At 54.7% G+C, this 57,671-nt stretch carries 52 protein-coding genes (2 of these 52 running past the window's edge); 28 read left to right on the top strand and 24 right to left on the bottom strand.

What is annotated here, in order from left to right:
- Positions 1 to 305 carry the 3' portion of an undecaprenyl-diphosphatase gene (locus BM323_RS15935; protein WP_254773276.1) on the top strand. It extends 256 nt beyond the left edge of the window, so the window shows 305 of its 561 coding nt (coding positions 257-561); its start codon lies off the left edge, out of view; its stop codon occupies positions 303 to 305.
- 5 nt (positions 306 to 310) lie between these two features.
- Positions 311 to 1,078 carry a phosphatase PAP2 family protein gene (locus BM323_RS15930; RefSeq protein WP_008109544.1) on the top strand — a complete coding sequence of 256 codons (768 nt, stop codon included), beginning with the start codon at positions 311 to 313 and terminating at the stop codon, positions 1,076 to 1,078.
- A 379-nt stretch (positions 1,079 to 1,457) separates the two neighbouring features.
- Here BM323_RS15930 and BM323_RS15925 read toward each other — a convergent pair whose 3' ends face one another.
- Entirely contained in the window at positions 1,458 to 2,549 is a 1,092-nt protein-coding gene (locus BM323_RS15925; protein WP_008109554.1) for an ABC transporter substrate-binding protein, read from the bottom strand.
- A gap of 47 nt (positions 2,550 to 2,596) precedes the next feature.
- Complete coding sequence (locus tag BM323_RS15920; RefSeq protein ID WP_008109557.1) at positions 2,597 to 4,720, bottom strand: TonB-dependent siderophore receptor; 2,124 nt, start codon at positions 4,718 to 4,720, stop codon at positions 2,597 to 2,599.
- A gap of 405 nt (positions 4,721 to 5,125) precedes the next feature.
- On the opposite strand from BM323_RS15920, the gene BM323_RS15915 reads away from it, so the two are divergent.
- From BM323_RS15915 to fetB, 3 genes are read left to right on the top strand one after another with little or no spacing between them, the layout of a single operon-like run.
- A complete protein-coding gene (locus BM323_RS15915; protein WP_008109558.1) occupies positions 5,126 to 6,037 on the top strand; it encodes a MurR/RpiR family transcriptional regulator in 912 nt (303 codons plus the stop codon).
- Positions 6,038 to 6,051: 14 nt separating this feature from the next.
- Positions 6,052 to 6,720 carry an iron efflux ABC transporter ATP-binding subunit FetA gene (fetA, locus tag BM323_RS15910; RefSeq protein WP_008109561.1) on the top strand — a complete coding sequence of 223 codons (669 nt, stop codon included), beginning with the start codon at positions 6,052 to 6,054 and terminating at the stop codon, positions 6,718 to 6,720.
- Positions 6,707 to 7,468, top strand: a complete 762-nt coding sequence (fetB, locus tag BM323_RS15905) for an iron efflux ABC transporter permease subunit FetB (RefSeq protein ID WP_008109562.1) — start codon at positions 6,707 to 6,709, stop codon at positions 7,466 to 7,468. Before fetA ends, fetB begins: the two co-directional genes overlap by 14 nt.
- A 1-nt stretch (position 7,469) precedes the next feature.
- On the opposite strand, the gene BM323_RS15900 is transcribed toward fetB, so the two are convergent.
- A complete protein-coding gene (locus BM323_RS15900; protein WP_036649872.1) occupies positions 7,470 to 8,369 on the bottom strand; it encodes a LysR family transcriptional regulator in 900 nt (299 codons plus the stop codon).
- Between the two features lie 164 nt (positions 8,370 to 8,533).
- Between BM323_RS15900 and BM323_RS15895 the strand changes: the two genes are divergently transcribed.
- From BM323_RS15895 to BM323_RS15890, 3 genes are read left to right on the top strand one after another with little or no spacing between them, the layout of a single operon-like run.
- On the top strand, positions 8,534 to 9,040 hold the full coding sequence (locus tag BM323_RS15895) for an SRPBCC family protein (protein WP_036649875.1): 507 nt from the start codon (positions 8,534 to 8,536) through the stop codon (positions 9,038 to 9,040).
- 27 nt (positions 9,041 to 9,067) lie between these two features.
- Positions 9,068 to 9,241 (top strand): hypothetical protein, encoded by a 174-nt coding sequence (locus tag BM323_RS24495; protein WP_154182912.1) that lies wholly within the window; start codon positions 9,068 to 9,070, stop codon positions 9,239 to 9,241.
- An 18-nt stretch (positions 9,242 to 9,259) separates the two neighbouring features.
- Complete coding sequence (locus BM323_RS15890) at positions 9,260 to 10,363, top strand: NADH:flavin oxidoreductase/NADH oxidase (RefSeq protein WP_008109565.1); 1,104 nt, start codon at positions 9,260 to 9,262, stop codon at positions 10,361 to 10,363.
- An 89-nt stretch (positions 10,364 to 10,452) separates the two neighbouring features.
- On the opposite strand, the gene BM323_RS15885 is transcribed toward BM323_RS15890, so the two are convergent.
- From BM323_RS15885 to BM323_RS15870, 3 genes are all read right to left on the bottom strand, one after another.
- Positions 10,453 to 10,728 (bottom strand): hypothetical protein, encoded by a 276-nt coding sequence (locus tag BM323_RS15885; protein WP_008108848.1) that lies wholly within the window; start codon positions 10,726 to 10,728, stop codon positions 10,453 to 10,455.
- 108 nt (positions 10,729 to 10,836) lie between these two features.
- Positions 10,837 to 11,820, bottom strand: coding sequence for an aldo/keto reductase (locus BM323_RS15880; RefSeq protein ID WP_008108847.1), 984 nt, complete (start codon positions 11,818 to 11,820; stop codon positions 10,837 to 10,839).
- Positions 11,821 to 12,146: 326 nt separating this feature from the next.
- Positions 12,147 to 13,241 (bottom strand): NADH:flavin oxidoreductase/NADH oxidase, encoded by a 1,095-nt coding sequence (locus BM323_RS15870; protein ID WP_008108846.1) that lies wholly within the window; start codon positions 13,239 to 13,241, stop codon positions 12,147 to 12,149.
- Positions 13,242 to 13,421: 180 nt separating this feature from the next.
- Here BM323_RS15870 and BM323_RS15865 point away from each other — a divergent pair, with 180 nt between their 5' ends.
- The 5 genes from BM323_RS15865 to BM323_RS15840 all read left to right on the top strand — a co-directional run bounded on the left by BM323_RS15865 (position 13,422) and on the right by BM323_RS15840 (position 25,373).
- Positions 13,422 to 14,327: an AraC family transcriptional regulator gene (locus BM323_RS15865; RefSeq protein WP_008108845.1), complete on the top strand. Its 906-nt coding sequence runs from the start codon at positions 13,422 to 13,424 to the stop codon at positions 14,325 to 14,327.
- Positions 14,328 to 14,574: 247 nt separating this feature from the next.
- Positions 14,575 to 16,047 (top strand): OmpA family protein, encoded by a 1,473-nt coding sequence (locus BM323_RS15860; RefSeq protein ID WP_008108844.1) that lies wholly within the window; start codon positions 14,575 to 14,577, stop codon positions 16,045 to 16,047.
- A gap of 15 nt (positions 16,048 to 16,062) precedes the next feature.
- Positions 16,063 to 17,637 (top strand): hypothetical protein, encoded by a 1,575-nt coding sequence (locus tag BM323_RS15855; protein ID WP_008108843.1) that lies wholly within the window; start codon positions 16,063 to 16,065, stop codon positions 17,635 to 17,637.
- A 4-nt stretch (positions 17,638 to 17,641) separates the two neighbouring features.
- The gene (locus BM323_RS15850; protein WP_008108842.1) at positions 17,642 to 18,478 is read left to right on the top strand and encodes a hypothetical protein; all 837 of its coding nucleotides are present in this window, start codon (positions 17,642 to 17,644) and stop codon (positions 18,476 to 18,478) included.
- A gap of 904 nt (positions 18,479 to 19,382) precedes the next feature.
- On the top strand, positions 19,383 to 25,373 hold the full coding sequence (locus BM323_RS15840) for an autotransporter outer membrane beta-barrel domain-containing protein (RefSeq protein ID WP_008108841.1): 5,991 nt from the start codon (positions 19,383 to 19,385) through the stop codon (positions 25,371 to 25,373).
- Between the two features lie 303 nt (positions 25,374 to 25,676).
- Here BM323_RS15840 and BM323_RS15835 read toward each other — a convergent pair whose 3' ends face one another.
- Positions 25,677 to 26,294 (bottom strand): LysE/ArgO family amino acid transporter, encoded by a 618-nt coding sequence (locus BM323_RS15835; protein WP_008108840.1) that lies wholly within the window; start codon positions 26,292 to 26,294, stop codon positions 25,677 to 25,679.
- A 101-nt stretch (positions 26,295 to 26,395) separates the two neighbouring features.
- A complete protein-coding gene (locus tag BM323_RS15830; protein ID WP_008108838.1) occupies positions 26,396 to 27,085 on the bottom strand; it encodes a B3/B4 domain-containing protein in 690 nt (229 codons plus the stop codon).
- Between the two features lie 43 nt (positions 27,086 to 27,128).
- Here BM323_RS15830 and BM323_RS15825 point away from each other — a divergent pair, with 43 nt between their 5' ends.
- The gene (locus BM323_RS15825) at positions 27,129 to 27,731 is read left to right on the top strand and encodes a helix-turn-helix domain-containing protein (protein ID WP_008108837.1); all 603 of its coding nucleotides are present in this window, start codon (positions 27,129 to 27,131) and stop codon (positions 27,729 to 27,731) included.
- 38 nt (positions 27,732 to 27,769) lie between these two features.
- On the opposite strand, the gene BM323_RS15820 is transcribed toward BM323_RS15825, so the two are convergent.
- From BM323_RS15820 to BM323_RS24365, 3 genes are all read right to left on the bottom strand, one after another.
- The gene (locus BM323_RS15820) at positions 27,770 to 28,084 is read right to left on the bottom strand and encodes a DMT family transporter (RefSeq protein WP_008108836.1); all 315 of its coding nucleotides are present in this window, start codon (positions 28,082 to 28,084) and stop codon (positions 27,770 to 27,772) included.
- A gap of 95 nt (positions 28,085 to 28,179) precedes the next feature.
- Entirely contained in the window at positions 28,180 to 28,818 is a 639-nt protein-coding gene (leuE, locus tag BM323_RS15815; RefSeq protein ID WP_008108835.1) for a leucine efflux protein LeuE, read from the bottom strand.
- 52 nt (positions 28,819 to 28,870) lie between these two features.
- A complete protein-coding gene (locus BM323_RS24365) occupies positions 28,871 to 30,370 on the bottom strand; it encodes an aminotransferase class I/II-fold pyridoxal phosphate-dependent enzyme (protein WP_162129955.1) in 1,500 nt (499 codons plus the stop codon).
- 25 nt (positions 30,371 to 30,395) lie between these two features.
- On the opposite strand from BM323_RS24365, the gene BM323_RS15795 reads away from it, so the two are divergent.
- Together BM323_RS15795 and BM323_RS15790 are read left to right on the top strand one after the other, a co-directional pair.
- Positions 30,396 to 31,289, top strand: coding sequence for a dihydrodipicolinate synthase family protein (locus BM323_RS15795; RefSeq protein ID WP_008108833.1), 894 nt, complete (start codon positions 30,396 to 30,398; stop codon positions 31,287 to 31,289).
- Between the two features lie 5 nt (positions 31,290 to 31,294).
- Entirely contained in the window at positions 31,295 to 32,545 is a 1,251-nt protein-coding gene (locus tag BM323_RS15790; protein ID WP_008108832.1) for an MFS transporter, read from the top strand.
- Positions 32,546 to 32,733: 188 nt separating this feature from the next.
- Here BM323_RS15790 and BM323_RS15785 read toward each other — a convergent pair whose 3' ends face one another.
- The 12 genes from BM323_RS15785 to BM323_RS15730 all read right to left on the bottom strand — a co-directional run bounded on the left by BM323_RS15785 (position 32,734) and on the right by BM323_RS15730 (position 45,610).
- A complete protein-coding gene (locus tag BM323_RS15785; RefSeq protein ID WP_008108831.1) occupies positions 32,734 to 33,273 on the bottom strand; it encodes a GNAT family N-acetyltransferase in 540 nt (179 codons plus the stop codon).
- 73 nt (positions 33,274 to 33,346) lie between these two features.
- Positions 33,347 to 34,195 (bottom strand): VOC family protein, encoded by an 849-nt coding sequence (locus BM323_RS15780; RefSeq protein WP_008108830.1) that lies wholly within the window; start codon positions 34,193 to 34,195, stop codon positions 33,347 to 33,349.
- Between the two features lie 23 nt (positions 34,196 to 34,218).
- Positions 34,219 to 35,370, bottom strand: coding sequence for an amidohydrolase (locus BM323_RS15775; RefSeq protein WP_008108828.1), 1,152 nt, complete (start codon positions 35,368 to 35,370; stop codon positions 34,219 to 34,221).
- A gap of 2 nt (positions 35,371 to 35,372) precedes the next feature.
- Positions 35,373 to 36,470, bottom strand: a complete 1,098-nt coding sequence (locus BM323_RS15770) for an alkylhydroperoxidase domain protein (RefSeq protein WP_008108827.1) — start codon at positions 36,468 to 36,470, stop codon at positions 35,373 to 35,375.
- Between the two features lie 87 nt (positions 36,471 to 36,557).
- Positions 36,558 to 37,547, bottom strand: a complete 990-nt coding sequence (locus BM323_RS15765; protein WP_008108826.1) for a putative FMN-dependent luciferase-like monooxygenase — start codon at positions 37,545 to 37,547, stop codon at positions 36,558 to 36,560.
- Positions 37,544 to 39,154, bottom strand: coding sequence for a dipeptide ABC transporter ATP-binding protein (locus BM323_RS15760; RefSeq protein WP_008108825.1), 1,611 nt, complete (start codon positions 39,152 to 39,154; stop codon positions 37,544 to 37,546). Before BM323_RS15760 ends, BM323_RS15765 begins: the two co-directional genes overlap by 4 nt.
- The gene (locus tag BM323_RS15755) at positions 39,151 to 39,999 is read right to left on the bottom strand and encodes an ABC transporter permease (RefSeq protein ID WP_008108824.1); all 849 of its coding nucleotides are present in this window, start codon (positions 39,997 to 39,999) and stop codon (positions 39,151 to 39,153) included. The genes BM323_RS15760 and BM323_RS15755 overlap by 4 nt, the downstream gene beginning before the upstream one ends.
- Positions 39,996 to 40,940 carry an ABC transporter permease gene (locus BM323_RS15750; RefSeq protein ID WP_175501720.1) on the bottom strand — a complete coding sequence of 315 codons (945 nt, stop codon included), beginning with the start codon at positions 40,938 to 40,940 and terminating at the stop codon, positions 39,996 to 39,998. Before BM323_RS15750 ends, BM323_RS15755 begins: the two co-directional genes overlap by 4 nt.
- A gap of 12 nt (positions 40,941 to 40,952) precedes the next feature.
- Entirely contained in the window at positions 40,953 to 42,575 is a 1,623-nt protein-coding gene (locus BM323_RS15745) for a TIGR04028 family ABC transporter substrate-binding protein (RefSeq protein WP_008108822.1), read from the bottom strand.
- 203 nt (positions 42,576 to 42,778) lie between these two features.
- Positions 42,779 to 44,065 carry a TRAP transporter large permease gene (locus BM323_RS15740; RefSeq protein WP_008108821.1) on the bottom strand — a complete coding sequence of 429 codons (1,287 nt, stop codon included), beginning with the start codon at positions 44,063 to 44,065 and terminating at the stop codon, positions 42,779 to 42,781.
- 12 nt (positions 44,066 to 44,077) lie between these two features.
- Positions 44,078 to 44,584 carry a TRAP transporter small permease gene (locus tag BM323_RS15735; RefSeq protein ID WP_008108820.1) on the bottom strand — a complete coding sequence of 169 codons (507 nt, stop codon included), beginning with the start codon at positions 44,582 to 44,584 and terminating at the stop codon, positions 44,078 to 44,080.
- Between the two features lie 48 nt (positions 44,585 to 44,632).
- Positions 44,633 to 45,610, bottom strand: a complete 978-nt coding sequence (locus BM323_RS15730; protein ID WP_008108819.1) for a TRAP transporter substrate-binding protein — start codon at positions 45,608 to 45,610, stop codon at positions 44,633 to 44,635.
- A gap of 371 nt (positions 45,611 to 45,981) precedes the next feature.
- Between BM323_RS15730 and BM323_RS15725 the strand changes: the two genes are divergently transcribed.
- The 9 genes from BM323_RS15725 (at position 45,982) to BM323_RS15685 (ending at position 54,340) form a co-directional block, all read left to right on the top strand.
- Entirely contained in the window at positions 45,982 to 46,977 is a 996-nt protein-coding gene (locus BM323_RS15725) for an MsnO8 family LLM class oxidoreductase (RefSeq protein ID WP_008108818.1), read from the top strand.
- 22 nt (positions 46,978 to 46,999) lie between these two features.
- A complete protein-coding gene (locus BM323_RS15720) occupies positions 47,000 to 48,157 on the top strand; it encodes an amidohydrolase (protein WP_008108817.1) in 1,158 nt (385 codons plus the stop codon).
- Positions 48,158 to 48,239: 82 nt separating this feature from the next.
- Entirely contained in the window at positions 48,240 to 49,553 is a 1,314-nt protein-coding gene (locus tag BM323_RS15715; protein WP_008108816.1) for an LLM class flavin-dependent oxidoreductase, read from the top strand.
- An 18-nt stretch (positions 49,554 to 49,571) separates the two neighbouring features.
- Positions 49,572 to 50,504 carry an ABC transporter substrate-binding protein gene (locus BM323_RS15710; protein ID WP_008108813.1) on the top strand — a complete coding sequence of 311 codons (933 nt, stop codon included), beginning with the start codon at positions 49,572 to 49,574 and terminating at the stop codon, positions 50,502 to 50,504.
- Positions 50,505 to 50,513: 9 nt separating this feature from the next.
- Positions 50,514 to 51,026, top strand: coding sequence for a GNAT family N-acetyltransferase (locus BM323_RS15705; protein ID WP_008108812.1), 513 nt, complete (start codon positions 50,514 to 50,516; stop codon positions 51,024 to 51,026).
- Between the two features lie 9 nt (positions 51,027 to 51,035).
- Positions 51,036 to 51,962, top strand: coding sequence for an amino acid ABC transporter permease (locus BM323_RS15700; RefSeq protein WP_008108808.1), 927 nt, complete (start codon positions 51,036 to 51,038; stop codon positions 51,960 to 51,962).
- On the top strand, positions 51,946 to 52,740 hold the full coding sequence (locus BM323_RS15695; protein WP_008108807.1) for an amino acid ABC transporter ATP-binding protein: 795 nt from the start codon (positions 51,946 to 51,948) through the stop codon (positions 52,738 to 52,740). The genes BM323_RS15700 and BM323_RS15695 overlap by 17 nt, the downstream gene beginning before the upstream one ends.
- Positions 52,740 to 53,645, top strand: a complete 906-nt coding sequence (locus tag BM323_RS15690; protein WP_008108805.1) for an ABC transporter substrate-binding protein — start codon at positions 52,740 to 52,742, stop codon at positions 53,643 to 53,645. Before BM323_RS15695 ends, BM323_RS15690 begins: the two co-directional genes overlap by 1 nt.
- Positions 53,646 to 53,974: 329 nt before the next feature.
- Positions 53,975 to 54,340 carry a hypothetical protein gene (locus tag BM323_RS15685; RefSeq protein ID WP_238541746.1) on the top strand — a complete coding sequence of 122 codons (366 nt, stop codon included), beginning with the start codon at positions 53,975 to 53,977 and terminating at the stop codon, positions 54,338 to 54,340.
- Positions 54,341 to 54,531: 191 nt separating this feature from the next.
- On the opposite strand, the gene BM323_RS15680 is transcribed toward BM323_RS15685, so the two are convergent.
- The gene (locus BM323_RS15680; protein ID WP_238541745.1) at positions 54,532 to 55,863 is read right to left on the bottom strand and encodes a putative bifunctional diguanylate cyclase/phosphodiesterase; all 1,332 of its coding nucleotides are present in this window, start codon (positions 55,861 to 55,863) and stop codon (positions 54,532 to 54,534) included.
- 229 nt (positions 55,864 to 56,092) lie between these two features.
- Between BM323_RS15680 and BM323_RS15675 the strand changes: the two genes are divergently transcribed.
- From BM323_RS15675 to BM323_RS15665, 3 genes are all read left to right on the top strand, one after another.
- Positions 56,093 to 56,653 carry a non-canonical purine NTP pyrophosphatase gene (locus BM323_RS15675; RefSeq protein WP_008108796.1) on the top strand — a complete coding sequence of 187 codons (561 nt, stop codon included), beginning with the start codon at positions 56,093 to 56,095 and terminating at the stop codon, positions 56,651 to 56,653.
- The gene (locus BM323_RS15670; protein ID WP_008108794.1) at positions 56,650 to 57,444 is read left to right on the top strand and encodes an SIR2 family protein; all 795 of its coding nucleotides are present in this window, start codon (positions 56,650 to 56,652) and stop codon (positions 57,442 to 57,444) included. The genes BM323_RS15675 and BM323_RS15670 overlap by 4 nt, the downstream gene beginning before the upstream one ends.
- 73 nt (positions 57,445 to 57,517) lie before the next feature.
- Positions 57,518 to 57,671: the 5' portion of a YebG family protein gene (locus BM323_RS15665; protein ID WP_008108793.1), read on the top strand. The gene runs 182 nt beyond the window's last position; 154 of the gene's 336 nt are visible here — the first part of the coding sequence; its start codon is at positions 57,518 to 57,520; its stop codon lies off the right edge, out of view.

Genomic DNA, 57,671 nt, shown 5'->3' with positions numbered 1-57,671 from the left:
CTGATGCCTCTTTCCCAAGCGATCATATGACGCTGGCCTGTGCAATTACCTTCAGTTTGCTGTTCAGCAGAAAAATACAGGCTGGCTTGAGCCTGCTGCTGCTGAGTCTGTTTATTGCCTGGGGACGTATTTATATGGGCGTGCATTTCCCGGCCGATATGCTGGGTTCAATCACGGTAGCGTTATTTTGTTGCTGGGGCGTGAAGAAAGCAGAAAACCGTTTAGATCCGCTATTTTCTCACCTTTATCGACTGAATAATTTTCTCTTCGGTCATCTGCGGATTAACCGGGAAAAAACTGAGTAGCTATAATGGTGATTGAAACCAGGCGAATTATTCGCAATCCCTATGTTTTATTAATCGCCTGTTGTGCGGTGCTGCTTGGTATTCCGCTCACTGCCTGGATGCTGCACTGGAATTGGAATGCCAGCCAGCAATCAGCGGGACTGTTTGGTTTTTATCTGCTGACGCAAACTGTTTCACGACCCTATGGCATGATTACCGCCGCTTTGTTGGTGGGTGCACTGATCTATGCATTGCGCATTCGCAAAGCCGAATGGTTTAAATATACGGTAGTGCTATTACTGCCGATTATTTTGGGTCAGCTAGCCGTGAATATGATTAAGAGAACCACGCCTGAGCCGCGGCCTTATATTGTGTGGTTGAGCCAAACAGACAGCGAGATAGACCGTCATTTTTATCAGGTGGATAGTGCAGAGCGGCAGGCAATGTTGAGTAAGCGGTTAGAGAGCATCAGCGTTATCCCGCAGTGGCAGAAGCAGCATTGGCTAAATCAAACCGATTCAGCTTTTCCGTCGGGGCATACGGTGTTTGCTGCCACCTGGGCGCTGATGGCGGTGAGTTTACTGCTTGCACGCGGGAAAACGCTGTTGGCCACGATCATCATGCTGTGGGCGATGGGCGTGATGATCAGCCGTCTTTTATTGGGCATGCATTGGCCCGGCGATCTCTTAACCTCAATCATGATTGCGTTTTATTTAAGTCTTCCAGCGGTTTATTTTCTGTGTCGGGAAGCAGAAGAAAAGCGCCATCTCTCTAAACGTTGCTCAAAGCGATAATTTCATTTGCGCCAGTTTATCGAAGCCCACCGAACAGAAAGGAAAAGGGAGGATGACAAATTTGTCATGTAACTCATGCAGGCAAAAAAAAACGCCACAGCGTGGCGTTTTTAGGCAGAAAACCAAAGGGTGAGAAAACTCACCACGGCGAACGCGCTAACCGCAACCGCCGCATATTCACTGAATGGTCGGGACATCATCAATCTCATCAAAATTTCCTCTTAAGGTGAGGCTATTTTCATTAATGAAGATTAAGTGAACCTTAGGTTGATGAGTGAGGTGCGCATAAATGTGCACCCTACAAAATCTGTAGGGTCGCCATTTATGGCGACCGCTTTACCATCGACTGATGCTCAACGACAAAAACATCCATAACTTGTTAATTATGCGTCCAATAGGTTCCCGTTTCAGGCAGTGGCAGAAACTGTTGGTTCATCTCCTTCAGCGTCTCTTCCGGTGAGAGATCTTGAAAAAGCGTGGGATGAAATGTTTTGGCGAAAAATTCCGCCACCAGCAAGTGCCACGGACTCATGTAAAAGTTCTGCCAAAATGCATAGGCGCGCTGCTGTTGCACCGCCGATAACACCGAAACGGTCGCATCGCTGGAAAGGGCATGCAGAAAGCTTGCACGCGCAGCAGCGGCATTCACTTGCGGTCCGAGCTGCAAAAAGCCGGGTTCGGTGGGCGCTGCTGAACCTGTGGCAATATAGATAGCCGGATTGGCCGCGATCACCGCTTCCGGATTGAGCTGCCCAAATACCGCTGGAAAGCGCCCCGCAGCGATATTGTCGCCACCGGCAAACGCGATCAAATCAGCCAGGTTGCCATGCGCCACGGTAGTACAACATTCGGCCTTTTTACCGAGGTGCAACTGCAACATCACCCTCGGACGCTCGCCCTGATAGCTTGCCAGACGTTCACGAATGCGCTGCATATGCTGCTGGTAAAACGCAATGAAGCGTTCGCTTTTCGCCTCATCGTTCAACGCAGCTCCCAGCGTGCGCAGGCTGCTCACGGTGTTTTTCAGAGGATCGACGCGAAAATCGAGAAATAACACCGGAATATTTGCCGCCGCCAACTGCTGCATAAAGGCTGAGTTATTCGGCGGCGTGCGCGCATACACCGGCAAAATCACCAGATCCGGTTGCAGGGCGATGATTTTTTCCACGTTCAGCTGGGAAAAGTTGGAGTTGCCGATTTGCGTGATATTGGCGATCTGCGGAAAGGCTTTGACGTAGCGATCCCATGTTTGTTTATCAAGATTGTGCAGATCGGCGGGCCAGCCCACCACGCGTTTAGCGGGATTTCCCTCTTCTACCAGCGCCAGCGTATAGATCATCCGGCTTTCACCAATCACCAGGCGCTGCGGATTATCCGGCACCTCAACCTGGCGGCCTAAACTGTCGGTGAGCATTTTTCCCTGAGCGATCCAGGGCAGAAACAGCAGCAAAGCCAGCAATATTCGTCTCATTATTCTGCTCTCTGATGGCTCCGCCCACGACGGCGGAGCGAATCATGTTAGAAATCGACTGACGCCTGCAGATACATTACGCGTGGCTCACCTTCAATGACGCGCAGATTACCGGCGCTGGATTCGTAATATTCGCGGTTAAGCAGATTCTTCACGTTCAGCTTCAACTGCGTATGTTTACCGATCAGCTGACTATCCCAGGCGATAAAGGCATCCGCCACGGTATAAGCCGGCATCACAAAGCTGTTTTCCGGATCGCCCGCCCGCGTACCGACATAACGCCCGCCGCCGCCGAGGCGCAATTCACCCGGCAACCACGAGAAGCGCAGCGTGTGGCTCAGATACAAACTGCCCATGTTGGTTGGGGCATTCACCAGGCGGTTGCCAACGTTGTCTGGGTTCACGTTGTCCGCCACGATTTCAGTTTTGTCGTAGCTGTAGTTGGCGATCAGATTCCAGTCCGGCGTAATTTCACCGTTGATCTCCAGTTCAGCGCCGGTTGAGCGCGCTTTCGGGATATTGCGCGTCACGCCGTTGATGAAAATCGACATATCGGTTTCATCAATGCGATAAAGCGCCAGGGTTGCGGCCAGATTCGGCGCCACTTGCCACTTCGATCCCACTTCCCAGGTGCTGCCTTTTTCGGTGGATGCCACATCGCCGTTGTCATCGGTTTGCGTCGAAGGCGTAAACGATTTGCTGTAGCTGCCATACAGCGACACATCCGGTAAAACCTTATACACCACGCCAACTTGCGGCAGGAAGGCGTTACCGCGATCGTTGAGCGTTGTCTCTGGATCTATAAAGCCATTACTGGAAGTTTGCGTATAGCGTTGGAATCTGCCTCCCAAAACGGCGATCCATTTATCAGTGAGATGGATGCTGTCTTTAGCAAACAGCGAACGGCTATACAGATTGGTGCGCAGGTTGCTGATGCTGTCGTTGTAGGTGCTGTCGCTGAGAATCGGTTCTTCACCGTAAACCGGATCGTACATATTGAAGCTGCGTGAAACGCTGCCGCGATAGGATCGCGCTTTGTAGGTTTCATTCTGCTCATAATCGACGCCCAGCAGCAGGTCATGTTGCATACCTGCAAAGGTTGGCGATCCACTAATGTCCCAGGAAACGTATTCGGTTTGATGATTGAAACCACGGTTGGCATCGGCACGACGCGAGACAATGCCGGTGCTGGTGTTAATTGCAGTGGCGCGCACTTCGTTGCTGTCATAACGGCGCTGCATCCAGCCGTAATTGAGGTGTGTTTCCCATACGTCATCGAGGTTATAGCCGTAGCTCACGTTGAGGCGTTTGTTTTTGCCCCATGCATGGTTGGCGTAGTCGTCCAGACGGCGGTTATAAGGAATATCAACCGGCTTGCCGCCGATAAACGCCGTGCCACGGTCGTAAGGCACGTCATATTTATACTCGACGTAACTGACGTTGAAGTTGGCACGATCGCCGTACCAGCTAAGCGAAGGGGCCAGCAGCGTGTGTTCATTGACACCAAAATTGCGCCAGTAATCCTCGCGCTGTCGCTCCGCCACCATGCGGAAGGCGAAACCGTTGCCAAGTGGCCCGGTGACATCGACCATGCCGGTGCCGCCGCCGAAGCTGCTGGATTCACCGCTGATATGCGTATTCCATTGATACTGCGGCTTTTTGCTCACCAGATTGATGATGCCGCCGGGATTGAGAATGCCGTACAACAGCGATGAAGATCCTTTCAGCACTTCGACATGATCGATGCTGGAATCCATGGTCAATCCCTGATTACTGCGCACGCCATCAATGAAGATTGAACCATCGGTGTTGGAGCCGAATCCGCGTTTAACGAAGCCATCTTCGGTACCGCCCAGCGTGTTGCCCTGTGTTACGCCGCTGACAAACTTCACCGCATCATTGAGGCTGGTGACCTGATAATCCTTCATTACCTGCGGTGTCACCACGCTGATGGATTGCGGTGTTTCACTGCGCGGTGTCGCAGTGCGTAACGTGGCTGCCGCGTCATCCTGGTTGTAACTGCTGGTGGAAGAGGGATGTTCGGCCGTGACGGTTAATGTTTGATCGGCTGCAGCGGCAGAAGCGCCATACAGCAGGGTTGAAGCCAGTAAAACCTGAGAGCCAGAGAGCGTATATTTTACCGCTGGTGAAAAACAGCAAAGACACTTCATTAGTTTAAATCCGCATCAAAATAGGAATATTAAGAAGCGCAGATAGTAATGAGATTGATTTTCATTTACAACTAAATTGTGGCGCTAATTTAGCGGGTTATGGTTTTTTTAAATAATTAATGGGTTTGCATCAGATGTTAGAAAATTTATAATTTGCAATATGAGAATATAATGTAGCTATAAAATTATTTGTTATTCATGCCTTTATTGGTATTTTGTAGTAGTCGATGTAGTTTTGGTGGCATGATTTTATTTTCCCTACATTATTGTCATGTCGGTAAAGGACATGGGGCACTGACTTAGTTTTTAAATCTGTTCAATTATTTTAACTATTTAAGGTTTTCTTAATCCTCGCGCCAATAATAGGGTTTTTACGGCGCATTAATTTACAGGTGTTTATCTGCCGTGACCGATTCCACGCCAAAAACCAGTAAACGACCTTACGATCTCTACGGTGAACGTTTCCATGCCTGCAAGCATCAACTCACTCCACGTCTGTTAAAGGTTGCGCACTATATTCATCAGCATCGCAGTGCGGTGCTGGACAAAACCGCACTCGGCATTGCGATCGATACGCAAACCTCTGATGCCACAGTGATTCGCGCGATTCAGGCGCTGGGTTTCTCCGGGTATCGCGATCTCAAAATTGTCATTAGCGAATACCTTGGCGTCACGCGGCGTTCCCCCGCGCGCGTGGCCTCAACGGTGAATGAACTGGCGCAGGACGCCAAAGGCAGCATCGATTTTGTGCTGGATAGCTATCGCATCAGCTGTGAAATGCTGGCGGCGCCCGCCAATCGTCAGGCGATTCAACACGCAATTGATCTGCTGCAACAGGCAGAACGTGTGGCGATTTTTGGCATTGGCGCATCAGCGATTCTGGCGGATTACACCGCACGGTTGTTCAAACGCAATGGCACCTCGGCGTATGTGCTGAACCACACTGGCATTGCGCTGAGCGAACAGATTGCCGAAATGCGCCACGCGGATGTGCTGATCATGCTGGCGCAGAGCAGCGCGCACCCGGAAGGCATGGTTACGCTGGCGGAAGCACAGCGGCTGGGCATCAAGATTGTCCTGCTGACGGCGGCCACCGATTCGATTTTTGCCCAGCATGCCGATGTGATGATTGAAATTCCCCGTAGCCGTTCCGCCGACAAAATGCCGGTGCATGCTACGCCGATGATCTGCCTGGAGATCTTAGTGTTAGGATTGGCCGCTGCCGCGCCGGTCGCCACCATGAATAGCATGAGTAAGCTGTATGAAATCAGTAACGCTTTGACGCGCCCCGGCGCGCGCAAATCCCGAACGCCCTAATTTTGGAAGCAAATATGACCACCGATTTTCCCTTGCTGGATGTGCAGAGCGTAACCTTTTCGCTGCAGGGGCGCACGCTGCTGGCGCCCGTTTCGCTGCAACTCAACGCGGGAGAAAGGCTGTTGCTGACCGGTCCTTCGGGCAGCGGTAAAAGCACTTTGCTGAAGATTCTCGCCTCGCTTCTTGAACCGAGCGGCGGGCAGATCCTGTTCGAGAACCAGAATATTGCCAGCTTGAAAACCGAACATTATCGGCAACAGGTTTCCTATTGTTTCCAGACGCCGCAACTGTTCGGCGACACGGTGTACGACAACCTGGCGCTGCCGTGGCACATCCGCCAGCAGAAACCGTCGCGCGATAAATTGGTCGCGTCACTTGCCGATGTGCATTTGGCTGCTGACATGCTCGATAAAAAAATCGAGCAGCTGTCGGGCGGCGAGAAGCAGCGCGTAGGCTTGCTGCGCAACCTGCAATTCCTGCCGCAGGTGCTGCTGCTGGATGAAGTCACCAGCGCATTAGATGAAGAGAATAAAGTGATCATCAACGCATTGATTGATTCGCTGGTGCGCGAGAAGCATCTCGCTGTGATCGGCATCAGCCACGACGGGCAAGAGATTCGCGAGGCAAAACAGGTGCTGAAACTTGAGGCACCAGAGCAGGGAGCGATCGATGAGCCAGCATAATATTACCGATAGCTCGTTATTACTCTCGCTGCTGCTGGTGGTGATTGCGCTGCTGATCAGCCAGAAAGAGAAGCTCGGCATTAGCAAAGACATCATCTGGAGCGTGTGCCGCGCCATTATCCAACTGGTGATCGTTGGCTATGTGCTCAAGTCGATCTTTGATCTGAATAATGATTGGCTCACCGTGCTGATGGTGCTGTTTATCTGCGTCAATGCGGCGCTCAATGCGCGCAAGCGCAGCCTCAATATCAGCAACGGTTTTGTCATCTCGTTTGTGGCGATTACCACTGGCACCACGCTGACCTTGACGATTCTGCTGCTTAGCGGTGCCATCGAATTTATCCCGATGCAGGTGATTCCGATCTCCGGGATGATCGCTGGCAACGCGATGGTGGCGGTGGGCCTCTGTTTCAGCAATCTCAACCAACGCTTTAGCGATAACCGGCAAAAAATTCAGGAGATGCTGAGCCTGGGCGCACCGGTAAAAATGGCGTCGGCGCGCTTTATTCGCGACAGCATCCGCGCGGCGATGATCCCCACCGTTGATGGCGCCAAAACCGTGGGTCTAGTGAGCTTGCCGGGCATGATGTCAGGGCTGATTTTTGCCGGTATCGATCCGGTAAAGGCGATTAAGTATCAGATTATGGTGACCTTTATGCTGATTGGCACGGCAAGTTTATCCACCATCATCGCCGCCTATTTAGCCTATCGTCGTCTGTATACCGCGCGGGCGCAGCTGAAGTTCTGACCTAAATTGCCGTGGCGAATAGCAAGTCGCGCAACCAGCGATGTCCGGCATCGCGGTGCGTTCTTTCGTGCCACGCCACGGTTTTAGTGAAGCCCTGAATCTCCAGCGGCGGCGCGAAGACTTTCAATCCTGCGTGGTGCAGCGCCAGACGACGCGGCACCACGCTGATCAAATCGCTAACGCGCAAAATCTCCGGCAGCACTAAAAAGCTGCACACCGAAAGCGTGACGCGGCGCGAGCGTCCTATCGCATTCAAAGCCGCATCGGTCACGCCATGAAAATTCCCGCCGATATAAGACACCAGCGCGTGATCCTGCGCGCAGAAGTCGTCTAACGTGAGGGTTTTCTGTTTGGCCAGCGGATGATCGTCGCGCATCAGACAAACATACTCTTCAGCGTACAACGCGCGAGCATGCAGTTCGGGCGGCGCGGTATCGGGCGTGATTAAGGCGATATCCACCGATCCGCGTTCGAACTGTAACGCCAACTGCTCATTGTTCACCGGTAATACTGCCACGCGAATTCCCGGCGCCTGCTGACGCAACGCCGCCATAAACGGCACGATCACCGCGCGCAGTGCGTAATCGGTGGCGGCAATATTGATGGTCATCTCAGCGGTGGCCGGATCAAATTGCTTCGGCTGCAGTAGCGCACTCACTTCCGTCAGAATACTTTTTACCGGCAGCGCCAGTTCCAGCGCGCGCAGCGTCGGCACAATGCCGCGCTGGGTGCGGGTGAATAGCGGATCGTCAAAGCATTCACGTAACCGCGTCAACATGCCGCTGACCGCCGGCTGCGTCAGCGATAAACGCTCCGCCGCTCGCGTCACGCTGCGCTCATCGAGTAGCGCATCGAGGGCTTTCAGTAAGTTGAGATCTAAGGTGCGGAGATCGGTTTTCATGGTTTTCATCTTCAGCGGGGATGCAGCAAGCATAGCGTGATGCAGATATCACAGTAAGTGATAGCACAAATAAAAATTCTCGATTGGTGTTATTTCTCTGCCAGCCGGATACTGCGTCTGTCCATTAGCAACCCACTTTTAACCCTGAGATTGACTCGATGAAAATGAACGCGATTAACTGGCCTGAAGGCTTTGTGCCGGGCTTTACGGATAACTATTGCTCGAATGAAGTGATCATCGCTGGCCTGACAACTGCCGATATCTGGCCGCTGCTCAACTCGCCAGCATTGTGGTCGAGCTACTACCAGAACTCCGCCAACGCGCGCTTTTATGATAACAAAGGCCCCGAGCTGGAGCAGGGCGCGCGTTTCTACTTCGAAACCTTTGGCTTCCCGGTTGAAGCGCAGGTCACTGAATATGTGGCACCTGTAGCAGGCGAACCGGCGCGCGTTTCATGGCACGGTTGGGCGGGCGAACCGGGCAGCGACGATCGTTTGGATGTGTTGCATGCGTGGTTGATCGAAGATCTTCCTGATAATCGCGTGCGCATCCTGACGCAGGAAACGCAAAACGGTAAACCGGCGGTTGAGCTGGCAAAAGCGCAGCCTAACCCAATGATTAACGGCCATCAGGATTGGCTCAATGGCCTGATTGCTGCCGCCCAACCGTAGGGTCGCCATTTATGGTGACCGCCTCACATGTTACTGCCGCACGCACAGGGTGCGAAGCGCTGCCTGAGTGATTTAATGCACAATGCCGAAGCGACACATCGACGCGGAACAGGCCGGATAACTGCTGGCGATCAATTACCTGCGCAGCTGCTGGCGTTGCAACATCGCAACTTCAGCGGCAAGCAGATCATTTTGCTCTAATCAGATTCAGAGGTGGTTATGTCAGGCCTATTTACGCCCTTTACCTTGAAAGATGTCACGCTGCGTAATCGCATTGCCGTGCCACCGATGTGCCAATACAGCGCCGTGGATGGCATGAGTAACGAGTGGCATCGCGTGCATTACAACAGCCTGGCGCGCGGCGGCGCAGGATTGGTGATTGTTGAAGCCACCGCAGTATCACCGGAAGGGCGCATTACTCCCGCCTGCCTTGGTATCTGGAATGATGAGCAGGCGGAAAAGCTGGCGCAGATTGCGCGTGAAATCAAAGCGTCAGGTGCGGTGCCGGGCATTCAAATTGGTCATGCCGGACGCAAAGCCAGCGCCAATAAGCCGTGGGAAGGTGACGACCATATCGCCGCCGATGACGCTGCCGGTTGGGAAACCATTGCGCCTTCCGCCGTGGCGTTTGGTCAAAATCTGCCTCGCGTGCCTCAAGCCATGACGCATGCGGATATTCAACGCGTGCGCGAAGACTTTGTGCGTGCTGCTCAACGCGCGCGTGATGCTGGTTTCGAGTGGCTGGAGCTGCACTTCGCGCACGGCTATCTGGCGCAGAGTTTCTTCTCGGTACACGCCAATCAGCGCACGGATGAATACGGCGGCGATTTGGCTGGTCGCAGCCGCTTCCTGCATGAAACCTTCGATGCGGTGCGCGCGGTGTGGCCAGAAAATCTGCCACTGACGGCGCGTTTTGGCGTGCTGGAGTTTGATGGCCGCGATGACGAGACGCTGCAGGAATCGATCACGCTCACCAAACAGTGGCGTGAAAAGGGTCTGGATCTGCTGAGTGTTAGCGTTGGCTTCTCCACGCCGGATGCCAATATTCCGTGGGGACCCGCGTTCCTGGCATCTATCGCCGAACGTGTGCGCCGTGAAGCAAATATTCCTGTGGCTTCGGCGTGGGGCATCGATGCACCGGCGATTGCCAATCAAACCATCGAGAAAGGCCAACTTGATTTGGTGATGGTGGGGCGTGCGCATCTGAAAAACCCGAACTGGGCATATCAGGCCGCGCTGGCACTGGATAAGAGCGAACCTTCCTGGGTGCTGCCCGCGCCTTACGCACACTGGCTGGAGCGTTATCGGGTGAGTGAGGCCTAACACCCTATGTAACCAGGTGCGCATGAATGCGCACCCTACGAAAGCCTTGTAGGGTCGCCATTCATGGCGACCGCTCCTCAGGACTGAGCTTACTTGTACGTTACCTCAATGATTTTAACGTGGTTAACCGATTTAACGCTCACGGTTCCCAGTTGATACGGCAGCGTTTGTTGTGACTGATTGAGCGCAATCGTACGCACTTTATCAACACCTTGGCGCGTGCAGGTAACGGAAGTCCCTTGCTGTTGAGTGGTCGTGGTACAGGCCGGTTCAACAATCGCACCACTGAAGTAGATCGTGCCACTCTCCGCCATCGCCGTTTTCAGCAGCATCAGGCCTGACAATAAAACCAAGACTTTACACATAGGCTATCCTCCAGAACGTCTAAAAGGATTTTCGTCCTCTTATGCTTAAACTTTAGAGGATGAGAAGCGGCTTAGGAAAAATCTTGGGTTTTAAGGATGCATGCAGGCTTATGACGACGGCTGAACGATCTGCATTTGTTGTTTGTTCATCCGCCCACCGTAGACTTTTAGATCAGACAGGGCCTTATTCATTTCGCTTAATTCTGCTGGCGTAAATTGGATATTCACCGCGCTCAGATTTTCATGGAGATGATTGATGTTTCTGGTACCCGGAATCGGCACAATCCAGGGTTTCTGCGCCAGCAACCATGCCAGGGCAATCTGCGCGGACGTGGCATTTTTTTCCGCAGCGATTTTTCTTAGCAGATGCAAAAACGGCTGATTGGCTGCCAGATTTTCAGGTGAGAAGCGATCAAAGCCAGCCCGCAGATCTTTGCTCGCATCAAAATGGGATTGCGCGTTCAGTGTTCCGGTTAAATACCCCATTCCAACCGGTCCCCAGGGAACAAAGCCAATACCCAATGCTTCACAGGTCTGCAGAACGCCATTGTGTTCTGGATCGCGGTTCATTACCGAATACTCTGTCTGGACGGCCGTTACGGCCTGAACAGCATGGGCGCGGCGAATGGTTTCTGGGCTAGCTTCTGAAAGGCCAAAATGCAGGATTTTTCCTTCGCTAATCAGATCTTTGATGGTGCCGGCGACGTCTTCTATCGGCACATTGGGATCAACCCGATGCTGATAATAGAGATCAATTCGATCGGTTTTCAGTCGGCGAAGCGATTCCTCAACAACCTGACGAATATGCTGAGGCTGGCTGTTTAGTCCACCGTTTTTGATATCAAAGCCAAATTTACTGGCAATAATGACCTGATCACGAATCGGCGCTAATGCTTCTCCGACTAACTCTTCATTGGTATAGGGACCATACACTTCCGCGGTATCGAAGAACGTAACGCCCTTATCATGAGCTTCCCGCAGCGTGCGGATACCCTGATTACGGTCGGCCGCCGGACCGTAATTGGCACTGATGCTCATGCAGCCTGCACCCAGTGCTGAAACGGTAAGATTACCGAGTTTGCGCGTTGACATAATCTCTCCTGCTTGCGATGAATCGTTATTGTTCTGTGCCCCGGAAGCGACAGATGTGGAGGCGCCCCACGATAACGAGCTGAACGCCATACCCGCGCTTATTAACGCTGTCCGGGATATAAAACTGCGCCGACTGATTGTTCCAGGCGACGTTGAGAATGCCTCAGCCGAAGCGTCGAACTTGTCTAGTTTCATGGTGATCTCCAGAGGATGAATGACGTTAAGCAGCAGCGCATGAATCCGCACCCTACGAAAAACGCGCCAATCATTTGTAGGGTCGCCATTTATGGTGACCGCGAGAAGCTTACTGACGAGCATTAGGGAAATTATTGCGCCCAATTCTTCAGCCAGTACGCATAAGGCACTGGCAGCACTGACTCTGGTGAGCTGATGTTAAGTTCGCGTGCTGCATGGAAAATCCAGTGCGGATTGGCCAAAAGCGTGCGGGCAAAAAACACCAGATCAAGTTTTGCATCCTGGATAAAGTCGTTAGCATCGCTGGCTTTGGTGATCATCCAGCTGGTTGCTACGGGAATGCCGCTTTCTCTGCGCACTCGTTCAGCGTACGGAACCATGAAATTTGGCCCCCAAGGTACCTGCTCGTCGGGCGTTGAGAGCGCCAACCCAACATCAATAAAGTCGATGCCGGCTTTTTTCAGCCATCGAATGACTTCCAGAGATTCAGCAAAGCTGTGTTGAGGACAGGCATCAAATTCGATGACGCCGAGCCGAGCGGTGAGTGGCAGGTGTGCAGGCCAGACGGACTTTACGGCCTCAACAACATCAAGCATAAAACGGGCGCGGTTAGCTAAAGAGCCGCCATAGTGATCTTCACGAAGGTTGGTTTTTGATGAAAGGAATGTTTGAGCCAGAAAGCCGTGGGCAAAATGCAGCTCAAGCCATTCAAATCCAGCTTCCGCCGCACGCCGCGCGGCCTCTCTGAAAGCATGAATGGTGTGCTGGATTTCCTCTAAAGACATCTCATGAGGAACGTAATCACTGTCTAGCACATAGGGCAATGCGCTGGCAGCAACCGGAATCCATGCCTTGGGATCCTGTTGATCTAAAGGCGCGCCACCTTGCCACGGTGGTGTGCATCCCGCTTTTCTACCCGCATGCTCAAGCTGAATCCCCGCTACCGCACCGGCTTGTTTGATGGCTGAAGCATCGGATGCAAATCCTTCAGTATGAGCATCGCTCCAAAGACCCAGGTCACCCGGAGTAATACGTCCTTCAGGCAAAACGGCAGTCGCCTCAACGATGAGTAAACCCACGCCTCCGTTTGCCAGCATTGAATAATGTGACTTGTGCCAGTCGTTAATGAGTCCACCGTCAGCCTGATATTGGCACATCGGCGACGCAACGATTCTATTGCGAAGGGTAAAATCTTTAAGGGTGTAGGAATCAAATAAACCAGGCATTTTAAGTCTCGGCTCTTCAGATTAAGTGTTGAGCCATTATGGGGCGGCTTTGGCTCGTCAGGCTTGTCAGATCTGCCGAGAGAATTGCCTAAAACGATGCATATGCCTCGAAGAGTACATATTGAATTTTACTGATGGTAAAATCGCCGCATTCAATTTTGGGGCGTCTGGTGGGCTTTAATGGTCGATAGTAATTTGAATGCTGGCGTTGGGGATTTGGCTGCGCTGATTAGCCGGATTGCCCAAAACGAGGGGGATCACTCAACCGCTATAGCTTCACTCTCGCTTCATCGCCGCAATATGGCAACGTTGCCCGTGCACTGTATTTATCAGATGGGTTTAGGTGTGGTGGTGCAGGGCGCAAAAGAGATCATGCTGGCGGGGAAACCGACGCATTACAGCGCGGGCGAATCTCTGCTCACGACCATCGATTTGCCGGTGGTATCGCATGTGACTCGGGCTAGCCAGCGCGAGCCTTTTCTAGGCTTGATGTTAACCTTTGATCCTCGCATGGTGGTGCAGATTGCCGCGCTGATGCCACCCGCCAAGTCCATTAAGGAAATACCGCCTAATCCACTCTCTGTCGAACCTCTGGATGAGGGGTTGATTGATGCGTTAAGCCGCTTAATTAAGTTACTTGATGAGCCGGATTTGATCACTCATCTTGAACCGCTTATTCAGCAAGAAATTGTGATGCGTTTATTAGCCAGCAACCATGGTCCGCAGTTGAGACATATCGCTACCGCCGGTTCGCCCAGTCAAAATATTTCCAGGATCGTTGGCTGGCTGAAGCAAAACTTCACGCGGCCTGTCAGCATGGAAGAACTGGCAGCGAATGCTTTTATGAGTCCATCGACGTTTCGTCAGCATTTCCGCGCTATGACCGGTGTCAGCCCTCTGCAATACCAAAAAAAGCTACGACTCCAGGAAGCCAGACAGCAGATGTTAAGTAAAAATCTCGATGCCAGCAGCGCAGCGTTGATGGTTGGTTATGAGAGTGCATCGCAGTTCAGCCGCGAATACAGACGCGAGTTTGGCGAATCTCCGCAAAGAGATATAAAACGCATGCGTTTAGCTGAAGAATGATAAAGGGTATTCGCTGCCTATTGCCTGCGGTGATTGGATAATATCGCTAATCGTAATTTCTTTATAACCTCCCACAGTATACCGTATTCGTCTCCTATCTCCTTGAATAAAAAAAATTAGCTTCGGACACCTAAAGTCATCGGCATTGCTGCCGATACAAACCTGTGAATTTTTTTTATCAATCAGTCTCAACCATTAATCATTGTTTCCTCCGCACGACAGAGGATTTTTCAATCAAGGATTTGATGTGAATTTACCCTTTTCTAAAAAAGCTGCATCCGTGTTGATCGCCGCTTCTCTGACTTCCAGTTGCGCCTCAATGAATGATTTTGCCCGTGATTACGGTACCGCTGCCGGTTGTATCGGCGGTGCCGCATTGGGCGGCGGTATTACTTACCTCGTCACTCATGATGCAAAGAAAGCGCTGGTGGGTGGACTGGCGGGTGGCGTAGCAGGATGCGTGGTAGGGAACGTTTGGCAGAATCGTGAACAGGCGCTGGCTAAAGTCGCCCAGGAAGAGAAAATTCGCATCAGCACTCAGGCACTTAAGGCGCAGGAGAAAAGCAAGCAGGAGCCGGTGGGGATTGTTGCACAAGTTGAGGACGGCACCATGTTCGCCATCGACAGTGCCGAACTGACCAGCAGCGGCATGCGTCAGGTGCAAAAAATTGCTGCGGCGATGAAAGGCGGTCAGCAATCTTCCAGCGATGTTTTGCTGGTGGTGGGACATACGGACGCCACTGGTAACGCCGAACATAATCAGCAACTTTCTGAAGCGCGTGCCCGCAACGTTGGGCTGGTGCTGGAGCAAAGTGGCATCAAAGCCAGCCAGCTCTATTTCCAGGGCGTGGGTTCCTCACGTCCATTGGCGGATAACGATTCCATTTCGGGTCGGGCACAAAACCGCCGGGTTGAAATCGTGGCGTTAGCGAATGAAACGCTGCTGCGCCAACGTCTGGCGCTAGAAAGCAATAACCCGCTCTATTTGCGCCACAGTTCTGCGGCTGAAAACACGCTGGCGCGCACTTCAACCACCAAGACGGCGCCACGTAAAACGAGCAAGAAGGCTGCGACACAAAACGCAGAAGTAAAAGCGAATGAAGTGGTGACCCAACCGACACAAGCCATTGCTGAGAGCAATCCCGCTAACTTTGTTGATTTTGGTGGCAAGCCCACCAGCGCACAGGTCACGGGTCTCGCCAGCAACTTAAAGCCGCTGTCACAAGGTTTCAGCCTGATTAGCCAGGCGCAAGCCAGCAGCGTCAGCGGTAGCTGTCTCACCGATCTTCCTCGCGTCAGCGGACTGGCAAAAAATTTAGCTAGCGGTAAAGCCATCGACCAGCATGATACGCGCGAATATCTGCCCAATATGAACGGGCGCGCCTGGGCGGGATTGGTGAATGGCAATCTGGTGACCTTGACGCCAGTATTTGTTCTCAAAGACGGCGCAGTGGTGACGCAAAACCCACAGGTGCTGATTACGCCGAACTACGCGCAGGGTAACCGCAAAGCGCTGCAAGGCATGGCGAGCGTCGCCAACAGTTGGGAAGGGGAAGACAGCATTCTCTACCGCGTCTACATTGCCGATGCCCAGCAACAACCGGTCTCCTGCGTCGACCTGTTGCTGCCAAAGTCGGGCAAACCTGCGCAACAAGGACAACTTTTCTACAGCAACCATCGTCAGCCGTGGCTGGCCAATTACGCACCTCAGCGTGGATAAACGGATAACTCTCTTATGGAAATTTTAGATACCTTAATGCAGGCGATCGCCACCTATCGCTACATCTTCTGGCCGCTTTTCGGGTTGTTGGCGCTAACACTTGGCGTGATCAAATGGTGGGATCAAGTTCGTTACTTCTTCCTCAACCTGTTTTGTTCCCTACCGCTGTTTGGCCACATCACCCGTTTGTCGCGCAGCCATGAATCTCGCCGTGCAGGCACCGGTGGACGCATCTGGCATCCGGCAGAAGAAGCGTTGTGTGGCAAGTTCTATCAGTTTCATAGCATTTCTAACCGCGATGCCGATTTTTACCTGCGCTGCGTTAACTATCTGAACAAAGTGGATGAGCGAGGCCGCAAACCGACCAGCGTGGTGTTGTGGTTATGCAGCATCGCTCTCGTCATTCTGGAAGCCTTTATCTTTGCGCTGGTGCTTTCACCATTCATTGCCAACAACATCTCTGCCAACCAGGCAGAATTGTCGGCGATTGTGGTTTCGGTGCTGATTGGTGTGATTTTGGTGCCCGCAACCCATTTAATGGGCACGCAGTTACACAAAAATACGCTGCTGAGCAAAATCCGCTACTGGCATAAAGAAGCGCGTCTGGAAGGCCATGCGCAGGCGTTGGTGAAAGATAACCGTGTCTCGCTGGAAAATAGCCGCATTGATGATGATGCACCCAGCTATTTGCAAATGCTCAACCGTGTGAACCACGGTATTGGCGCAAAGCCGCAATATGTCCAAACGGTGGTGACGCTGCTGTTGATCGTCACCTTCGCGGTAGGCGCCTATTTCATTCGTGCGGCAACCATCAATGCCGCCGAAACCCAGGCTGTCAATGGCACGCCGTTTAGCCAGACCAGCGCGGCGAGCAACGCTTCACCATTTGAGTTGCCACAACAGGCGGTGGAAGATAATCAGCAGGCTGATAAGCAAGCGGCGAAAGAGGTCAGTGATAACCGCGTGTTCGCTTCCAAATTGACCTTCATTATTCTGTCGGTGATTTTCATTGGCGTGCAAATTATCGGTATTTTGATTGGTTATTACCGTTCTCTGGTCGGCATCGAATCTCGCCTGGCGGCGAAATATATCGGTAATTTCAGCAGCTCTGAAGAGTTTGCCGCGTGGTACGCCATGCGCCGTGAACGCGTGGAACGTGATGCGCAAGATAAACTGGCGAGTTTGCAGAATCGTATGGCGATGCAGCGTGCCAGCAGCGCCAGCATCGCGCAAACCGATGTACGGACCTTTGATGACTACGTGCGCGGTAAGCAGCGCGATAAAGCGCTGGCTGACGATCAGCATCAGCAATTTAACGCCACGCGCGCAACCGTTGCTCAAGAGCGCCCGGTACATCAGCCAGAACCGGCTTTGGTCTTTGAACCTGTAACGCCGACACCAGCACCGGTAGCGCTGGAAACGGCACCTGCAGCTAACGTTGATGAAAAAGCACGTATTGCGGAGTTAGGCGATCTGACGGCGTTAGATGATGAAGAGCTGCGTCTGGTGGCTGAGGATTTGGGTCTGTCAATTGAAGCGCTGCTCAGTCGTCGCAAAGTGCAGCGCGTGCTCATTAAGGCCAGAGGATAACCAGGTGAAGATCAGCAAATGGTGTTTGCTGCTGTTAGCCGGGGTGAGTGCCCTGGCGCAGGCTGCGGATCGCAACGATATTCCGAGCTGTTATGACTACGCCAAACTCAGCCAATATCGCCCGGCCAGCAGTGGTCGTGAGCTGGTGGTGATTATTGATCAAACGGTTAAAGTGCCGCTGCAGATCAAAAATGCCAGTTGGCAGCAGATCATGCGTTTTAGTCAGCCCGGCGATCATGTGGTGCTTTATCAGTTCTCGGCGTTGTTGCAGAACAATTTCATGCAGCGCTTATTTGATGGGCGTCTGGAGCCGTTACTCACGGACAAGAAAATCCGCGACAATCAAGGCATGGAGAGTTTGAAGAACCTCGACAAATGCCTGAGTGAGCAGAAGCAATATTTCGCGAGCGTGTTGGGTGGGCTGATGGCAAAAAGTTTCGCTGAGAAGGGCGATAACATCGCTAAAAGCGAGATCCTCGATAGCCTTAAGCGCATCAGCCACGATCTTCAGCAGGATCAAAGCGCATCACGCACCTTGTTCCTCATCTCCGATATGCTGGAAAACAGCGCTTTCGATAGCTTCTACCGCAATAACGCGCTGCGTTTGCTCTCACCAGAGAAAGAGTTGCAGCAGGTTAAACAGCAGAATCTGTTAGCGGATTTTTCCGGCGCTAAGGTGTTTGTTGCGGGTGCAGGGTTGATTGATACCGATGCGAAAAACAATTACCGCTCAGGGAAAATCATTCAGCAGCTTGAGATATTCTGGCGCGACTATTTTACTGCGTCGAATGCTGAGTTGGTGAGTTTTGGTGCACCGGCGCTGAACGTGGATTTGCAATAAGTTGATCAGGACTATGTGTTTAATGCCTCAGTGATGAAACTGAGGCATTAAGTAATAAGCGGCGAATTTTGGTCACAATTACTTATACGTCACTTCAATAATCTTGAGATTATTAACCGATTTAACGCGCATGGAGCCAAGTTGATAATGAAGCGCTTGATGTGACTGATTGAGTGTAATCGTACGCACTTTATCAACACCTTGGCGCGTGCAGGTCACTGAAGTCCCCTGCTGTTGAGTGGTCGTGGTACAGGCCGGTTCAACAATCGCACCGCTAAAGTAGATCGTGCAACTCCGCCATCGCCGTTTGCAGCAGCATCAGGCCTGACAATAAAACCAGGACTTTACACATAGGCTATCCTCCAGAATGTCTAAAAGGATTTTCGTCCTCGTATGTTTAAACTTTAGAGGATCAGAGGCAGCTTAGGAAAAATCTTGGGTTTTGCATTTATTGTTTGTTCATCCGCCCGCCGTAGACTTTCAAGCCAGCCGTGGAGATATTTTTCCGCTTTAAGCGAGGAGGGGACATTGCTAACAGCATCCTGTGTGAATCAATAAGGAGCAGATCATTTTCGACTTTTAAAACCGACACGGCTGGCAAATTGTATTTTTGCTATTCAAGATGATGGCTAATTTTATTATTTAAATTTATCGTGCTTTGCATTGTGATGGTTCTAAATATTTAGAGCCATTCTATTCAATTCCTAACCTAGCCAAATTCCTAAATCCCATCTCCCGCCTCACAATTCCTTAACTCAAACTAACGTTTCCTGCGCAATACGTAGATACTCATTACACCAGATGCCAAAGATTAAATTTCTGAAACAAATTATATCAGCGACTTAACTTCCAGCGCATTGGCTTACCGTTGCGCGCGTTGTCTTTCTCCTTTGAGGAATACATTGTGTTCAAATTAAATCCGGTGTTACTAAGCCTTGTGGCTGCGCAAGGTTTGATGTTCCCTATCTCATTGTCGTGGGCGGCGGAGTTAAATCCTTATACGCCTGAAATTAATGACAATAAAGTTGGAGCTTATTGCCTATGTAATGGCTCGACACAAACGCTCAGCGGTTTACCGCAATTCTCGCCCGGTGAAAGCGGGGCAACCACGGTGACGTTTGGCGAATTGCAAAGTATTGGTCGAATAATCAATGACAACCTGATTGGTGAGCAGCGCCTGCAAATAGGCCAGCAAAACCTCACCATTCAAATACCGAACTTCGAAGATTGGACATATACAACGTACGACGTTTATAACTCCGCTGATTTAGTGGATTTACCGAGTGTCGGCCTCGATACCGTAGTGCCAGATTATTATGATGTAAACGACAAACAATATATTAATGCGCGCATCGGCTCCGTCAGCAACGGCACGCTAAATATCGATATTGGCGAACATGGTGCAGCGACTAATTCCTCCACTAATAGCTGGTCGATGGCGGCGAAACAAAGCCAACTGTTTACCGCTACTAAAAACGGTCATCTCAACTGGAATTCCGATAACCGCATCGCCTTTACGGCGGCCACGCCACCTTATGGCGGCGATCGCCTGGCGTACGACGTAGGCAGCGTGGTGGATTATGCCGGAGCCATCAGCGTTTCAACCCTGGATGGCGGTACCACCAACTTCAACATCAACAATATCAACGATCTGCGTCAGTATAATGATTGGCTGATCGAGCAAGTCACCTTATCCAACCTCAGCACCGACCGTTACAACGACGAATTCCACAAAGCCTTCATCCAGCGCGACGGACGCGTGGTGTATCGCATGAGCACCAACAACTACGACGACGAAGTGGCGCAAGCGCTGGGCGATCAAGTGGTGCTGAGCGCGGATGGCAAAAATGCCAGCGTGAAAATCAATCGCGGCAAAACCCTCGAAGTGCTGGATAGCCACAGCGCGGTGATGCGCGCCAGCAACGGTGCGAAAGCCATTATCAACGGCAAACTTTCTAGCAACGGCTCCGGCTTAGAACTGCTGAACAACGCGCGCGGTCGCAATAACGGCGTGATCAATGCAGGATTCCTCAACAACGCTGACGGCAAAGGCGTCGATAGCAACACCTTAGGCGCAGGCATTGGCGTGCTTGCCTCCAACGGCAGCCGCTTCAGCAATTACGGCGTGATCAACTTCCAGCCAGGCAACAGCGATAGCGCGGCGATTACCCTCTACGATGCGCGCGCGATCAATCGCGGCAATATCAATCTCGGCGTCACCGAAACCATCGGCAGCGGCTCGATGACTGGCGTAATCGCCAGCGGCGCAGGCGGTTTCACCAACGCTAAAGGCGGCACCATTTACATCGGGCGCACGCCGCAAAATAACAAGAACGACCCAACCAGCGATGTAGCGGTGAACCTCAGCGGCGGCGCAAGCGCCATTCGCAGCTTCCTCGGTTCCCGCATCGTCAACAACGGACGCATCGTGATCGGCTCACTGGTACAGAATGCGGTTGGCATGCTGGTTGAATACGGCCCGAATGCCATCGCACGTAACAACGGCGTGATCGATGTGAATGGGATGGCAGAAGGGCAGCCGCGCGAGAATATCGGCATGTTGGTGGTTGATTCCGGTAGCGGCGGCAAAGTCGGCAATGGCAAAGCGGGCACCATCAACCTCAACGGCTATAACAGCACCGGCCTCAAAGTCATTGCCCACGCGGGTGAAAGCGCCAAAGCTTATTCGCGCGGTGCTATCAATATCCTCAGCGATGCCGGCGAATATGGCACAACCGATCACAACACTGCCGTTTGGGTCATCGGCGAAGAGGGCGGCAATGCCGTCGCCAACGTTAGCGGACCGATTCAGCTTGGCGGCAACGATGCGATTGGTATTCGCGCCGAAGGCAACGCCACGGTGAACGTCATCGCCAACGCGATTCCGGTTGCCGGGCCGCGCGATATCTGGGGCCTGGAACGGCAAATCAGTTTCTACACCAAAGGCGAAAACGCCAAAATCAACCTGCCGAAAAACGGTAGCTACTCGACATCGGTGGTCGATGGCACGATTTTCCGCGTGGAGGATGGCGCAGACTTTGACGGCCGCGGTTTAACCCTTTCCATGAACGAAAGAAATACCACCGGCGTATATGGCGGCGGCGTCGGAACCAACGTGAATACTAATGACGCAACGCTAAATATTGGCGATGGTGCCACCGGACTGAAAGTGGTACACGGCGCGCAGGGTACGATTGATGCCGCGACACGCTTTAACCTTGAGGGCGCTAGTGTGGCGGCAGAAGTCGATGGCTTAGCCTACACCTTGCAAGGCGTTGCGATTGATTTCGAACACGGATTCAATACTGATACGCATCTCACCAACCATGCTGAGATAAACGGTAGCGGCAGATTCCAAATCGGCTTAATCGCCAGCAATTTAGCTCAGCTCACCAACACCGGCGACATCACGTTTACCGGTGAGGACAGCGCCGGCATTTACGCGGAAGACGGTGCGAAGGTGACCAACAGCGGCACCATCAACATGACGCTGCGCGGCCAGGCGTTGTATGCGTATGGTTTGCAACGTCGCCTTGATAGCGCCCCGCTGACCGAAATCTCCAACAGTGGCACCATCAACATCTACAACCGCGACAGTTTTGAGTTGAACACCACCATTGGCCTGGTCGCCAGCAACTATTTGGCGCGCATCTACCAAAACGGCACCATCAATCTGTATGGCGATAACGCGATGGGCGCCAATGCATTTTTAGGTGGTCGAATCACGTTTGGCCCGAACAGCCGCATCACCTTTAACGACCCGAATCAAACCGGCTATCGCGCCGCTGACGAGGGCACGCAATTAATCAGCAACGGTAACAACATAGATGTGCGCACTGCGAATTCCACGCTGTATGACATCAGCAATGGCGCGTGGCTGTACACGCAAGCTCCCGGCAACGTGACGCTCAGCGGTGAAAATAGCCGCGGTGTGGTGCTGAGCGGCGAGGGCACGCAAGTGTCTTACACCGACACCTATGTGGTGAGCGGCAAAGGTGCCGCCGTGATGAACGCCAGCAACCGCGCCGAGGGCGTGATCAGCAGCGGCATTGCGCTCAGCGGTGAAAACACCACCGCCGCGATTGCCAGCGGCATTGATGCGGAAATCTACGCAGCCTCCACCATCAGCGGCAACGGCGCAAACGCGACGGCGTTTGATGTTAGCGGCGGTGCGCGCCTGTTTAACCAGTATCAAGGCGTGGTGGATCTCAGCGGATCGAACAGCACCGGCGCGCGCGTGCATGACGGCGGCAACTTCATCAATCGCGGCAGCATGCAAATTGCGTCAGGCATTGGCGTCGATGTGTCAAGCGGTTACGGTCAATATGTGCCGGTCGATAGCTCATTGCGCGTCGATGATGGCATTGCGGCGATGCGCGTCGGCAGCGGCGCATGGATGAAAATCTACGGTGATGGTCAAGGCTACAGCGTGATGCAGGCCAACGGCAGCGCCGACGGCTTGTTGCTGGATGTCGGCGCGGATGGGTTCGAAGCCGACAACATCACTATCGGCGCGTACGGCAGCGGCAGCGCGATCAACAACCGCGCCGAAACACCGAACATCAATTTGGATAACGTGCGTTTAGAGGTGGCAAACGGTAACGGAATTCGCTCGGCGACCTCATTCAACTCCGCTGGCAGTGCGCAAATTAACGTTAGCGGTTCGGGCACCGGTTATCGCTTTGAAAACACCAATGGCTCAACCACCAGCAACGATCTGGTGGTCGGGCCGGATTATTCGATTGTGGTGACAGGAACCGGCAATGGCGTGATCGCCAACACAAGCGGCAACGTGATTTCTCAGGGCTTGATTGATATTCAGGCGGCGAACGGCGGCTCGGCGATTGTCACCAAAACCGCCAGCCAGGTGATTAACCAGGGCACCATCAGTTCGCAAAGTCGCGTTGCGCCGCTGATCGACCTGCGTGGCGGGCAAACGGTGTTTATCAATGAAGGCACCATTAATGCGCCGTTCCCTGATCAGGTTGTCGTGGCGGGCGGCGCGACCGATGACGTCATTGCGCTGTTGGATGGTGCAGTGGTCGGCGATGTGAACACCGGTAACGGACGCGATGAACTGATTGTCACCGGCGGCACCATCAATGGCAGTTTGACGATGGGCAGCGGCGCGGCTAATCAGGCCACGGTGCAGAAGGTGAGTCTGGCTGATACGCGCCACATCACCACGGAAAATGGCGCGGGCAGCACGCTCAATCTCAGCCAGCTCAAGGCACGCGGTGGTTCGTTCGCCAGCGATGATGCGGCAAAAGGCACCAATCTGGGTTCAGGCTGGAGCACGCTGAACTTCCACAAAACCCAATGGACGTTAACCGACAACATCAAACTGGCGCACAGCACGATTAACGTGGATGCGGGAAGTACGCTGTTCGCGGGTGACAATGTCAATCCGCTGTTGCAGGGCAGAACCAGCGATTCGCTGGTGGTGAATAATGCGGGCACCCTGGATCTCACCAACGGCGGCAACACGGCGGCGAACACGCTGACGATTGACGGCGAACTGGCGTCGGCGGGCGGCAGCGTCAAGCTGAACGCCACAGCTGCAGGCAGTGATATGGTGCTGGTGAATGGCACGGCATCGGGCGTGACGCAGGTTGAAGCAAAACTCGCGGGAGCGCCGCTGCTCGACAGCAACGGCGATGGCGTGATCTCTGCGAACGAAGGCGTGTCGCTGGCGCAGGTTTCCGGCAGCGCGAATGCCAACAGCTTTGCGCTGAAAAGCGGCTATGTCGCATCCGGGCCGTGGCAATACGGTTTATACAGCTTCGCACCGGGCAGTAATGACGCAGCCCGTACCTCGTTAGGCGGCAGCGCGTGGGATTATCGACTGGCGAACACCTTCGTGTGCGAAGACGGCAGCCTGTGCCAGCCGTCAGCAGGCAGCGCACAAAGCGTCGCGCGTCTGGCGGTAACGCCGCAGTTGCCTTCCTACATCTCTGCGCCGGTTGGCCTCGCTTATTACTCGCTGGCAATCACCGACGATCTGCATAAACGCCTCGGTGAACTGCGCCAGCAGCAGGCAAATCCGGATGCGGTTGGCGGCGAGATGTTCATCCGCTACATCGGCTCCAACCTGAAATACCAGACCAATCAAAGCGTCAGCAATTACGGCTACGACTTCGATCTCGACTACAGCGCGGTGCAGCTCGGCGGCAACGTCATTCGCGTGGATGGCGCGGACAGCAGCCTGCGCGGCGGCGTGGCCTACACGCGCGGCAACACGCGCATTCGCCCGCACGCAGCAGATGGCTACAGCTCGACCAGCTTCGATAGCGACACGCTGTCGCTGTACGGCACCTGGCTGCGCGACAGCGGTTTTTACGTGGACGGCTCGCTGAGCTGGGGCTGGCATCGCGGCGCGACTGACATTGCACGGCAGAAAGATGTCGCCAAACCAAAAGGCAACGGCTGGACGGCTTCGGTTGAAACCGGTTATCCGCTGGAACTGGGCGGCGGCGTGCGCATCGAACCGCAGGCGCAGATCACCTGGCTGCAAATGAAGATGGACAGCTTCACCGACCGCGATAACACCCGCGTTTCCTACGACGATTACAGCCAGACGATTGGCCGCGTCGGCGCGCGCGTGGATAAAACCTGGCAGGACAGCAGCGCGGATCAGTACACGCCGTATCTGCGCGTGAATTACACGCAGGGTTGGGGCGGCACCGCGAAAGCGAAGATCGGCGCGGCGGATGTTGGCGGCGGTGAAACCTTCGACAGCGGCAAGTTCGGCAAAATGTGGGATGTCGGCGTGGGCGGCACCGCGACGGTGAACAAGGATGTGGCGCTGTACGCCGAAGCGGATTACCGCAAAGAGATCGACGGCAACGGCGCGAAAGGCTGGCGTTACAACGCGGGTGTACGCTGGTCGTTTTAATTGAACCGGTCGCCTTTGGAGTGAGGATAGTGAATGTCTACGGGAACGGGGTCACTCCATTTGAACAACCTTAACGTTCATTAACATGAGGACACAACCTCTAAGGCTGCCTTGTGGACTCAGGAGGATTATCATCAATTACAACTGGCGATTATTTAAGTCCGCTCTTGTTACAAAGCGGCCAAACCCTAAGAAAAAGACGTCTGCTATGAGCGAACAGCAGACGTTTACATAGCAAACATTTCTAAATGAGTATTTTGTCAAAAGTGTCCTGTTAGCAGCAGGCCGAGTCTGCTGCTATTTTCATTGAATGGGGTTCGCCATAAGCATAACGCTCAGAGACAGCATAAACAGAGCTATCGCAGCATCAAGCACGCGCCATGCTGTTGGAGTGCGAAAGACCGGCTGAAGAAACCGCGCACCAAACGTCAGAGTGGTGAACCATACCACGCTGGCAATACAGGCTCCCAGGCCAAACATCCATTTCCCTGCACCGGGATAGCGAGTGGAAAGGCTGCCAACAAGCACCATGGTGTCCAGGTAAACGTGTGGGTTCAAAAAGGTGAAGGCCATACAGGTCAGGAGCACTTTTTTACGACTTCCAGCACTTTCATCTGCGGGTTTAAGAGACTCCGTACCCTTTACGGCACGCCACGCGGCCATCAGCCCGTACACAGCCAGAAATGCTGCGCCAGCTAACCGCAGAACCTGAAGCAGGCCCGGCCATGCCTGTACGAGCCTACCAATGCCTGCCACACCCGACAGGATGAGCGTAATGTCACCCAGAGAACAGATAACCACAACCAGCCAGACAAAGTTACGCTGGAGCCCCTGACGCAGGGCAAACGCGTTCTGTGCACCGATAGCCATAATAAGGCCGGCACCGGTAGCAAAGCCGGCAGGGATTGCAGATAAATACATAGGTCACTCAGAAATAATGTCAGAAATGAGGACGCGGACGACGGTTGCGCCCGCGCGAAAAAAGCATCACATACAGACCTGCTCGGGAGCAGAGGCAGGTATCAGGCTGTTTCAATAAGCGACAGGTTGTACTGCAGGCCTGGCATCATTGCCTCCAGACCGTCTGTCAGCATTTTCCCGGCTTCGTGCAGTGTTTCCAGCGGCATCTCAGGCAGGCTTTCCAGAATGAACCACATGTGTTTATCAGCGGCGCTCAGTCGCGTTCGCACACCCTGCCGCCAGTTCCAGCGACGGCAGGTGACACCCGTGTCATCACACCACACCACTTCCCCTTCATCCGGATATTCAGTGGCGGCTTGCCCTTCCTTCATCGTATCAAACGGTTCGCTACCACTGGCGATGATAAGACGTGGGTTGCCGCTGTAAGCATCCAGGTTTTCGCCGCCGACAGGCACGGCGTAGCGCAGGCTGACCGCATTATACAGGTCTACCACCGGATCCAGCCCCGACATGGAGCCATCGCGCAGCACGCGTTTGCGCAGGGCCTCCGCCGAGCAGGGCGTACGTTTAGGCTTTGCTCCAAAAGCACGAAAAACGTCAGACCAGGCATTCAGATGGGCGTCCGCCCAGGCTGGCTGACCGGCGAGCACGTCTTCACAGGCTCTGCGCAGCGCGGTTTCTCCGACGCTGCCGTTTACTACCGGAGCGGCAGTTACGCTGATGCTCAGCGCACGGAAGCCTGGTGCCATATGCGCAACGTCAGGGCTGATTGACGGATGTGCTGTTAACATAAGATAATCCTGTAATGACCGTTTTAACCCATGATAATGACCAGTGAACAAAAAAGTCAATATAACGACCGATTCGGGCGCTGACGCTTCCGTCATCAATGAAGCCCTCTCTGCTGCCGTCAGGGAGTACCGTAGCCAGAAGAAAATGTCGCTGGACGAGCTGTCACGTCTGGCGGGAGTGAGCAAAGGGATGCTTGTGGAAATCGAGGCCTGCAGGGCCAATCCCAGCATTGCGCTTCTCTGCAGACTGGCAGCGGCCATGGGCGTTTCCGTAGCCGACATCGTTAACGTTGCCAGCAGTCCCTGCGTGCGCATTATCACTGCAGAGGATATTCCCTGCCTGTGGCGTGGTGAGCTCGGAGGCAGCGCGCGCCTGCTCGCCGGCACTAGCGGCCCGGATATGGTTGAACTCTGGGAATGGAAAATGCATCCCGGTGAGACTTTTGAAACCGGATCACACGCTACCGGTACACATGAGCTTCTGCACGTTGTGCAGGGCTCCCTGCACCTGACCGTGGGGGAAGAAAGCTTCACTATCGGCAAGGGGGCGGCGGCAGTGGCACGGACTGATAAACCCCACAGCTATACCTGTGAAGGTGATGATCCGCTAATTTTTACCATGACAGTCAGCGAACGGGCGCGCTGAAAAAAGGGATGGCCGGAACCATCCCGGACGTCAGCCCGTCAGGACGCCAGTTTCATCATGATAAGGCCGGCAAGGATGATAGCCGCTGCCAGAATACGCATTGGGGAGGCAGGCTCGCCCAGGAAATACAGCCCGGTGATAAACGAGCCCACCGCACCGATTCCGGTCCAGATGGTATAGGCCGTCCCCAGTGGAAGGGAACGCATTGCTGTTGCCAGCAGCGCAAAGCTGGCTATCAAGCCGGCCACGGTCGCGAGCGTATAAAGGGGGCGCGTGAAGCCTTCCGACAGCTTCATTGAATACGCCCACACCACCTCAAGCACGCCTGCAGCGACCAGTAATATCCACGCCATAGTGACGTCTCCTTTACATTACCGGGTCGTCCCGTCAGAGGCCATCATTGTGCGCGGGTCGTCCCGACACGGCCGAATTAATAAAGCGGTTTCTTTTATCCCTGTGCAGCGGCAAGGCGCGCCGCAAAGCCTATAAACAGCAGCCCGGTGAGAGAGTTACCCATCCTGACCAGGCGTCTTCGTGAGCCCAGCCAGCGGGCAACTGCCGCGCCGGCTATCAGTAAAAATGTCATCCATGACAGGCTGATAAGCTGCAGCACGGCCCCCAGGAGACTGAACGCGGCCGCACTGTGCTCCGACGCCGGGTCGATAAACTGAATAAAAAACGAGACGTAGAACAGAATCGACTTCGGATTCGTTATGCTCAGCATAAACGCCTTCAGAAAGTAGTTTTCTTTCCTGACAGCCGGAACGCTAGAGTCCTTAAGGGGCTGATGCAGGGCAGACCAGATAATTTTTATTCCCAGCCAGCTCAGAAATAGCGCGCCCAGATATTTCACGGCGGTAAAAATGTGCGGGCTCGTCTGGATAAGGGTGGCTATGCCGGCCCAGGCCAGAAAAATAAGAAACACGTCTCCGAGCACCACGCCGGCAACCCCACGGTACGCGGCGCGCATTCCCCGGCTGATACCCGTGCGCAGTACATAAAGGCTGTTGGGACCCGGGATCATAACGATAACCACCGCACCGGCGAGGAACGTCCAGAAATTCACTACGCCATAGTCATGAAACATTGCTTACCTCATTAGCTGCGTTTGCAAAAAAACACCGAATCCGGGACGCCAGTCAGATCGGGCCGATTGAATTGCCTGACTCACGCAGTGCGTCTGTCAGATCCTGCGCCAGGGCGTCGCACTGCTCATCACTCAGCACGCCGGGCGTCAGGCGGATAGCGTGCCCCGGATCCGTGAGATAAAAGCCAGCGCCTGCGCGTATAAGCCAGCCGCGCGCTTCCATCAGCCTGATGAGCCCGGAAGGTTCATGACAAAGAGGAAGCCAGACGTTAAGTCCGTCATATTCCTGCAGAGCCATAACGTTGCGCGTGCGAAGCGCGGCAAGCAGGGCATTGCGTCTGTCCCGGTACAATGTTGCTGCCTCACTGACTTTTCGTACAACATCCGCTGATGCCAGAGCTTCTTCTGTCATGTCCTGCAAAATATGACTCACCCAGTGTGTGCCTGAGGCCATACGCCGGCTCAGCCTCTCAGACGTATCGGGGTTGCAGGCAACCAGCGCCAGTCTGAGATCTGGGCCAAAGAATTTTGAAACCGAACGGACGATGGCCCAGTTTCGCGTTTCAGCGGCAATCACATTCTGGTATTCGCTCCCTGAAAGCAGCGAAAAATGATCGTCAACGATAACCATGACGTGCGGGAACCGGGCCAGCACGGCCCTGATTTCCGACGCACGTTGCGGGTTCAGGCTGCACCCGGTGGGGTTGTGGGCTCTGGGAGTCACAATCACCACCTGCGCTCCGGCTTCCAGAGTCTCCTGCAGCGGGCCGGGGAGCAGGCCGTCCCGGTCTACAGGCACGCCGGCAGGTACATAACCCAGGCTGCGGATGGCATTAATGCTGCTCAGAAAGCAGGGCTCCTCAACCGCAATTTTCTCGCCAGCCGTCAGGTAGCCAGTAATCAGGCGCTCAATAGCGTCTACTGCTCCGTGCGTCAGTCCGAGGCCAAACATGCCGGGCGCGTCCGGACAGAACCACTCGCGGCCTGCTTTCTCAAGGCCCGGATTAATGACACTCCCGCCATAACTGCGGGGTGTCAGGCTGACGGCCTGCAGCAGCGATGCCACATCCGGCAGTGCGGAAGGTTCCGGATTGCCGCCGGATACGTCAATCAGGTGAGTCTGACGGGCGGGGCCTTCTTGTTCCGGCACGTCTTCAGCCTGTGATATGGTCGTGCCGTAGCGCCCGTTAGTGACCGCAATGCCTGCGGCCGCCAGCTTTTTATAGGCTGAAGCAACGGTATTGCGGTGCACGCTAAGCTGTGCGGCCATCTCCCTGACGGGCGGCAGAGCATCACCAGGATGAAGTTGCCCCGTACGAACTTTCTGTCTGACGGATTCAAATATTTCCGATGCTGTCATTTTCTCTGTTCCGGCCTCAACCGGCCTTCGTATTTGCGGATTAACCAGCGCGGGTCTTCTGCCTCTGACTGACGCCAGTTGCTGAAAACATAAACCGGAGATAATGATAATGCCTCGCGGCATTATACTTTTTTGACTCAACATTGTCATGTGACAATGTTTTTTTCTACTGCTATGCTCGCCAGTACTCATCCCAATGACTCTGCAGGAGCACATTATGTTTACCGGTCTGAGCGCCTTTCCGCTTACTCCCGTTACACCCGCCGGCTTTGACGAGCACGGTTTTATCCGCATTCTTGAGCGCATCACGTCAGCCGGTGTCGATTCCATCGGCGTTCTCGGATCAACGGGCAGCTATGCCTACCTGACACGTTCGCAGCGCAGCCACATATCGGGTATCGCAAAATCGCATGCGGGTAATATCCCTGTGATGATCTGCGTAGGGGCGGTCAGCACCGATGAAGTGCTGCGGCTGGCCGATGACGCACAGGCGGCCGGCGCGGATGCGCTGCTGCTGCCGCCAGTGTCGTACCAGACGCTCAGGGACGATGAAGTTTTTGGCGTGTTTGAGACGCTCACACAATACGTTTCAGTGCCGGTCTGTATCTACGACAACCCCGGCACAACACATTTTGAATTTTCAGACGAGCTACACGGGCGCATTGCCACATTGCCCGGTATCAAATCCGTAAAAATTCCCGGCGTTCCACCTTCGCCGGAGGATGCTCTGGCACGCGTAAAGCGCCTGAAAGCAAAGCTGCCTGAAGGGGTGACCGTTGGTATCAGTGGAGACGCCAGCGCCGCCAACGGTCTTAATGCCGGCTGTGAAGTCTGGTACTCCGTTTGCGGCGGCCTGTTCCCGCATGTCGCCAAAGAAATGACCGACGCGGCGGCACGGGGAGATCGCGAACGCGTAGTACAGCTCAGCGAGCGTCTGCAGCCGCTATGGGACCTGTTCCGCAAACACGGCGGCAGCATCCGCGTGATGGCAGCAGCTGCGGGCGTGCTCGGGTTGACGGAGGCTGATTGCCTGCCGCGTCCTCTGCGTCCCCTGTCCGCTGATGATCTTGCAGACGTTGCTGCCGTTATCAGCCGCCTCGGTCTGAGGTAAATAGCATGAAGGAGGAAACGCTGCCAGGTTACTCACATAATGAAAGTTTGGACCGGGCCGGTCTGGCGCGGTACGTTCTGGCAGCCACGCTTGCGCGTCTGGCAGACGGAGGGGGCGTCCTGGCGGTGATCCTTCTGTGTGTTGCCGACAGTCACTCCGCTGGCTGGGCCGGCACGCTTGCCGCCTGCATCACGCTGCCTCACCTGGCCGGTCCCTTCATTGCCCGTCGTCTTGACACGGCACATGACAGCCGCTGGGTCATTGCTGCAGCCTGTCTGATCCACACCGGGCTCATCGTCGCGGCAACACTGACCTTTTCCCGAGTGCCGCTATCCATGACCGGTGGCCTGCTGGCTGGCGCCGGTCTCTGTGGTCCGTTGCTCACGGGGGGGATCAGCACCCATTTGCCGGCTATTGCCGGTCGTTCCCGTGATGATCAGCGTCGGGTACATGGCTGGGATGTGGCAACCTACGGGCTGGGTGGAACTGTGGGGCCTGCGCTCGTTGCGGCACTTGCCGCCTGGTTTTCTCCTTCTGCAGCACTTTATACGCTGGCTGGCGCAACGGCGATGGCCGCTTATTTTATCCTCCGCATCCCGGTCCCTTCCGCCGCCAGTGCTGATGAAAAGCGGCATGTACCAGGCACGGTTGCAACGATGCTGCTGTTAGTAAGGAATCCGCGCCTGAGAAGAACGCTATACCTGACGGTTGCAGTGGCCTTTTGCGTGGCGGTGCTTCCGATCACGGCTGTCAGTCTGGCTACTGCGCTCGGCGTGGCGGCCACTACGGCAGCGTGTCTGACTGTTGCCTATGGCAGCGGTAACCTCGTTGGCTCAGTGTGCCTGATGATTCGCCCGCTTGTCGGGGAACCGGATACCCTGATGACTCGCTTTGCCTGTTTTATTACTGCAGGCGTATTTCTTATCATGCTGAACATGCATTTTGTCGTTCTGCTGATGCTGTTTTTTGTGACCGGCATGCTTAACGCTGGATTCTTCGGCGCCACTCTCGCCGCCAGGAGCGAATATTCCCCCTCTGCCTGCCGGGGACAGGTATTCGTCTGGGTCGGAGCGATGAAAATTACGGCAGGGTCGCTGGGTACGGCTGCAGCCGGCAGGCTGATGTTGACGGACAGCGTCTGGCCACTGGCGATGGGTATTATTGTGCTCGCTATTTTTATCGGCGTAGCTTTGACAGAACAGACGCTGTATTCCCTTCATGCTTTAAATGATGATGAACGAGAAAGGCCAACCTGAATAAAAGACAATCTTTTCTAAATACATTCGGGCTATAAGGTAAAGAGACGTTTGGATAACAGGTTCAGCGATGTTGCCCAGCTAATGTCCGCTCCTGGCACAAAGCGGACATCTCTATGTTTGATCGGTTTGAATATGGCTAAGACGTTAATCAAAACTGATCTCGATCTGAGTTGATAACAAAGGTATTACAACCCATATTCCCCGCGCAACAACCCAAACACCCAATCGTTATGCCACGCATTTTTCAGCCAGTAACTTTCCCGCAGCTCGCCCTCTAATTTAAAGCCAACTTTTTCCAGCAGTCGCCGTGAGGGCATATTGCCTGCCGTAACAGTGGCGCTCAGGCGTCTAATGCCACCGTCGCTAAACGCATAGTCACAAATCGCGCGAAGCGATTCGTGCGCATAACCTTTGCCTTGCGCTTCCGGCGCGAACAGAAAGCCGACTTCGGCGCAGTCATTTTCACGATGAATATAACCGCTGACGCCGATACGATTGCCTGACTGTTTTTCCCGCACCACCAGACACAGCCAATGCGCGCTGCGTGGCGACCAGAGCGGTAATCTTGCTGTGAAGTCGGCGTGAATTTTTTCTTCAGATTTTGCATCGGCAATGTAATGCATGACCTGTGGCGAGAGCTGGAGGTGACGAAAGAAATCCCAGTCGTCTTCGGTGATTTGCGAGCAGGTGAGTCTGAGGGTTTCGAGATGCAGTTTAGCGGTCACATTTCACCTTCGTTTATCGGATACGAAAGTGAATTAAGTTAAACCAGGTCGCCATAAATGGCGACCCTACAAATCACAACTGGAACCGCAACGCCACGCCAAATGCCTGCTCGGCACCGACAATGATCGCCGCCTCTTCCTCGCGGAACGGCACGTCACCGAGCAGCAAGCTGGCTTTCACCTTGCGCAGATCCGTGGTGCGCAAACTCAATCCTGCCATGCGCGCGCTGCCGTCGTAATCAATCGGCAATCCGGCGAAGCGCTGCGTGACGTATTCCGCAGAGGCAAAGCGCACCGTCGCCACGCCCGCTTTGAGCACAAACGCGCCTTCCTGACAGGCGGTGAGCTTATCGGCACCAAACAAGCGGCTGTAAGGCTGGGCGGCGGCGGCGGGATCCTGCGCGACAACCACGAATTCGACGATATCGCTCACGCCATTCGGATGAACACGCCATGCGTCCTGCCATACCGAATCCGGCGTATCGTGTTGGCAAAAAAAGCTGCGGCCATTCGCCACCAGCGACGGGCGCAGCCGTACGGTGCGGAAACGGGCTTCCTGCTCGGTGCCGTCCGGCAACGTCACGGGGCGGAAAAAGCTCGCGGGCAGATCGCCGTCGATGTCCTGGCTCTCCAGATAACGCCACACCGCGTCGGCATCCTCGGTTTTCCACACCAAACCGCTGAGGCCAATCGGCGACTGCCACAAATCCTGGCGCAGGTTGCCGCGTCCCGGTTCAAACCCCAACAACTCCAGATAGTTATCACCAAAAATCGCCAGATGATTACTGGAACCGAGCGAGTGATGGCCGCGCTCGGTCAGCTGAAATCCCAGGCGACGAAACAGCGCGCTGGCGTCATCCAGCTGGCTGGCAACGTTGATCACCACATGGTCGAGACGTGGAACAGGTACAGAAATCGCCATCGGTTTTCTCCTTGCTCTCATGGTCACGATGCCAGCGCCTGTTGCTGGCGCAGCGTCAGCAGCGCACGCTGGGCCAGTTCGGTGAAGTAATGCACCGCCGGTTCCAGCATCGCTTCATCCGGATCGAATCCGGCGTGATGCAGGCCAAATTCACTGGCGCTGCCGATGCTGACGAACGCGCCTGGCAGCTGCTGCAGGTAGAAGGCGAAGTCTTCGCCGCCCATCTGCGGTGTGCCGACTTGGGTTTGATAGCCTTGCTCTGCTGCCAGATCCAGCGCGAAATCGGCCCATTGCGGCGTGTTGACCAGCGAGGGCGGGCCTTCCTGCCACACCAGCTCGGCCTGCGCGCCAAATCCGGCGGCGATCCCATTAATCAGCGCTTCAATTTTCTGCGGGATCTGCGCGCGAATCGCCGTGTTGTGGGTGCGTACTGTGCCTTCCAGTTCCACCGTTTGGGGCAGCACGTTCCAGCTGTTGCCCGCGGTAAAGCGCGTGACGCTGACAACCACCGATTCCAGCGAACTGAACACGCGGCTCGGCAGCGTTTGCAGTGCGGTGACGATATGGCTGCCAATCACGATGCTATCAATGCCTTCATGCGGACGCGCGGCGTGCGCGCCTTTGCCGGTGATATTGATCTGGAAGCGATCGACGTTGGCATAATAGGCGCCGCCGCGCGTGCGCAGCGTGCCGATGGGCAGATCCGGCGCGTTATGCAGGCCGAAAATCGCATGCACATCTTTCAGCGCGCCCGCCGCCAGTAGCTGTTTCGCGCCGGTGAAAATCTCCTCGGCAGGCTGAAACAGAATGCGTACGCGGCCAGGCAGCTTGGATTCGATGCGTTTCAGCTGCTGCGCGACGCCTAGCATCACGCTGCTGTGCAGATCGTGGCCGCATGCGTGCATCACGCCTGGCTGCTGAGATCGCCACGCGTGATCGCTTTGCTCGTCGATGGGCAGGGCGTCGATGTCGGCACGCATCGCAATCAGCGGTTCGCCGTGACCGATTTCTGCCACAACGCCGGTTTTCAGCTCCAGCGGCAGCTGCTTGACGTTAAGTTCCTGCAGCCAACGGGTAAGGCGTTCCGTGGTGGCAAATTCCTGATCCGACAATTCGGGATGCTGGTGCAGCTCGCGTCGCCAGCGCACCAGCTGTTGATGGGAAAGATCCGTCATGGTCATCCTTGTGTGTGTTCAGGTAAGAAAGGTTCGCCAAGCGTCAGCATCAGGCGGTTAGCCCAGGCGAAGAAGGCGGCGGATTGAATCAGGTCCAGCAGCTCCAGCGTGCTGAATCCCTGATCGCGCAGCGCCTGCAGTTGTTTCAGGCTGGTGGCGGCAGGCGTGATCGATAAGGTGGCGACCAGATCGATCTGCGCCGCCCAACGAGCCGATTGTCCGTGCGACAGCTCAGCGCCTGGCGCGACATTCAGCAGCTTCTGCACCGCCGGTTCATCTTTCGACAGCTGGCTGGCTTTGCGTGCATGCACCGAGGCGCAGTAGATGCAGCCGTTGACCTTGCTCACTACCGTGGCGGCGAGTTCACGTTCGGCGCGCGAGAGTCCGCCAGCGGTGTAGAAGATGCCTTTATCGGTCAGCGTGCGCTGTTCGAGCAGCGGCTGATTGCGTCCCAGCAGGCGGAAGTAATCGGAATCGCTATGGCCGAATTTCGCCAGCGTCACCTGCTCTTCAGCGCTAAATTCATGCAGCGGTTTCGCCGCCAGCCACGGTTCCCAGCCAAGTTCCTGTTGGGTAAAGGCGGTGAGGGCGGTTTTGCCGCTAACGGTGAGCGACGCATCGTGCCACTTTCCGGCAACCGCATGCGGCTGCGACGCCGTCTCTTCGCCGTTGAGCAAACGCAAACCCGTGAGTAAGCGGCTCTGGAAGCTGACAAAGGCAATCAGCTGTGCCAGCGTGATTATACCGCGCGGCGACCAGCCGGCAGTTTGCAGTTTCTCGATGTGCTGCGGCGCGGCATCCACCGGACGCAGGCTCAGCAGTTCCGCAAACGCCAGGCCTGCATCAAAGCGTTCGTTGTGCGGCTGATCCGGCTGGCGGTAATGCGCTTCGAGACGCGATGCGCCATGCCAGGCTGCGACCTGCGCGGCGAGGGCGAAGCGTTCTGCTAACGGCAAATCTTCATCATCTTGCGAAAACAGCACATCGTAGCTGCCTTGCGTATGCTGCGTGGCGGCATGACGCTCGGCGCGGGCCTGCGCCAGTTCAGACGCGGGATCGATATCCGCCAGCGCGGCCAGTAAATCTGTCGGTTGAGACATGCAATTCTCCAGTTAAGCGTTAGAAGGTCGCCATAAATGACGACCCTACAAACCCCAGGGTCGCCATTTATGGCGACCGCAAATGACCTAACCACGCAGCGCGGGCGCAATGTGTTCGGCAATCAATTCGACAGAACGCAGAATGTCGGCGTGTGGCGGATCGATGGAGTGCACCTGGAAGCTGATATCGGTGACGCGTTGCAGCGACGTATCGGCGAGCAGCGATTGCCGCACCTGGTCGGCATCGCCGAAGTGCGCATCCAGCTGGCGCGCCTGTTCGTCCAGCGTATTGCCAATAACGTGTCCTGATTCACGGAAATGCTGCGCCTGGCGCTGCAAGCCCGGTTCGGCAAGGCGGCGCGCGTAGTCTGTTGAATCTGCGACAAAAGCGGTGCGCGATGCCAGAATGCGCGGCGCAATGCCCGCCGGTAATGCCGCCAGATAGGCATCGATCATCGGGTTTTGTATCTGGTCGAGCGGCAAATCCGGCTGGCCCGCTGGACGCGGCTGGGTGCGCGACAGCATCAAACCGTGCCCGGCTTGTCCCGCGCGCGCGGCACCTTCCACCGAGAAGGTGGCGATCCACACGCGCTGTGCCAGCGTCGGCGCAGCGGGATAAAGATGGTTATCCGGATGTCCCAGCGTATCGCCGCGCCAGGCGCTCAGCAGCTGATGCAGATGATCGGCAAACACGCTGGCGCGTTGGTCGATGGTGATGCCGAACGGCAGAAACGAGGTCGCGGTGCCGCCCGACCCTAAACCGACTTCGAGGCGACCGTTGCTCAACAGATCCAGCACCGCCGCATCTTCAGCGACGCGCAGCGCATTCTCCATCGCCAGCGTGATGATGCCGGTGCCAAGGCGAATGGTGCGGGTGTGCGCGGCAACGTGGGCCAGAAACAGCAGCGGCGACGGCAAGCCGCCTTCTTTCTCGTGAAAGTGATGCTGCGCAATCCACGCGCTATCAAACCCGCTGCGCTCAGCGTGCTGAATCTGCTCGGTTGCCAGGCGATAGCGCTGCTGTGCGGTAGTGTCATCCAGCAGGCGGGTGAAAAATCCAATGCGTTTACGCGTCATGCAGACTCCTTAATCAGCGGACGGAAAGCGGGAATCGCGTCAATCAGCGATCGGGTATACGGATGCTGAGGCGCGTTAAATAGCGTGACGGTGTCACCTTGCTCCACCACTTCACCGGCGCGTAGCACGGTGACGCTATGCGCAATGCGGCGCACGGTGGCGAGGTCGTGGGTGATAAACAGATAAGTGAGGCCGAGTTCGCGTTGCAGCTGTTGCAGCAGTTGCAGAATCTGCGCCTGCACCGTGACATCCAGCGCCGAGGTGGCTTCATCCAGCACCAGAATCGCCGGTTGCAGAATCAGGGCGCGGGCGATGGCTACACGCTGACGCTGGCCGCCGGATAACTCACGCGGTTTGCGCGTCAGTAATTCCAGCGGTAACGCCACGCGCTGCGCCACGGCGGCGACGCGTTCACGGCGCTGCTCGCTGCTGAGCTTCTCAAAGTTACGCAGCGGTTCCTCAATGATGGCGAACAGCGTCTGGCGCGGATCGAGCGAGGCAAACGGGTTCTGATAGACAAACTGAATCTTGCGGCGCAATTGGCGTTGCGCTTCACCGCGCAGCGCGGTGGCGTCGATGCCATCGATCACCACGCGGCCGCTGTCGGCCTGCTCAAAGCCTAAAAGAATACGTGCCAGCGTGGTTTTTCCTGAGCCGGATTCGCCGACTAGCGCGTGCGTGGTGCCGCGCGCCACCGTGACGCACACCTCTTTCGCCACCTGTAGCTGCTGCTGGCGACCAAGGGAAAACTGTTTGTTGATGCCGGAGAGCTGAATCGCCGGTGACGAGAAGTTGGCTTGAGTCGGCACCGACAGCGCGCTGTCGCCCGGATCGGCATCCTTTAACAGCTGCCGCGTATAGGCATGTTTTGGCGCGTTGATCACCTGCGCCGCCGGGCCTTGTTCCTGCACTTCGCCATGACGAAATACCAGCAGGCGATCGGCACGTTCTGCCGCCAGCGCCAAATCGTGCGTGACAAACAGCACTGCGGTGCCAGATTCGCGGCGCAGCACATCCAGCAGATCGAGAATGCGTTTTTGCACCGTGACATCCAGCGCGCTGGTGGGCTCATCGGCAATGATGATCTGCGGACGCAGGGCGAGGGCGATCGCGATCAATACGCGCTGTTTCATGCCGCCGGAGAGCTGATGCGGATACTGCTTGAGGCGCTGTTCCGGATGGCTCAGCCCTACTTTTTGCAGCAGCTCCAGCACGCGCTGCTGACGTTCGGCTTTGCTGATTTTCAGGTGCAGCTGCAGCATTTCACCGACCTGATCGCCGATGGTTTTCACCGGATTGAGCGAGTTGCCCGGATCCTGCGGCACTAAGCTGATGCTGACGCCGCGCAGGCTATCAAGACGTTTCGATGACCAGCCAGCGATATCGGTGCCGTTCAGCACAATCATGCCGCTATCACGGCGGCCGTTTTCCGCCATCAAACCAATAATCGCCTGCGCGGTAGTGGTTTTGCCGGAACCTGATTCACCAACCAGCGCCACCATTTCACCGGGCTGCAACTCAAAGCTGACGTTGTGAACCACCGCACGCCACTCGCCGCGCTGGCGATAGCTGAGGGTTAAATTTTCAATGGCTAATAACGCGCTCATGCGTCACCTCCGGCCAGTTGACGGCTGATGCGGTTAGCGGCCAGCACCACGGCCACCACCACAATGCCAGGGAAAGTGGTGAGCCACCACGCGGTCGCCAGATAGTTACGTCCTTCGGCGATCAATAATCCCCATTCGGGCGTCGGCGGCGGCGTGCCGTAGCCGAGAAAGCTCAGCGTCGACAGCGCCAGAATCGCCTGACCAAACTGCAACGCGGCGAAGGCGATCACCGCCGTCAGCGAGTTGGGTAAAATGTGACGCCACAACACGCGCCAGAAACTGCCGCCGCTGCCATAAGCCGCTTCGACGAATTCACTGCGGCGCACACGCACCACTTCGCCGCGCGCCAGACGGGCAAAGCTGGCAATCGAGGCGATGCCCACCGCCAGCGCGGCGTGAACGGTGCCGAAACCCAGCAGAATCAGAATGCTGAGCGACAGCAGCAGCGAGGGAATTGATAGCAGCACATCCACTAAGCGCATCAGCCAGTTTTCGGTGCGACCGCCAATCGCGCCCGCCAGCACGCCGAGCGTGGTGCCGCCAATCAGCCCCATCGCCACAGCTGCGACCGCCGCCGACAGCGACTGTGACGAACCATAGATAATGCGCGTGTAGAGATCGCGGCCCAGCTGATCGGTGCCGAGCCAGTACGCGGCCTGCGGCGGCAGACGCTGCGCGCCGGGCACGCCTTCGGTCGGGCTGAAATGCGTAAACAGCTCAGGCGCAAACGCCGCCAGCAGTGCCAGCAGCATCACGCCCCACGCCAGCCACAATCCGGGCTGGATGTTGAGCACGCGCGGTGTGCTGATTTTTTGCCGTGCAGTTGAGTAATCGACAAGGCTCATCGGTGGCCTCCGGCAATGGATTGCAGACGCGGATCGAACAGCGGCATCAGCGCATCGACCAGCAGGTTAATCAGCACGAACGCCAGCGCGGAGATCATCACCACCGCCTGTAACACTGCGACGTCCTGATTATTCACCGCCTGCTGCGTCAGCTGACCGACACCGCTCAGGCCAAACACGGTTTCGGTAATCAGCGCCCCGGCAATCAGTTCACCGAGCAGCAAACCGGCCACGTTCAGCACCGGCAGCAGCGCATTGCGCATCACGTGATGCCACAGCACATGGCTTTCGCTGGCACCTTTGGCGCGCGCCACCGCCACAAACGGCTGGGTGGAGACCTGATCGATGCTGCGCAGCAGAATCTGCGCCAGCGGCGCGGAGATCGGGATCGCCACGGTAATCACCGGCAGAATCAAACCCTGCAGCGCCGACGGATTGATCACCGGGATCCAGCGCAGTTGGAAGGAGAACAGCTGAATCAGCGCGATGCCGAGCCAGAAGGTTGGCAGCGAGATAAACAGCGCCGGTACCGATTGCAGCACGGAACGCAGGAAGCGCAGCGCTGGCAAGCGCGATAACGCCGCCAGCGCGAACGCAATAATCGTTGCCAGCGCAAAGCCGAGCAGCGCCAGTTGCAGCGTGGCGGGCAGGTTGCTGATCAGCTGTTCGCTGACAGGCACGCCCGCCTGCACCGAGTAACCAAAATCGCCGCGCAGCATCGCCAGCAGCGTGTGCACGTACTGCTGCCAGAGCGGATTATCCGCGCCGTAAGCCAGTCGCATTTCGGCGATCTGATCCGGGCTGAGGCCCAGATCCGGGTTCTGAAACTTGATCAGCACCGCATCGCCGGGCAGCACCTGCAGCAGAAAGAACGACAGGGTAAACGCGGCCCACAGCACCAATACGCTTTGACCCACTCTTCGCAGCAGTGAACGTTGCATCATTAACCTGCCTTAGTGTTTTTCCAGCCACGCGCCGTAGAACGACGGACGACCTACGGCTTCGAAATTCACGCCTTTCAGCCACGGCGCACCGGCAAACACCTGCGGTTCTTCAAAGATCGGAATCACATAGGCCTGATCGAGCAGATAACGCTGCGCATCGCCGGTCACCGCCAGGCGTTTCGCCGGGTCGACTTCTGAGGAGATGCCCAATAACAGCGTGTTGAGCTTGTCGTCGCGGAAGTTTTGCACTTTGTCGCTGGAGCCGCCTTTCTGCAGCAGCGCATCGCGGTTAGTCGGGTAGAACTGGCTTTTCACCACGTCAGGATCGGCGCGGCCCACTTCGGAAACGGTAAGTGGGGTTTTCAGCGGATCGAGGTTATCCAGCACGCGGCTGCCGGCATCACCGGCTTTCACCGCCAGCGCGACACCCACCTGACGCCATTGCTGTGCCACCAACTGCAGCACCTCTTTGTTCTGCGGCTGCGGCAGCGATTCATAAATGGTCAGCGCCAGTTTCTTACCATCCTTCTCGCGGATGCCGTCGCTGCCCGGTTTCCAGCCCGCTTCATCCAGCAGTTTTTTCGACAATGCCGGATCGAATTTCAGCTTGTCGGCCAGGTTAACGTAACCGGCCGCCGAAGTGGCGATCACTGATGTGGCCTGCGGATAGTTCGGTGAGAACAGGGTTTGCACCACTTGCTGCGCGTTGGTGGCGTGCAGCAGTGCCTGCCGCACTTTCACATCGCTGACCAGCGGGTTATCCGGGCGGAAGCTGATGCTGTCGTTGACGCCACGCGTGGGCGCAGCGTAAATCGGGAAGTTTTGCTGCTGCGCCTGCTTTTCGTCATAGGCTTGCACCTGACGAATAAAGTCGGCCTGACCCGCCAGCAGCGCGCCGATGCGCACGCTGTCTTCCGGCGTGACAATGAATTTAATGCCGTCGAGATTGGCTGGACCTTGCTGGGCGAGATTTTTCGGGCCCCATTGGTAATCTTTGCGCGCTGTTAAATCGACTTCGCGCCCGAGTTTTTCATCACTGACAACAAACGGACCGGAACCGATAATATGACGCGCATCGCCGAGTTGATCGAAGCTACGTTGCAGCGTGCTGAGAGAAACTAATCCCGATCCAATCGTTGCGGTGCCCTGTAAAAAACCCGGTGACGGTTTTTTGAAATAAAATTTCACCGTCTGAGGATCAATAACTTCACTGCGGTCGTAATTATTAATCACTTCGGAAACTGGCAGGCGCTGGGCTTTATTTCCCAGACCGTAAGTATCAAAGTTTTTGGCTACCGCATTGGCATCTAAAGGCGTGCCATCGGAGAAGGTGACGCCGGGACGAATTTTAAAGGTATATTCGGTTTTATCGGCGTTGCTGCTCCAGCTTTCGGCAATCCAGGGTTCAACTTGTAATGTTTTTGGATTCTGCCACGTCAGTTTATCGGTGATTTGATTCAGAATTCCGCCATTGGGATAAAAGCCACCGGCAGGTGGATAAAGGTTGGTATGCGCCTGTTGTTCGAGATAAACCAGCGTGCCGCCTTTAACCGGCGCGTCTGCCGCGTGGGCGCTAAAAATCCCTGATAGCAGGGCCAAACTCAAAGCCTGCAAGTGAAAATGCTTAGTCATGGTGTTTCCCTTTTTTATCAATAGCCCGACGGGCGGTTTTCATCATTGAATGCCGCACACGGGAGTTGAACCAAGGAATTGCACTAAGCTTTGCCGAAAAAAATAAATAGAAGTTTAGACCGCCATTTATGGCGACCTGATAATTGCGGCACATATATTAAGGTCGCCATAAATGGCGACCCTACGGTGATTATACGTGGTTGTTACATCACGCCCATCAAACGCGGTAACCACAGCGATATGGCCGGAATATAGGTAATCAGCATCAGCACAATAAACAACATGCCATAGAAGGGCAGCATGGCGGATACCACTTGCTCAATCTTTTGTTTGCTCACTGCGCTGGCGACAAATAATACCGTGCCGACCGGTGGCGTAATTAAACCGATGCCCAGGTTGGTCAGCATTATCATGCCGAAATGCACCGGATCGACGCCCAGCGCGGTGGCCACAGGTAACAGTACCGGAGTCAAAATCAGGATCAGCGGTGCCATGTCCATTAGCGTTCCCACCACCAGCAACAGCAGGTTGATACACATTAAAATTACATACTTGTTGCTGGAGAATTGGGTAAAAGCTTCGGTAATGATGGTGGGTAATTGCATAAAGGTCATCACCGCACCGAAACCGGCTGCGAAGGCGATCAACACCATCACAATGGTTACCGTTTTGATGGTGCGAAACACCAGAATATGCAATTGCGTCCATTTGAAATCACGGTAAATAAACATGGTGACAAAGAACGCCCAGATGCAGGCGATGGCCGCCGATTCTGAGGCAGTGAAAACGCCCGAAAGAATCCCGCCGAGAATGATGAAGATGGTGAACAGGCCCCAAAACGCATCGAAGAAGATTTTCAACGCCTGCTTGTAAGGGATGCGCTCGCCTTTGGGGTAACCACGTTTACGCGCAAATCCCAGGCACATGACCATCAAACAGAAACCCAACAGCAGGCCGGGAATGATCCCGGCGACAAACAGGGAAGAGATGGTGACAACGCCGCCGGTGGCGAGCGAATAAATCACCGAGTTGTGGCTTGGCGGAGTTAGAACCGCCTGTACCGAGCCGCTGGCGGTCACCGCCGCAGCGAAATCACGCGGATAGCCTTTCTCCTCCATCTGCGGAATCATCACCGACCCAATCGAGGCGGTATCTGCTACCGAAGATCCCGAAATCGCGCCAAAGAAGGTTGAGGCGACGATATTCACCAGCGACAAACCGCCACGAATAAAGCCAACGAAAATATAGGCGAAGTTGACCAGCCGCCGGGCAATGCCGCCTTCCGCCATAATCGCGCCAGCCAGAATAAAGAAGGGAATGGTCAGCAGCGAAAACTTATTGATGCCGTTGGTAATCTGAATCACCACCGCTTCCAGCGGTAAGTCGATCCACCATGCGCCGATAAACGCGCTCAATCCAACGGCGAATGCCACCGGAAAACCCACCAGCAGCAACACCACCAAACTGCCTATCAAAATCAGTGCGTCCATTTTCTTCTCCGCTTAGTGGGTGCCGCCAAGAGTCACGATGGCGCGTTGGCTTTGATCGCCATTAACCAATCGCTCAATCACAAACAACAGCGTAAAGATCGCGCCGACCGGGATCGGCAGATACATTTCGCCGTAGGTCACCATCGGCAATGAAGCCAGCGTTTGCACCCACATCGCTTCACACAGGTTGTAACTGGCGCGGAAAATCACCAGACAGGTGATGATCATCAGCGCATCAGACAACTTCAGCAGCCAGCGCTGATTCGCCGGCGAGAGCCGGTCAGTCATCATCGACACACAAATATGCGTACCGGCGCGGAACCCGACTGGCGCACCAATAAAGGTAAAGATGATCATGCAAATGATGGCGACCGGTTCTGGCCAGGATAATGCGTCGTTCAGCACATAGCGTGAGAAAATCCCGATGGGAATCACCGTCACCATAATCAATAAGGCAACGGCGGCAATCGCCATGCACAGCAAATAAAGCCCATCCATCAGACGAGAATATGCAGTCATAATGTTTACCTGGTTAAAACGCCACGCAGGCACGTGGCGTGGGGAGGATTACTTCACATCAGCAATTTGTTTCATCAAATCCTGATATTTGCCGCCAAACTGATCGCGCACCGGTTGCGTGGCTTTCATGAAGGTTTCACGATCGGTTTCCTGGAAGGTCACGCCACCGGCTTTCATCTTCTCGATAGATTGTTGGGTGTAGGTTGCCCAAAGCTGGCGTTCTTCCTCCTGCGCCTCTTTGCCTAATTTCTTCAGCAATGCCTGATCATCTGCCGAGAGACGATTCCATAACGGTTTGGAGTAGAGAATCATTTCAGGCTGAATGAAGTGGCCGGTGAGGGTGTAGTACTTGGCGACGGGCATATAGTTGTGGGCGACAAAGGTTGGCGGATTGTTTTCAGTGCCATCCACCACGCCGGTTTGCATGGCGCTAAACACTTCGCTCACGCCCATCGCGACCGGATTCGCCCCCATCGCTTTCAAGGTAGCCAGTGAGATCGCACTGTTTTGCACGCGGATTTTCATGCCCTTAAGATCTTCGGGTTTGGCGATCGGTTTTTTGGTGATCATGTTGCGCACACCGGCGTCGGTCCAGCCGAGGAAAATCATGCGGGCGTTGGGATCGTTATCGAATTTCTCGACGATATTTTTCCCGATATCACCATCCAGCACCTTGTGCATATGGTCCTCATCGCGAAAAACATACGGCAAGGTTAATACGCTGGTTTCTGGCGCGATGCTGGTGACCGGTGCCAGCGACACGCGAATCATATCAATCGCGCCCAGTTGCACCTGCTGCAGCGTTTGGTCTTCATCACCCAATACGCCACCGGCGTAAACCTTCATTTCTAACCGCCCGTCAGTGGCTTTTTTCAGCTTCTCGCCCATGTGTTCAAGTGCCACCACGGTGGGATAACCCGCTGGTTGTACTTCTGCTACTTTGATGACTTTAGCGGACGCCACAGCAGGGCAAAACGCTGCCGCAGAGGATAACGAAACTACCAGAAGTAATTTTTTAAACGTCATGCTTTTTCTCCAGCTAAGGGGGGAGGCAGGAAGGTGCGGCGCATTGATTTTGTCGAGAGGTGCCGCGTGGTGCCAGCATAGAGAAAATAGTGGCTGGAAAAATAAGGGAATTGCGATTGGATGAATTGCGTCACATTTTGAAACGATGTTTTAATAATTTTATATTGAATGTCACATTTTCAAAACATCGCCGCAACAATCCATATTTAGCGGGGATAATTGTGTGTTTTCAAAGGAGTTTAAACCAAACGGTCCAATCTATCTCCCTGATATGCATAAAGTAAATATAGATACGACAATATCATGTTTTACGAACCCGCCTTCTGCGCCACACACTACTCGCCATATTCATGACGAAAAGGATAAGGCGCATGTCATACCGACTGAGTTTGCTGGATAAATCGCCGATTGCTGATGGAGAGACAGCCAGCCACGCGCTTCACCGCACTTTGCAGCTGGCGCAGCAGGCGGAAAGCTGGGGTTATCACCGCTTCTGGTTGGCGGAACACCACAATACCGATCGTCTGGCGAGTCCGTCACCGGAACTGCTGATCGCCTGGATCATCGGACAGACGCAACATATTCGCGTCGGTTCCGGCGGCGTGATGCTGCAACACTACAGCCCGTACAAAGTGGCGGAAAACTTCAACTTGCTGGCGTCATTAGCGCCGGGACGCATTGACGTCGGTGTCGGCAAAGCGCCGGGCGGCTTGCCGCTTTCGACGCGTGCGCTGCAGCTTGGCGTGCATCTGCAGGAGAAAGGCAGCTTCGCCGAGCAGTTGACGCTGCTGGATAGCTGGCTGCAAGTGCCGCCGGTGGGCGACGAAGAAATTCTGCGCGCCACGCCACAGCCGCCGCGTCCGGCCAATCGCTTCCTGCTGGGTGCCAGCGAAGAGAGCGCCAAACTGGCGGCGGAACTCGGCTGGCAGCTGGTGTTCGCTGCGCACCACAACGGCGATCCGCAATTAATGGAAAAAGTCCTTAACAGTTATCGCCAACACAGCAACGGCCAGCGCGCGCTGGTGGCGGTGCAAGTGGTGGTGGCAGATTCTCCGGCGGAAGCCGATCTGCTGGTGGACAACCTGCGCGTGTATCACGTCAGTGTCAAAGATGGCCCCAGCGTCAACGTCGGCAGCGTCGAGCAGGCCGAACGCTATGTGCGTCAGGGCGGTTACAGCGATTACGTGATTGAACCACGCACGCCGTCGCTGCTGAAAGGCACCGCCGCGCAGGTGCATGCCAAGCTGGATGCGCTGCATCAGCACTTCGGCATTGAAGAGTTTGTGATTGATACGCCGGTGGCTGAAGAGCAGGCGCGCGTTAAATCACTCGAACTGCTGGCTACTCACCGTTTAGTCACGGCTTGATTTGCTGCTTACGGAGGCAGGTATGACGCAATTTAGCGAACATCAGCTGATTGACTGGCGACGTGAGCTGCACAGCTGGCCGGAGTTATCCGGTCGCGAAGTCGAAACCACCGCGCGCCTGCGTCGCTGGTTACAGGACGCCGGTTTGCGTCTGCTGGATTATCCGCTGGAAACCGGCGTGATCGTGGAAGTGGGGCGCGGCGACACGCTGATTGCGCTGCGTGCCGATATCGATGCGCTGCCGATTCATGAAGCCACCGGACTGGCTTACCGTTCGCGTAATAGCGGCGTGATGCACGCCTGCGGTCATGACGTTCACAGCGCCGTGATGTTGGGCGCAGCCTTGCAGTTGAAAGCAGTTGAAGATCAATTGACTGGCCGCATTCGTATTCTGTTCCAACCGGCGGAAGAGAACGCCACCGGCGCACGTCAGTTGATCAATGCGGGCGTGCTGGACGGTGTGCAGGCGATTTTCGGCATGCACAATGAACCCGGTTTGCCGACCGGTACCTTTGCCACACGCGGCGGCGCGTTTTACGCTAATGCGGATAAGTTTATCGTGCGCGTTTCCGGCAAAGGGGCGCACGCCGCGCATCCGGAAGAGGGCGTGGACAGCATCGTGGTCGCCAGCCAGATCATTCAGGCGCTGCAATCGCTCACCAGCCGCAGCTTCAACACGCTGGACAGCTTGGTGCTCAGCGTTACGCGCATCGACGCCGGAAAAACCTGGAACGTGCTGCCCGGCGAGGCCGAATTTGGCGGCACGGTGCGCACCCATGACAAACAGGTGCGCGCAGAGCTGGAACAGCGCGCCCGCACGCTGGTCGAGAACATCGCCGCCGCCAACGGTGCCAGCGCCTCTTTTAGCTGGCATCCCGGTCCGCCGGTGCTGGAGAACGATGCGCGTTGGGCGCAGTTTGCCTGCAACGTGGCGCAGCAGGAGGGCTACCGCGTGCAGACCGCTGAGCTGCACCTCGGCGGCGAAGATTTCGCTTACTACTTACAGCAGATCCCCGGCGCGTTTGTCAGCATTGGCAGCGCAAGCGAATTTGGTCTGCATCATGGCGGCTTCAACCCCGATGAAGCGCTGATTGCCCCCGCTGCACACTACTTTACGCAATTAGCTCAGCAAGCATTGCAGCACCTCAACGCGCGATGTCGTGACGCCATTCTGAACTAGCTCGATTCACTGATTTCATTTCGATTCTGCACGGCGACACGATGTCGCCGTCAGGCTGCGCTTTGGCAAAAGAGAGAACATTATGACTGCAAGACAACTGCGATTGGGCACCATTCTGCATGGCGCATCCGGCAATATGTCCGCGTGGCGTCATCCGGCGGCGCTGGCGGATGCCAGTATCAATTTTGATTACGCCAAACATATTGCGCGCAAGGCGGAAGCGGGCAAGCTGGATTTCCTGTTTGTTGCCGATGGCCTATTCATCAACGAAAAATCGATTCCCCACTTCCTCAATCGCTTCGAACCGCTGACCTTGCTGTCGGCGCTGGCGGGCGTTACCGAGCATCTCGGTTTGGTCGGCACGGTTTCCACCTCGTATAGCGAACCGTTTACCGTGGCACGTCAGTTTGCCAGCCTCGATCATCTGAGCGGCGGTCGTGCAGGCTGGAACGTAGTGACTTCGCCGCTGGAAGGATCGGCGAAGAACTTCTCGCGCCAGCAGCACCCAGAACACGCGCTGCGCTATCGCATCGCCGACGAGTATCTGCAAGTGGTGAAAGGGCTGTGGGATTCGTGGGAAGGCGATGCTTTCGTGCGTAATAAACAGAGCGGCCAGTTCTTTGATCCCGAGAAGCTGCACACGCTGAATCACCACGGCGATTTTTTCCAGGTGCAAGGACCGCTGAATATCGAACGCACGCCGCAAGGTCGTCCGGTGGTGTTCCAGGCGGGCGCATCGGAAGATGGCCGCAAGCTGGCCGCTAAACATGCTGACGCCATCTTTACCCATCAGCCGACGCGGGAAGAAGCGCAGGAATTCTACCGCGATGTGAAAAAACAGCTGGTAGCGAATGGCCGCGAGCCGGGCGATCTGCACATTTTCCAGGGCGTTGGCGTGATTGTGGGCGACAGTGCAGAAGATGTGGAGCAGCAGTATCAAACCACCGCCGCGCTGGTTTCCATCAAAGATGCGCTCAACTATCTCGGTCGCTTCTTTGATCATCACGACTTCGCACAATATCCGCTCGATGAGCCGTTCCCGGAACTCGGCGATATCGGTCAAAACAGCTTCCGCAGCACCACCGACGAAATCAAGCGCAAGGCGCGCGAGCACGGCCACACGCTGCGTCAGGCGGCGCTGGAAGCCGCTACGCCGCGTCCGCTGTTTCACGGTACGCCAGAGCAGGTGGCCGATGGTTTGCAGCTGTGGTTTGAGAGCGAAGCGACCGATGGCTTCATCATTCAGGGCGGCACGCCAGATACCTTCGAACGCTTTGTCGATCGCGTGGTACCGATTCTGCAAGCACGCGGGTTAACCCGCAGCGAATACCCCGGAACCACGCTGCGCGCCAGCTTTGGTCTGAAAGATCCGGTTAATCAATACACACAAAAATAAAACACGAGAATAAACGCTATGCAGAAAAAATCCCTTATCGCGCTGCTGTTGCTAGGCATGAGCAGCGCTGTATTCGCCGAAGATGTGGCGGTGAACGGTCAGAACGTCAGTGTTGAAGCCAACAAAACGCCGATCAATACCGCGAAGAATGCTGCCGCAGTAGCACAGATCCCAGCCGGACATCGCTTCGCCGTGCCGGGCTCATTCACCGTGGCGGTGGCCGCGCTGAATTCGCCGCCATTAACCGTATTCAGTGATGACAACAAAACCCTGCTCGGCAGCGAAGTGGATATCGCCCGCTTAGTCGCCGACAGCCTGGGTTTGAAACTCAACGTGGTGCCAACTTCGTGGGAAGACTGGCCGCTGGGCGTGGCTTCCGGCAAATACGATGCGGCGATCAGTAACGTCACCGTCACCAAAGAGCGCAAAGAGCGCTTCGATTTTGCCACCTATCGCAAAGATTCACTCGGCTTTTACGTCAAATCCAGCAGCCCGATTAAGGCGATCACCAAGGCGGAAGATATTGCCGGACTGCGCATTATCGTCGGCTCTGGCACCAATCAGGAATCAATTCTGCTGGCGTGGGATAAAGAGAATCAGGCCAAAGGATTGAAGCCGTTTACGCCGGTGTATACCAAAGACGATGCGGCACAAACGCTGGCGCTGCAGTCCGGTCGCGCCGATGCCTTTTTTGGTCCGAACGTGATTGGCGCATGGAAAGCTGCGCTGACTAAGCAAACGCGTTTGGTTGGCAGCGTTGATGGTGGCTGGCCGAAAGCGGCGCACATCGCGGTGACGGTGAAGAAAGATGGCGGACTGGTGCAGCCGATCAACACCGCGCTGAATGGCGTAATCAAAAACGGCGATTACGACAAGGTGCTGAAGCGTTGGGGTGAAGGCGTTGAGCGTATCGACAGTTCAGAGATCAATCCGGCCGGATTGGGCGATTAAGGAGGCCGCATGAGCGAGCAACTGTTCCGCGAAGTGTCACCGGAAGCGCCTGAGCTGCAGCCGATTTTGACCGGACTATTTGGTGAATACGCCGCGCGCTACGGCGCGTTCTTTACCAACCAAAAAGAGGTTGAGCTGACCGAATGGTATTTGCCGCCGCGCGGGCTGTTTATCGTGCTGGAGCGTGACGGCGAGATCATCGCGATGGGCGCGTACAAACCTTATGACGCGGTGACCGCTGAGTTTAAACGCATCTGGACGCGCAGCGATCTGCGTCGTCAGGGGTTGGCGCTGCTGATTCTGCAGGAACTGGAGCGTCGCGCGCTGCGTGCAGGCTACCAGCGCGTGTTTCTCACCACCGGTTTCCGCCAGCCGGAAGCGGTGAAGTTGTATATCGGCCACGGTTATCAGCCGCAGTTTGAGCTGCTGGAGGATATGGAAGTCTACAGCCAGCCGCCACACGATGGACGCTTGCGCTTCCTGAAAGTGATCGATGTGCATAGCGTGGCGCAGGCCAGCTAAGGAGTTGCCATGAGTAATGAACCACAACGTTTAACCGTGGTGCCGGCGCGTTATCCGGCACGTACCGTCGGCGCGATTGTCGCGCTGTTTATTCTGGCTAGCGTAATTGATTCGGTTGCTTTCAACCCGCGCTGGGAATGGGGCGTGTTCGCCAAATGGTTTTTTGATCCGGTGATCCTCAGCGGTTTGGGGCAAACGCTGTTACTGACGCTGTTTGGCACCATTCTCAGCCTGATTTTTGGCGGCTTGCTGGCGCTGGCGCGCCTCTCGTCATCGTGGCTGCTCAGCACGCTGGCGTTCGGCTATATCTGGCTGTTCCGCTCGCTGCCGCTGATTGTGGTGCTGATCATCCTCTACAACTTCTCCTATCTGTACGACACGCTGTCGCTCGGCATTCCGTTTACCGCGCTGTCGTGGGGCCACTTCCAGACCATTAACGTGCTCGGCCAGTTCCCGGCGGCAGTAATTGGTTTGACGCTGGTGCAGAGCGCCTATAGCGCCGAAATCATTCGAGGCGGCTTTTTGGGTGTTGATCACGGCCAGTTTGAAGCGGCTTCGGCGCTGGGATTATCCTCCACGCGTCGCACCTTCCGCATCATTCTGCCGCAGGCGCTGCGCGCGATTATTCCCACCACTTTTAATGAAATCATCAGCCTCGCCAAAGGCACCTCGATGGTATACGTGCTGGCGATGCCGGAACTGTTTTACACCATTCAGATGATCTACAACCGCACGCAGCAGGTGATTCCGCTGCTGATGGTCGGTGCGGCCTGGTATCTGATCATCACCACCGTATTGTCACTGCTGCAGCACAGTGTTGAGCGCTGGCTGGCGCGCAGTGTCACCCGTGAACCGCAGCCGTCGCGCTGGCGTCAATGGCGTAACCGCAGCGCCAAACCTGCAACCGAGGAGCTTTCCCATGTCCGAAGCCATTGATTACCGCAATCTGCATAGCGCTGGCGCCATTAGCATTACCGGCGTCAGCAAGTCGTTCGGCAAGCTGAAAGCGTTGGATGATGTGTCGCTGGAGCTGGAACCGGGATCGGTGACGGTGATTCTCGGGCCATCCGGTTCGGGTAAATCGACGCTGCTGCGCACCATCAACCATCTGGAGCGCGTCGATGAAGGTTATATCCAGATCGATGGCGACTACATCGGTTATCAGCGGCGCGGCGACAAGCTGTATGAGCTGAAAGAGAAGGCGATTCTGCGTCAGCGCATCAACGTTGGTTACGTGTTCCAGAACTTCAATCTATTCCCGCATCTGACGGTGCTGGATAACCTGATTGAAGCGCCTATTGCGCATCGTCAGCTGTCGCGCCGTGAAGCGATCGATCGTGCCGGTGAGCTGCTGGATGTGGTGGGTTTACGCCACAAAGCCGATGCCTGGCCACGCCATTTGTCGGGCGGCCAGCAGCAGCGTATCGCGATTGCGCGAGCCTTGATGCTTAACCCACGTGTGATGCTGTTTGATGAACCGACGTCGGCGCTCGATCCCGAACTGGTGGGCGAAGTGCTGGATGTGATCAAAAAGCTGGCGCGTTCCGGCACCACGCTGGTGATTGTGACGCACGAAGTCGGTTTTGCGCGTGAAGTGGCAGATAACGTGGTGTTCATGGTCGATGGCCGCATCGTCGAACAGGGCAGCAGCAATCAGGTATTAAATCAGCCGCGCCACGAGCGCACTAAACGTTTTCTGGCGCGGGTACTTTAATGGAACGAGTGATTATTGCGGCGTTACTGACAGTGATATTAGGCGCGCCAGCCATCGCAGCAGAAACGCTCGATGCCAAAAACAACGAAACGCCGATCAATATTGCGACGAATCCACAGGCTATTGCGAAAATTCCGGCGGGTTTTCATTTTGTTAATCCGGGTTATTTAACCGTCGCCACCACGTCGATGAATTCGCCGCCCATCGGATTGTGGGCGTCGGATAATAAAACGCTGATTGGCAGCGATCCCGATATTGCACGTTTGCTGGCGGACAGTTTGGGCTTAAAACTGAAACTGGTGCCAGCCGCCTGGGAAGATTGGCCGCTGGGCATCACCGCCGGACGTTATGACGTGGCGATGTTCAATATTGCCGTTACCGAAGAGCGCAAAAAGAAGTTCGATTTCGCCACCTATCGCGCGGATAACCATGCATTCGCGGTGAAAACCAACAGCGCGATCACCGCGATTAAAGGCCGCGAAGACGTGGCCGGTAAGCGCATCATCGTCGGTTCGGGCACCAATCAGGAACGGATTTTACTCAGCTGGGATGAGAAGAACCGCGCGCAGGGTTTAGCGCCGGTGCAGCCAATCTATCTCAACGATGATGCGGCAGCCACGCTGGCGCTGCTTTCTGGACGTGCCGATGCCTCGTTTGGTCCGCAGGCGATGGCGGCATGGAAAGTTGCCTCGCGCGGGCAAACCAAAATCGTCGGCCACGGCCCTTTCCGTGCGTGGGTAGCGGTGACCACTAAAAAAGGCAATGGATTGGATGTGGCGCTGCAGCAGGCAATTAACGGTGCGATTACCAGCGGCGAATATAAACAAGTATTGGCACGCTGGGGCGAACAGGAAGAGGCGGTAGAAACCTCGCAGGTAAATCCGCCGGGGATTGTTTATCAGTGATTTTCTAATACGCCTAATTTTGCGAGAAAGCTCACGATGTAAAAGTTGTGAGCTTTTTTTATTTCATTAGGTCTTAGGCTGGCTCACATTTATTTGTAGGTGGATTATTACTGGCTCTGTTAATTAATTGTTTTCTTTGTTTTTTTGACAGTTATTTTAAATTTCTTATTCAAATCACTAATGTTTGTGAAAAAAACCAGTGCTAAGATGTTCACGGTCTTGGGCGAGTGCGGTGTTTAACGTTTACCATTGCAAAAGGGAATTTGATTGTATGGGCTACCGTCAACCTGCATTACCCAATCAAAGATGGAAACGATTGGGGTGAAATAATGTTAGCTGAACCGTTAAATAAGAGTGTTATCAATTATGCGTGCCGTCAACGTAAACGCAAGCAGGGCGGACAACCACCGAGCGGAGGTAAAGGAATGCAAGAGCGTGTTAAAAGGCTGGAAGATCAGGTTACTACGTTGGTCTCTGATGTGGCGGTAATCAAGTCAAATTATGCAACTAAGGAAGATGTGGCTGCGTTGAAAGCGGATGTGGCGGTGATCAAGTCCAATTACGCCACTAAGGAGGATGTTGCGGCGATAAAGGTCGATTTGTATAAAGCGATGATCACACAAACCAAATGGATGGTGACTACCCAGTTTGTAACCTTAGGCGCGGGACTTTCTCTTGCGAAACTGCTGTTTTGAATTGTATGTGATGGAACGGTCGCCATGAATGGCGACCCTACGAATATATAACGCGGTTTTTGTAGGGTGCGCATTCATGCGCACCTGGTCGCCATAAATGCCGATCGTACGAATATATGTTGTGGTTTTCGTAGGGTGCGCATTCATGCGCACCTGGTCACCATAAATGGCGTTTCGATTAAAACTGAGGGTTATATTTTCGCTTTTTTGATCCATACCAGCGCATCAGCAACCGGCAGCGGACGGGCGAAATGGTATCCCTGAAACAGATGACAACCTTTATCACGCAGGTAGGTGAAATACTCCTCACTCTCAATGCCTTCGGCGAGCACATTCAGTCCCATTTCCCGTGATAACTCGATGGTTTTCTGCACCACAATCGCCGATGATTCATTTTTAAAAATCTGCATGATTAATGATTTATCGATCTTAATATCATTAATAGCAAAATCACTGAGCGACTTAAGTGATGAATAGCCGACGCCAAAGTCATCAATCGCCCATTTAACACCCAATTGGCTAAAATGGCTGATCACCTCGCCGATGCGCTTTTGATCGTAAACAAAGGTGGTTTCGGTAATTTCAAACTTGAGGCGCTCTGGACGGATTTTATAATGTGACAGCGTCAGCAAGGTATCCTGAGTGAAATCCCGGTGTATCAACTGCAGCGGACTGATGTTAATGGAAAAGGCCAAATCACCGAGATACTGACCGCGATCCCATTCGGCGATTTGCTGCAAGGCGCGTTCCATCACCCATTTGCCAATCTCTATTATCAAACCGCTTTTCTCGGCAACAGGAATAAACACTTCTGGCGAGATAAAGCCTTTAGAAGGATGCTTCCAGCGTAGCAAGGCTTCAAATCCGATCAGTTTTTTTTTGTTATCCACTTGTGGCTGATAATAGAGTTCCAGCTGATTTTTTTCGATGGCTTGCGAAAGTTCGCGTTTGATTAAATCGGTTTCGGAGTAGTTGCCACGCAGTGTGAATGCCGTCAACAAGAGTGCGATCATCGGCACAGCGCAGTTAACGATATAAAAGCCGGACTCATGCGGAATATTGAGCTGAAAGGCGCTATGTTGCCATGTTAATCCGGTAGAAATAAAAAAGAGATAAACTGCCAGGCAGATTAACGGGAATATTTTACTTAAGTAAGGAGTTTGCTGGCGTAATACCAATGCTGAACCTACGGTTAACGCAACCAAATAATTGTATTCGGAGTGTTTCTCTACCGCATGACCATTATCCAGCAGGAAAAGCAGCATTATGATCAGTAACAAAGCATGGACGATGATGTAGAGATGTTTGTTCAGCCGGTTACTGAAAGCCGCTACCACAATATAAAACCCTATCACGGTGCTCAGGCAATATAACGCAGAAACACCATTTTCTCCCCTAATGAAATTGGTCACTATCATATAAAAACCCGCCAGGATGCTGGAAAATCCAGCAATGAGCAGCGTTAAGCGCAATTTTTTCTCTGGGTTATCACCCTGCAAAATGAAGGGCAAATCTCTTAACATGGAATATCTGGAATTAAAATAAGAGATCATCTGAGGTTCTCATTTTTCTTTGTCATATTTTTCAAATAGCGTCGCATAATTATTTTAGATTCATGCCTGGTGAAAGTCATAGTTTTGTTTACTTAAATAATTGATTGTTCCTACCCACTTCCCGGTATGCACGTTAGAATCAACTACCAACGGAGAGGCTTTTACCGAGCTTAAACCCACTTTCAACGTACTGATTGCAATGAAAATACGATTCCTGTCTGCCAACGAGCTAAAGCTGGCCGAGGTGCGTACCATCCTTGAGCCGGTCGGTGTCGAAGTGCTGCCCATCGCACGCCGTATTGAAGAGATTCAGACTGAAAATGAGGTCGAACTGGTGCGCGACAAGCTCACCAAAGCGTTCTCGATTATTGGTCGTCCGCTGTTTGTCGAGCATACCGGGCTCTATCTGGATGGTCTGAACGGCTTGCCGGCCGGACTGACGCGCATCTTCTGGAGCCGCCTGAATGCCGAGCGCTTCACTAAACTGGTGAACGGGCTGGATAGTCCGTGCGTCACGGCGAAAACCGTGCTCGGCTATTGTGACGGGCAAAAAATGTATCAGTTCGAAGGCGAACTGCGTGGCACCATCGCCACCGAGCCTGCTGGTCCCCGTGAATTTCAGTGGGACTGCGTGTTTATACCGGAAGGGCACACGCAAACCTTCGCCGAAATGGGCGAGCTAAAAAATGAGATTTCGATGCGTCGCCTGGCGCTGGACCGCTTCGCCACCTTTTTGAAAACATCGCGGGGATTGGCATGAAACCCGAGCTAAAACGCGCCTACGATGCCGGTAAATTGATTCTGTTTGCCGGTGCGGGCATTTCACGCAATCTTGGTCTGCCGGAGTGGCATGAGCTGATTGCGCATCTGGCTAAAGAACTGGGCTACGATCCGAAAATCTTTAACACCTACGGCACGCATTTGTCGCTGGCGGAGTATTACAAACAGCGTAAAGGCTCGCTGGGACCGCTGCGCAGCTGGATGGATCGTGAATGGCATCGCCCGGATATTGACGTGCGCAGTTCTGAAATCCACACCATGATCACGCAAGGCAACTTCTCACGCATCTACACCACCAATTACGATCGCTGGTTGGAGATGGCGCATGAGGCGCACAACGTGCCTTACAGCAAAGTGGCGAACGCAGCAGATTTAGTTTCGTTGACCGAAGATAAGCGCCATATCATTAAACTTCATGGAGATTTCGACGACGATACCTCCATCGTGCTGGATGAAAGCAGCTACTTTGAACGCCTCTATTTTGATTCGCCGCTGGATATCAAACTCACGCACGACGTGATGGGCAACTCGGTATTGTTTGTTGGCTACAGCATCAGCGATTTCAACATCCGTCTGTTATTCTACCGCCTGACAAAAATGTGGGGCCGCACCGGATTGGCCACCGCGCGTCCGAAATCGTACCTGTTCACCAACCGCAATAATCCGGTGGCGAAAGAGGTGTTGGGGCAGTGGGGCATTGAGATGATCGTCTCGGAAGAGGACGATCCGCGCAAAGCGTTGGCGCTGTTTCTGGAAGAATTACTGGCTTAAAGGCAGAAAGTCATTGCCTGGAAAAGTTTGATCAGAATATACTGTATATAAATACAGTTAACCGAGGTGCATCATGGCAGTCGAAACCAAATATGTTGTAGTCAGAAAGGGTGAAGAAAAAATGACGTTTGCCAATAAAAAAGACGCGGATGCCTGGGACAAAATGCTTGATATGGCCGACGCCTTCACCGATTGGCTGCAGCAGCATCAGCCAGAACTGGGTGAAG

It is taken from the genome of Pantoea sp. YR525, from assembly GCF_900116775.1.
Taxonomy (GTDB): Bacteria; Pseudomonadota; Gammaproteobacteria; order Enterobacterales; family Enterobacteriaceae; genus Pantoea; species Pantoea symbiotica.
Note: the sequence above shows the minus strand (reverse complement) of the source record. Positions and strands in the feature narration are given on the sequence as shown.

Coding starts and splice junctions, on each gene's coding strand:
- BM323_RS15930 (WP_008109544.1), top strand. CDS start 311: ATGGTGATTGAAACCAGGCGAATTATTCGCAATCCCTATGTTTTATTA.
- BM323_RS15925 (WP_008109554.1), bottom strand. CDS start 2,549: ATGAGACGAATATTGCTGGCTTTGCTGCTGTTTCTGCCCTGGATCGCT.
- BM323_RS15920 (WP_008109557.1), bottom strand. CDS start 4,720: ATGAAGTGTCTTTGCTGTTTTTCACCAGCGGTAAAATATACGCTCTCT.
- fetA (WP_008109561.1), top strand. CDS start 6,052: ATGACCACCGATTTTCCCTTGCTGGATGTGCAGAGCGTAACCTTTTCG.
- fetB (WP_008109562.1), top strand. CDS start 6,707: ATGAGCCAGCATAATATTACCGATAGCTCGTTATTACTCTCGCTGCTG.
- BM323_RS15900 (WP_036649872.1), bottom strand. CDS start 8,369: ATGAAAACCGATCTCCGCACCTTAGATCTCAACTTACTGAAAGCCCTC.
- BM323_RS15895 (WP_036649875.1), top strand. CDS start 8,534: ATGAACGCGATTAACTGGCCTGAAGGCTTTGTGCCGGGCTTTACGGAT.
- BM323_RS24495 (WP_154182912.1), top strand. CDS start 9,068: ATGTTACTGCCGCACGCACAGGGTGCGAAGCGCTGCCTGAGTGATTTA.
- BM323_RS15890 (WP_008109565.1), top strand. CDS start 9,260: ATGTCAGGCCTATTTACGCCCTTTACCTTGAAAGATGTCACGCTGCGT.
- BM323_RS15885 (WP_008108848.1), bottom strand. CDS start 10,728: ATGTGTAAAGTCTTGGTTTTATTGTCAGGCCTGATGCTGCTGAAAACG.
- BM323_RS15880 (WP_008108847.1), bottom strand. CDS start 11,820: ATGTCAACGCGCAAACTCGGTAATCTTACCGTTTCAGCACTGGGTGCA.
- BM323_RS15870 (WP_008108846.1), bottom strand. CDS start 13,241: ATGCCTGGTTTATTTGATTCCTACACCCTTAAAGATTTTACCCTTCGC.
- BM323_RS15865 (WP_008108845.1), top strand. CDS start 13,422: ATGGTCGATAGTAATTTGAATGCTGGCGTTGGGGATTTGGCTGCGCTG.
- BM323_RS15855 (WP_008108843.1), top strand. CDS start 16,063: ATGGAAATTTTAGATACCTTAATGCAGGCGATCGCCACCTATCGCTAC.
- BM323_RS15835 (WP_008108840.1), bottom strand. CDS start 26,294: ATGTATTTATCTGCAATCCCTGCCGGCTTTGCTACCGGTGCCGGCCTT.
- BM323_RS15830 (WP_008108838.1), bottom strand. CDS start 27,085: ATGTTAACAGCACATCCGTCAATCAGCCCTGACGTTGCGCATATGGCA.
- BM323_RS15820 (WP_008108836.1), bottom strand. CDS start 28,084: ATGGCGTGGATATTACTGGTCGCTGCAGGCGTGCTTGAGGTGGTGTGG.
- leuE (WP_008108835.1), bottom strand. CDS start 28,818: ATGTTTCATGACTATGGCGTAGTGAATTTCTGGACGTTCCTCGCCGGT.
- BM323_RS24365 (WP_162129955.1), bottom strand. CDS start 30,370: ATGAGTACTGGCGAGCATAGCAGTAGAAAAAAACATTGTCACATGACA.
- BM323_RS15795 (WP_008108833.1), top strand. CDS start 30,396: ATGTTTACCGGTCTGAGCGCCTTTCCGCTTACTCCCGTTACACCCGCC.
- BM323_RS15790 (WP_008108832.1), top strand. CDS start 31,295: ATGAAGGAGGAAACGCTGCCAGGTTACTCACATAATGAAAGTTTGGAC.
- BM323_RS15780 (WP_008108830.1), bottom strand. CDS start 34,195: ATGGCGATTTCTGTACCTGTTCCACGTCTCGACCATGTGGTGATCAAC.
- BM323_RS15775 (WP_008108828.1), bottom strand. CDS start 35,370: ATGACGGATCTTTCCCATCAACAGCTGGTGCGCTGGCGACGCGAGCTG.
- BM323_RS15770 (WP_008108827.1), bottom strand. CDS start 36,470: ATGTCTCAACCGACAGATTTACTGGCCGCGCTGGCGGATATCGATCCC.
- BM323_RS15765 (WP_008108826.1), bottom strand. CDS start 37,547: ATGACGCGTAAACGCATTGGATTTTTCACCCGCCTGCTGGATGACACT.
- BM323_RS15760 (WP_008108825.1), bottom strand. CDS start 39,154: ATGAGCGCGTTATTAGCCATTGAAAATTTAACCCTCAGCTATCGCCAG.
- BM323_RS15755 (WP_008108824.1), bottom strand. CDS start 39,999: ATGAGCCTTGTCGATTACTCAACTGCACGGCAAAAAATCAGCACACCG.
- BM323_RS15750 (WP_175501720.1), bottom strand. CDS start 40,940: ATGCAACGTTCACTGCTGCGAAGAGTGGGTCAAAGCGTATTGGTGCTG.
- BM323_RS15745 (WP_008108822.1), bottom strand. CDS start 42,575: ATGACTAAGCATTTTCACTTGCAGGCTTTGAGTTTGGCCCTGCTATCA.
- BM323_RS15740 (WP_008108821.1), bottom strand. CDS start 44,065: ATGGACGCACTGATTTTGATAGGCAGTTTGGTGGTGTTGCTGCTGGTG.
- BM323_RS15735 (WP_008108820.1), bottom strand. CDS start 44,584: ATGACTGCATATTCTCGTCTGATGGATGGGCTTTATTTGCTGTGCATG.
- BM323_RS15730 (WP_008108819.1), bottom strand. CDS start 45,610: ATGACGTTTAAAAAATTACTTCTGGTAGTTTCGTTATCCTCTGCGGCA.
- BM323_RS15725 (WP_008108818.1), top strand. CDS start 45,982: ATGTCATACCGACTGAGTTTGCTGGATAAATCGCCGATTGCTGATGGA.
- BM323_RS15720 (WP_008108817.1), top strand. CDS start 47,000: ATGACGCAATTTAGCGAACATCAGCTGATTGACTGGCGACGTGAGCTG.
- BM323_RS15715 (WP_008108816.1), top strand. CDS start 48,240: ATGACTGCAAGACAACTGCGATTGGGCACCATTCTGCATGGCGCATCC.
- BM323_RS15710 (WP_008108813.1), top strand. CDS start 49,572: ATGCAGAAAAAATCCCTTATCGCGCTGCTGTTGCTAGGCATGAGCAGC.
- BM323_RS15705 (WP_008108812.1), top strand. CDS start 50,514: ATGAGCGAGCAACTGTTCCGCGAAGTGTCACCGGAAGCGCCTGAGCTG.
- BM323_RS15700 (WP_008108808.1), top strand. CDS start 51,036: ATGAGTAATGAACCACAACGTTTAACCGTGGTGCCGGCGCGTTATCCG.
- BM323_RS15695 (WP_008108807.1), top strand. CDS start 51,946: ATGTCCGAAGCCATTGATTACCGCAATCTGCATAGCGCTGGCGCCATT.
- BM323_RS15690 (WP_008108805.1), top strand. CDS start 52,740: ATGGAACGAGTGATTATTGCGGCGTTACTGACAGTGATATTAGGCGCG.
- BM323_RS15685 (WP_238541746.1), top strand. CDS start 53,975: ATGTTAGCTGAACCGTTAAATAAGAGTGTTATCAATTATGCGTGCCGT.
- BM323_RS15680 (WP_238541745.1), bottom strand. CDS start 55,863: ATGTTAAGAGATTTGCCCTTCATTTTGCAGGGTGATAACCCAGAGAAA.
- BM323_RS15675 (WP_008108796.1), top strand. CDS start 56,093: ATGAAAATACGATTCCTGTCTGCCAACGAGCTAAAGCTGGCCGAGGTG.
- BM323_RS15670 (WP_008108794.1), top strand. CDS start 56,650: ATGAAACCCGAGCTAAAACGCGCCTACGATGCCGGTAAATTGATTCTG.